Raw genomic sequence first — 55311 nt, forward strand, 5'->3', positions numbered from 1 at the left:
GGCGTTTCAAAAGGTTTGCTGTCCATCATGGCCGCCAACGCAAAGCAGCCAATTTGGTTGCAATCGTGTCTGCCAGCGTGCGCCCAAACGTCTCAGCAGCCACAATCCGGTGTGATCAACCCGCCGCCTTCATCCAATGCCGCATCGTTGTCACCGAGCGGGCAAGCTGCGGCGCCGGGTGGATTTCCTCGCCGAAGGTGGCCGCCGCGCGCCAGCCCCAGCGCGGGTCGGCAAGGAAGGCGCGCGCCAGCGCCACCATATCGGCGCGGCCGTCGGCGATGATCATCTCGGCCTGCTGCGGATCGTCGATCAGGCCGACGGCGCGCGTCGGGATGTCGGCTCCCTTGCGCACGGCTTCCGCCAGATGCACCTGATAGCCGGGGCCTGACGGCAGCTGCTGCAATGGCGAATTGCCGCCGCTCGAACAGCAGAGATAGGCGATGCCCTCAGCCTTCAGCGCCTTGGCCACTTCGATCGCGTCCTCGACATCGAAGCCGCCATCGACCCATTCCTTCACCGACAGGCGCGCGCCGAGCATCAGCTCGGGCACGGCCTTCCGCACCGCCTTGGCGATCTCGACGACAAAGCGCATGCGGTTTTCCAGCGAGCCGCCCCAACGGTCGGTGCGGACAGCGGCGACAGGAACTGGAAGATCAGATAGCCGTGCGCGGCGTGCAGTTCGATGAAATCGAAGCCGGCCCGTTCGGCCCGCCTTGCCGCTTCGGCGAAACGCTCGATGAGCTGCAGGATCTCTCCGTCCTCCAGGGCATGCGGCACTTGCCAGCCTGTGTCGTAGGCGATGGCCGAGGCGGAGACGACCGGCCAGGGGTCCTGGTCGGCCGCGAGCGGTCCGCCGCCTTCCCATGGCCTCCTGTTGGAGGCCTTGCGGCCGGCGTGGGCAAGCTGGGTGCCGAATTTCGTGCCGGGTGGGGCGACGCGCCTGGCCGCATCGAGCGTGCGCCTGGCCGCGGCCTCGTTGTCGTCGGAATAAAGCCCGAGGCAGCCATGCGAGATGCGGCCGCGCCGTTCGATGTCAGTCATCTCGACGGTGACCATGCCGGCGCCGGACATTGCAAGGTTCATCCAGTGGTGGAGGTGCCAGTCGCTGGCCGAGCCGTCCTCGGCGGAATACTGGCACATCGGCGCCACCGCGATGCGGTTCGGAAAGTTGAGGCCGCCAAGCGTGATCGGCTGGAAAAGCGATGTGGTCATCGAAAGCTCCTGGAGGGCGCAATCCGCTATTTAGTCAGGCGATGCGGCCGGCGCCAGACACGGGGCAGTGATTGACCGTCCTGGACCAATGGCTGGCCCGATTGCATGAATGGCGGTTCACGGCTACGCCTCATGCGCGAGCACGCAGGTTATCGGAGTTCATCATGGAAGATCGCATTCGCATCCGTTCGGAGGAAGTGCTTTCCGATGACTGGGCGGTCCTGAAGAAGACCGTGCTCGACTATCGCCGCCGTGACGGGCAGTGGGAGACCCAGATCCGCCAGACCTACGATCGCGGCGACGGCGCGGTGATCCTGCCGTTCGATCCCGAGCGCTCGACGGTGCTGCTTGTGCGGCAGTTCCGCTATCCGGCCTATGTCACCGGCCATCGCGAGCCGCTGATCGAGGCCTGCGCAGGCCTGCTCGACGAAAACGACCCGGAAACCTGTATCCGCAAGGAAGCCGAGGAGGAACTCGGCTATCGTCTGAAGAACGTCGAGCGGCTGTTTGCCCCCTATATGAGCCCCGGCAGCGTGACCGAACGGCTCTGGTTCTTCATCGCCCGCTACTCGCCCGCCGACCGCATTTCGGCCGGCGGCGGCGCACCGGAGGAAGGCGAGGACATCGAAGTCCTGGAAATGACCCTTGATGACGCGCTGGCCGGTATTGCCGACGGCCGCATCATCGACGCCAAGACGATCATCCTCATCCAGCACCTGAAATTACACCCAATTCCGGCCTGAAACGACTGCCTGTTTCAGCGCCCGCGTGCGCGAGACATCGAGCGCTTGAGGCAGCTCGGTTCTCGGATGCCGAGGCTCGCGCACAGCCTGTTGCAACCTCCGGAGCCCATGTTGAGGGGGTGACGCATTCTTGTGCCTGCACAGAGGCGGTTGACGTTTTGGCGCGAAGCCCCGAAAAGCAACGGGCGCGGACGTGGCGGAATTGGTAGACGCAAGGGACTTAAAATCCCTCGATCTCTGATCGTACGGGTTCGATTCCCGTCGTCCGCACCACGTTGAAATCAAACGATAATCTGCATTCTATTGACTTACTGGATACCCTGGCAAAACTGAGTCTGGGTGGCCGTAGGGGTAGCCGGGACAATGAAAAAAGGCCCGCCACCCAGGGAGAAGCAGCGGGCGCTAGTTCGGGAGGAGTGTTGTCGGGCGTCCCCCTTTGCCCGTGAAACTACGGTACGCCTCGCTTAGTTGGATAATAAGCTCGCGCCGGTTGAAGCTCTGCATATTCAAGCTGCGTGACTTTTCTGCCACAAGATAGAGAAAGCCCGCCACCATCGGCAGCCGGGCAGTTTTGCCCGTAGGGATCTGTGAGGTTTGTCACAGACGCATCGACGTATCGGCCTAGGCTACGTGCAGTTTCCTGCAGCGGTGAAGGGAGTGCTCCGATGCTTGTGAACCTTCCTATGCTTGTGAATCTTCCTCTTGTCGCAGTTGGTCCCCTTGTCGATTGGCTCGATCGCCGAGCCGATCAGAAGGCGCAGTTGAAGGCAATGGACGAACTGAGTGACGCACCAGACGACATGCTCAGCGACATCGGGATTTCCCGTGACGACATCACGACGTATTCGTTCCGCAGATCGGCGTCGAGACGCAGGGGCTGAGCAATGAAAAGGCCCGCAACCGTGAGGCTGCGGGCCAAAGCGGAAAAGTTTTCCTCTTTCAGCGACCGAACCCGAAACCGGGGAACGGCCCAACGATCGTGATCACCTTCAGCGATGGCTCGGGACGACGGAGCCCTGCTCGTTGTCGGTGTCGGTCCAGCCTTCGACGCCAACGCCGGTCTGTCCTGTGGCGTTGCCCCATTCCTAGGAACGGCTCGCGGTCGGTGTCGTCGTCGTGCGGCTCGTCCTGTATGTCGCCGCCGTGTTCGTGGCGCCTAATTTTAGCTCCTAGGCATTTTAGCAAAATTGAATATTCCAATGAACGGCCTATAATTTGCCAGCCGGCAACCTACCCCGTTTGCCGGTTAGGCCCGGCGGTCAAACCCCGAGCCCCCCGCCCTTGGCCGCCGGGCCGCTGGAATCGGCCTTGGCTACGCTACCGCGCGGCGATCACGAGCAGCACAGCAGCGATGGAAGCCAGGACGATCGCGGCAACCCGGATGCGCTTGATCCCACCTTGTTGCAATCGTTGTCGAACCTTCGCCGCTTCGTAGGCGCTATAGAGGCGCAGGCCATCATCGCCGAAGCGATCGGCGTTCGGATAGTTGTTCTGCGGCTTTCGGCGGAGCTTCAGCATCGTTGGACCGTTGAAAGAAAACTCGCCGGGCATGAAACCCCAAGCCCATGGCCCGGCGAGATTGACAACCCGACCCCCGATCGGGACCGGTGGAGGAGTACCGGCAATTTCTTCAGTGCAAAACCGATGCCAGCAGTTTGGTCCCGAACCGGGACAGAGGTAGCCGCGCGCGTGACCAGAGAGCCCTGCCAGCGCGCGTTTCTCCCGGCCGCTGTCCTACACCGCCGATGCGTCTGGCGCGCTCTGGCGCTGCTTGTGGCTTTTGCCGGACATAGTTTGCAAGCCACTCCTTCTTGACTGCCCAAACGGCTCAGATACTTTTGCAGCGTGCCTTGAGAAAAGCGGCGCCCGGCAACCTCTGAATAACGCCGCATGATAACCGACGATGGGGGAGCCCTTACGTCGTAGACAACGAGCAGCACGGCTGCCCAACACAACTCCTTGAACATCAACTGGCTCGCGGAACGCTTATGCACGTCTGCGGTGAGCGTGCGGTCCCAAACGATATGGAGAAGTCATGCAGGTTCAGCGGGAAATGCAAAGGCAGAACGGATACTGGTGGGCGATCAGCCTTCACCCAGAAGACGACGGCCTGCCCGAAATCATCGATGTACATGGCCAAGAGGCCACACGTATGGGCGACGACTGGCCCTACCATATCGGCGAATTCGACATGCTCCAGCGTGTAGATACCAGCGGCTGGCCGCAGAAGGGGAAGCTAACGGAAGAGGAATTGCTCGATCCGGATTATGCGGTCGATCCGGCTGCGGTCCATGAGGGCTATTGGTGGGCGATCCACTCCGAAGATTTCCAGCCTCTGATTGTCCGGGTTGGAAAGGATGCTGTCGTCTATCGGCTCGACTGTGAGGACGATCTCAACAACTTCGAGTTCCTAATGCCGATCGACACGAGCGGCTGGCCGAAAGAATAAGGAAATGCTGAAAGCGCTCTCCGGCCTGTGCGTGCTGATCGTTCTTTCGCTTGGTGCACTGCTCGCGACGTCGACAGGCGTTCTCTACCACGAGGAAAGGAGCCCAACGGGCGCATCCACCTGCCACTATTTCACGGGAATAGGGACGTACACGACGCCAAGCTATGCCGTGACCGGCTGCCCGCGATTCATCAGCGTTGATCGGTAGTGGTTCGGGCACACAGGCAGTTGAGCCGCCCGAAGCTAATCGCGCGGTGAAGCTAAGCAACTCGTACTCAAATCCTAACCGGGATCGAAAGAATCTACTTGCTAGGCGGCAGCGATCAAGTTCTATTGTCTCTCGCAACCAACTATGGAGGGTAACTGATGGCTGCAGTGGGGGGTATCAATGGAATTTTTATTGTTGTGACCGACGACGGCAAGGTCACGCGTGTCGATGGTCAGAACAAAACCATCTCCGAAACAAAGCTACCTGGAGGTGTCACTGGACGTGTAACTGTCGCGGTATCGAACGGCGACAAAACCTGGCAATTTGAAAGTTGCGTAGTGGCCGACGATGCGGGCAAGATATGGGTTGGGAACGTCCGCGGCGGCGAGTTCTCTGCCGTCAACTGACGCCGGATGAACTAGCGTAACTTCAGAAAGCAGAATGCCCGCTGGCTCCGGCCGGCGGGCTGTTTTGTTGCCAAAGAGCTGCTAGTACTCCCAAATGCTTCCGGTAATCGCCGGTCAGAGCGGCGCGAACGACGCGACGACCAGATACAAGCTTACGATACCGCCGCCTCCGGTCTTCGGCGCGGAGGAGGGCGCCCTGTGGTCGAGTTTCCCAAGGTCCGGTTCCACGGCCTCAGACACACCCACGCATCCGCGTTGCTGGTGGCCTCGATGTGGTTGGCGCGGCGGCGGCGATCGAAGCTGCGATGAGAACGGGCGCAGAACAGTAATCCGGCCTTTGGGTGTCAATTGGGCTCTCCTGGCTGGACCTGTGTTCGCTTAAGTGCTTGATATCGCGGCCTGCGGACGTGGCGGAATTGGTAGACGCAAGGGACTTAAAATCCCTCGATCTCTGATCGTACGGGTTCGATTCCCGTCGTCCGCACCAATTCCTGGCGGCTAGTCGCGCATAACAAGGGGAAAACGCCACGTCGGGGTTTTGTTGCACAGTTGCTAATATTAGGCTTGGCCCAGCCGGCTTGCCCCCAAGCCGGTCAGGCCCGGCAGCCAGTCAATCTCACCCCAACGGGCTGTCGGGCCGCTACTGTCGTACTTCGCAGCTCAGGCAGCACTCAATCAGATTGGTCCTTACTCGCGCCCAGCGACGAGGAAGAGCTGGCACAAGGTCAGATCTTTCGCGATGGTGGATGCTCAGAACTTGTAGCTCAAGTTGATGCCGACCGTGTTCAGCTTCACATTCTGGTCGCGATCGACAAAGGCGTCCGGCGCGTCAAAGTGCTCGGAGCGGAAATCGTAATAGCGATACTGGGCGCCGACGACGAATTGGTCGGTCAGCGCGTAGTCGACGCCGGCGCCAACGGTCCAGCCGACACTCGTGCGCGTCGTGGCGAATGACGTGCCTGCGTTCTGCGACGTTTCGATGCCGGCGAAGGCGATGCCGCCAATGCCGTAGAGCAGGAAGCGGTCCATGGCGAAGCCGGCCTTGGCGTTCACCGATCCGAGCCACTTGATGTCGGTGCCGAATGTGTTTCCAGGGCCGAGTTCAGTCGAGCCGTCAATGGAGGCGTAGTTGAGTTCGGCCACGGCGCCGACCACGGCCTGGTCGAACTGCCAGAGGCCGGCGACATGACCGCCAATGAAGCCGCCGCCGAGGTCGGGCGAGGCGCTAAATGGCTCGCCTTCCGTTCCAGATATGTCGGAGCTGCCCCAGCCATAGCCGGCCTGCAGACCGGCATAGTAGCCCGTCCAGTCGAAGCCTGGCGCGGTCATCGGCAGTTCGGTGCCCAGGTCCGCGGCGAAAGCCGACCCGCACAGGAGGGCAAGAAAGCCGGCACTGGCAAGCGTCAGACGACGCATCGAGTTCTCCGAAATGGCGGTTCAGAAAATCCCTAGGTTGCAGGGTAGCCCTATTCGCCGCAAAACGGAATCCCCTTGCTCAACAATCGAATCCGCCTGTCGCGGCGCAAGAGTGCCCTATTTGGCGTCGATGAAATCCAGCGCCGCCTGGCTGTATTCCGGCGCCTGCAGCATGGCGAAATGACTGGCGTTGGGCAGGATGATGAGCTTGGCGCCCGGAATGGCGGAGGCCATGTATTCGGTGTGTTCGCGCTTTATAGCCTCGTCATGATCGCCGGCGACGATCGCCGTCGGCGTGGTTATCTTGCCGAGCTGTTCCTTGGTCCACGCCGGTTCCGTCTCCCACATGTGGCTGATCTGCGCCACGAAGGCGTCATACTGGTCCGGGGTCTTGGACATCTTCTTGTAGTCGCGGCCGGAGCGGTCGATGTAGGCGGCAAAGGTCTTGTTGGTCATGACGCCCGGATCGACGCCATCGGTGGTGACGTTGGCGGCTTGCGCAAATAGCCTCGTCAGCCGTTCCGGATGATGCAGCGCGATGTCGATACCGATAATGCCGCCATCGCTCCAGCCGACAAGCTTGTCGATCTTCAGATAGTCGAGCAGCGCCAGATAGTCCGACGCCATCAAATCGTAGCCATAAGGCTGTTCGGTACGGGTCGAGCGGCCGTGGCCACGGCTGTCGGCGATGATCACCTTGTGGGTTTTGGAAAGTGTCGCCACCTGGCTGGCCCAGATGTCGGCGTGGCCGAGGCCGCCATGGATCAGCAGCACCGGGTCGGCCCGCACCGAAAACGGCGTAGTACATCTGGATGCCATTGACCGGCGCATACCCGCTCTGATCAGGCTTGGGCATGGCCGCCGGTTCCGGCAAGGTTTGCCAGCGTTCCTCGGCGGCTGCAAAAGCGGTTGACGCAGTAAACAGGATGACGATGGTGAACGCTTTCCAGACACGGGTCATGGTTCCCTCTTACGGTTCGGTCCGGGTCAGCATCGCGTTTTAGCCAGATTAGTCAACAAGCTCGGGCCTGCGCGGCGAGTGCCGCCAACGGCCTTGGCAACGGCTCATATCGGCGGGTTGCGCGTCCGATCCTCCAGGTCGCGCTGTTTCTCCAGAGGCGATGCCAGCCGGTTGAAGGCGTATTCGGCCAGCATGGAGCCGGCGACGAAGATCAGGATCGGCGCCAGCCACCTCCAGAACGGATGCAGGGTGAAGAAGGCGAGGCCGGCCAAGCATGCCGACAGCACGAAAACTGCAAATCGGATCGTCTGTGCCATCTTCCTCGCCAATCCGCCCAGTCGCCAGATGTGAGCCTAATTTAGAGCATTTCGCCTTGCCGGAAGAGCGGATCATGAAACGGTCCTGCATCAAGCACAATCTGGCTTTGCCAACTGGTCAAAACCGCGCCGGATTGGCACAGTGGGTAAACAGGAGTCCCCAATGGCGAGCAGCGCGAACACCACGAAACCAAAGCCCTGGACCGAGATGGCGACGCATCTGGTCGATGTCGCCATGGGGCGCAAGCCGGCCGATCTCGTCATCCGCAACGGGCGCTGGGTGAATGTCCATTCCGGCGAGATCATCGCCGGCACAGATATCGCCATTGCCGGCGGCCGCTTCGCCTATTGCGGGCCGAACGCCGGCCACGCCATCGGGCAGGGCACCAAGGTGGTGGACGCCAGCGGGCGCTATCTGGTGCCCGGCCTTTGCGACGCGCATATGCATGTCGAGAGCGGCATGGTGACGGTGACGGAATTCTGCCGCGCCGTGATCCCGCACGGCACCACCTCGATGTTCATCGATCCGCATGAGATCGCCAATGTGCTCGGCCTTCCCGGTGTCCGTCTGATGCATGACGAGGCCGTCGCCATGCCGATCAACGTGCATGTGCAGATGCCGTCCTGCGTCCCCTCGGCGCCGGGGCTGGAGCATGCCGGCGCCGAACTGACGGTCGCCGATGTCGCTGAAGCCATGACATGGGAAAACATCATCGGACTCGGCGAGGTGATGAATTTTCCCGGCGTCGCCGCCAATAATCCGGTGATGTCGGGCGAGATCGCGGCGACGGTGAAGGCGGGCAAGACGGTTGGCGGGCACTATGCCTCGCGCGACCTCGGTCTGCCGTTCCATGGCTATGTCGCCGGCGGCCCGGAGGACGACCATGAGGGTACGCGCGCCGAGGACGCCATCGCTCGCGTGCGCCAGGGCATGAAGGCGATGCTGCGGCTGGGCTCTGCCTGGTATGACGTCGCCTCGCAGATCAAGGCGGTGACGGAGAGCGGGATCGATCCGCGCAATTTCATCCTATGCACCGACGACAGCCATTCCGGCACGCTGGTCCAGGAAGGCCATATGGACCGCGTGGTGCGGCACGCCATCCAGCAAGGGTTGAAGCCGGTGACAGCGATCCAGATGGCGACGCTCAACACCGCCCAGCATTTCAAATTGGAGCGCGAGATCGGCTCGATCGCACCGGGACGGCTCGCCGATTTGCTGATCGTCTCGGATCTTGCCGCGATGACCATCGACGAGGTCTATGGCCGCGGCGTTCGGTTGGCCAAGGGCGGCAAGCTCGATATCGATATCCCGGCCTATGACTATCCGAAGACGGCGAAGAACACGGTGAAGCTCGGCAAGAAGCTCAAGGCGAGGGATTTCGACATCGCAGCTCCCAAGGGCGCCAACGAGGTGCGGGTGCGGGTCATCGGCGTCATCGAGAACCAGGCGCCGACGCGGGCGCTGGAGGCCGATCTGCCGGTCGAGGACGGGCTGGTCGCGATGGACCGGCGCAACGATGTCTGCCAGATCGCGCTGGTCGAGCGCCACAGGGGCACCGGCGGCATCACCAACGCCTTCGTCTCCGGCTTCGGCTATATGGGCGACTGTGCCATGGCCTCCAGCGTCGCGCATGACAGCCATCACATCATCGTCGTCGGCACCAACAAGCAAGACATGGCGCTCGCCGTCAACCGGCTGGGCGAGGTCGGCGGCGGCGTCGTGCTGTTCTCCAAGGGCAAGGAACTGGCGCTGGTCGAAATGCCGATCGCCGGCCTGATGTCGGATGAGCGGGCGGAGATCGTCGCGGCCAAGGCGGAGAAACTCACCGAGGCGATGCGCAAGATGGGCTGTTCGCTGAACAACGCCTATATGCAGCACTCGCTGCTGGCGCTGGTGGTGATCCCCGAACTCAGAATCTCCGATGTCGGCTTGGTCGATGTCACGACCTTCCAGAAGGTCGACCTTTTTATCTGAGAACCAGGCGGCGTGCTTTATCCGCCGGTGGCGATGGTCAGCACCTTGAACGGTGTGGTGATGACGATTTCGGCGACCGATCCGACGGCCTTGCCGAGGCCCTGGCCGAGATTGTTGAGCTGCGTTGGGTCGGGTTCGTCCGAGGCCAGGCCGGCCGGCGTGCGCAGCCGGTCGCCCAGCAGTTGCACCAGCATCGGATTGTCGGCGAATTTGGCGTGGTTCAGACGGTCGCCGCCCTTGGTCTGGCTGAGGTCGACGACGGACACGCCGTAGCTGGCGAGGTCGGCCGCATTGCCATAGTCGCCGACGCGCGGCTTGTCGCCGGAAATGATGGAAGACAGTTTTAACGCGCGGTCGTCGGCGGAAAGCAGGATGGCGAAAGGCTTGTCAGGTTTGCCGTAGCGGATCATCTGCTTCTTGAACACGTCGACGTCGATATCGGGCGAGGCCAGGATGACGTAGCCCAGCTTGCCGTCGAGGTCGCGGTCGTCGGTGATGGCTAGCTGGCGCAGCGCCTCCATCGTCACCCAGGTTCCCATCGAGTGGGCGATGATGTCGATGCTCTTGACGCGTGTTTTCGCCAGCATACGCAGCGTCGCTTCGAGGTCGTCGCGCGCGGCGTTGGCGCTTTCCTTGTCGTAGATATAGCCGGTGGTCTTGCCGCTCGACGCCCATGAGAACAGCACCGGCGTGCCCGGATATTTGGTGTCGTGCGCGATCTGCGTCAGCCGGTAGATGCCGTCGTCGAAGCCGTTGTTGAAGCCGTGCACGAAAACCAGGGCGCGGTCGCCGCGCATGGCGATGTCGGCGCCGACCGCCTTGCCGAATTGCGACGCGTCCTCGTAGTGGACGACGCCGGTCGCCGTGAATTGTTTGGCCGGGTTGCTGTTGGCGGAGCCCTTGGCCCGTTCGATGGCGCCGACCTGATGGACCTTGGGGACGGTGACGTCGACGCGGGCATAGCTGGTGGTCAGCGAGCGATCGCCGTCGAACACCTGCTGCGGGTCCTTGGTGGCTTGCTGGCGGGTGGTGGCGACGAAGATCTCATGCGTGGCCGCAATGTCGGACGCAGGCGCGGCGACCGTCGTCTTGTTGAGCAGGTCGTGCGTGTTCGGGCCGGCGCAGCCTGCGAGAGCGAGCGCGAACGCCACGACAAGGAAGCTCTTCGAACGCACGGTCACACGCCGGCTCCCGCTGGTGACGCCATGCTCACGACGTCTGTGCCCATTCGATAAAGGCAGAGTGCAGCCCGGTCCAGTTCAAAGTGAGCTAAAGGGGCGGCAGCCGAAGAACCACCTCATTGCCCGAGCAGGTTGATGCGGTCGGTCACTTCCTGGTCGCTGGCGAAGCCGTCATCGGCGCGCAGCCGCTGCCCGATCATCTTCACCAGTTCGGGATTGTCGGCGAATTTGGTGTGGTTGAACCTGTCCGATCCCTTGACGCTGGAGAGATCGACGACCGTCACGCCGTAGGTGGCGAGTTCGGCCGCGTCCTTGTAATCGCCGACGCGTGGCCGCGCACCGGCGATCAGGCCGGACAGCCTTAGCGCCCGGTCGTCGTCGGATAGCAGCAGGATGAACGGCTTGTCCGGCTTGCCGTAGCGGCGCATCTGGCTCTTGAACACGTCGACGTCGATATCGGGCGAGGCCAGCACGACATCGCCCAGCTTACCGCCGAGATCACGGTCGCCGGTGATGGCGAGCTGCCGCAATGTCTCCATGGTGACCCAGGTTCCGAGCGAATGCGCGACGATATCGATGCGCCGGGCGCCGGTCTGCGCCAGCATCCGCAGCGTCACTTCCAGCTGGTCGCGGGCCGCACTGGCGCTTTCCTTGTCGTAGACATAGTCGGTGGTCTTGGCACCCGACGCCCAGGAAAACAGCACCGGCGTGCCCGGATAGCCGGAATCGTGGACGATCTGGGTCAGCCGGTAGACGGCGTCGTCGAAGCCGGTGTTGTAGCCATGGACGAAGACCATGACGCGGCCGCCGCGTGCGGCGATGTCGGCGCTCAGCGCGCTGGAGAATTTTGGCTGGGTGTCGTAGCCCACAACCTCGGAGGCCATGAAATATTTGGCCGGGTCGTTAGACTTGCCGCGTGAGCGCCGCTCGATCTGGCCGGTCTCGTGGATTCCCGGAACGGTGACGTTGACGCGGGCATAGTTCAGCGTCGCCGAACGCTCGCCGTCGAACACCTTGTTGGGGTCGTCGGACTTCTTGCGGGTGGTGGCGATGAAGATCGAGTGGTTGCCGGCGATTTCCGTCACCGGCGTGGACACGACGGCGCTGCCGAGAATTTCCTCGGTCTTGCGGCCGCCACAGCCAGCAATCAGCAAGGCAAGGGCAAAGATGCAAATCGTCTTCAAACGCACTTTTTGAAATTCCACTCCGGCCCAACCTCCGCGACACCTCCCGGACAGGCGAAGTGCGGCAGAAGTAAGTCGTGTCCAGCCGAAATGTTGTCAGCGCCGGGCGACGGCCATCGCAGTGTTGCGCGAAAGCCAATAAGGCGGCAGGAAGGCCGGAATGTTGGAGAAGGGCAGTATCTCGGGCTTCAGCCGGATGCCGAGCACATCCACCATGAAGGCGCGGCGCGCCTCGATGCGGCGCCAGGCTTCCGGGTAGCGCGCCGCGATCTCCTCGCGCAGCGCCTCGTCGGCGAGCGCGATGCCGTCCTCGATGTTGGTGGTGAAATAGTCCGTCCCGGTCGCCGGGATGATGTCGATCTGCAGCGCCATGCCCGATTGCAGCTTGACCTGCGAACCGGAAAACACCGGCGAATGCATCCATTCGTCGATATGGACGAGATGGCCCGGATTGAGCGAGACACCGAAGAACGGATCGCCGATGCGGTCATGCACCGCCTTCCACAAGGCGCCGCCGGGAACGCCGATGCCGACCGTGTCGTACCAGTCGACGACGGCGGAAAAATACGGCGCGACCACTTTTTCGACATAGTCGCGGATGGCTGGCGGCAGATCGGCCGCGCTTTCGGCCAGAAAGCCGGCACGGGCATTGAGCGAGCCCTGGATGCCATAGGCCATGGTGATCGGGTCACCGCGCTTGATGACGTCGAGGCGGGGGCTCGGCAGGCCATAGGGCGCCCGCTTGCCGGCTGACAGCATCGGATGGCAGCACAGGGGCAGGCCGTTGATGCCCATCAGCCGCGTCGCCTGCAATTCGCTCATGCCGGGTTCGATGCCCCTGAGGACGTTGCGCAGGCCTTGCGAGGAAAAGGTTGCGGCGAATTCGAAGGCGGCCAGCTGGTCGGCCTCGTTGATCGCCCGCAGGCCGTCCGCCGGGTTCATCAGCAGATCCGCCGCGTTCAACACCGCGCCCTTGTCGCCGAAAAGCGCGCGCAGCGTGTCGGCGATGAAGGAGGGCAGGTCGAGTGTCGTCTCGCCGAAGCCGGCATCGCCGGCGCCGAATGGTTTCCAGCCGATGGCGCCGATGCGCTGGCCGGCTTTCAGGCCGCAACCGGCAAGGATGTCGGGCAGCGCGTCGGAGCGGTCGCGCGGCTGCGCCGGCAGCGAGAAGGTCTGGTAGAGGACACGTTCATAGGGCCCGTCGCAGATCTCGGCGTAGCCCCAGCCCTCATTGCCGACCAGCAGCTTCGGCGCTCTGCCGGGAAGGATGACCAGCAGCGTCTCCTCGAAACGGGGATCGTAGCCTGAGAGATAGGCGACATTGGCGGCATGCTCGCGGTCGCCATAGACGACGAAGGCATCGAAGCCTGCCCTTGAGCCGCGCGCCGCCAGTGCTTCGATGCGTGCCTCGTAGGTGGTTCGTGGGACGAGCGGCATCACCGTCGGCTCGCCGAATTCCGGCAATGACATGGTCTTTAAAGCGACGGCCGAAACGGACATGGATGGCTCCAATGGATTTCTGCTGGCGTGTTAAGACGGCCGCACGGCATCGGTGGCCGCAAACAGCGATTTGTGCAATAGGCTTCGCGTTCGAACCATTCGATCCAGAGGTGACGGCGCCATGAACAGTTTCTCCTCCCGCGTCGCCGCCGCCGCCACTGCGATCCGCCAGATCTTTCCGGAAACGCCGCTGCAGGAAAACGACTATCTGTCGAAGAAGACCGGGGCGCGGGTGCTCTTGAAGCGCGAGGACCTGACCCCGGTGCGCTCCTACAAGATCCGCGGCGCCTTCACCTTTTTCCGCAAGGCCCTCGCCGCCGGCAACGATGCCGAGCTTTTCGTCTGCGCCTCGGCCGGCAATCATGCGCAGGGCTTTGCCTTCGTCTGCCGCCATTTCGGCAAGAAGGGTGTCGTGTTCATGCCGGTGACGACACCGCAGCAGAAGATCGACAAGACGCGTCTGTTCGGCGGTGACTTCGTCGAGATCAGGCTGGTCGGCGACTTCTTTGACGATTGCTACCGCGCCGCCTTCGAATTCACCGAAAGTGCGGGCGCGCATATGGTGCCGCCTTTCGATCACAAGGACATCATAGAGGGGCAAGCGACCGTCGCCTATGAGATCGCCGACCAGATGCCTGGCGCGCGCATGCCCGACGTCATCATGCTGCCGGTCGGCGGCGGCGGCCTGGCCGCTGGCGTGACGCATTACTTCGCCGACCAGAACCGCGACACGCGCTTCGTGTTCTGCGAGCCGGCCGGAGCGCCGAGCCTGAGCGAAAGCCTGTCCACCGGAAAGCGGATCAAGCTCGCCAAGGTCGACAATTTCGTCGACGGTGCCGCGGTCGCCGAGATCGGCCGCGAACCACTGCGCCACCTCAAGGAGTTTGCCGCCGATGCCGTGCGGCTGATCCCGGAAAACCGGCTCTGCGCGACCATGATCGAGATGCTCAACGTCGAAGGCGTGGTGCTAGAGCCGGCCGGCGCGCTGGCGATCGACGCGCTGAAGGATTTTTCGAAGAAGGAGATAAGGGGCAAGACCATCGTCGCGGTGGTGTCGGGCGGCAACTTCGACTTCGAGCGGCTGCCCGATGTGAAAGAGCGGGCGCTGCGCTTCGAAGGACTGAAGAAGTACTTCATCATCCGCTTTCCGCAGCGGCCCGGCGCGTTGCGCGACTTCCTCGAAATGCTCGGGCCTGACGACGACATCGCCCGCTTCGAATATCTGAAGAAATCGGCGCGCAATTTCGGTTCGGTGCTGATCGGCATCGAAACCAAGGACCGCCGCAATTTCGATTTGCTGAAGGCCAATTTCGACGCCGAGGGCGTCCAGTACCAGGACATCACCGACAACGAGACGCTTGCCGGGTTCATCATATGAGCGGGCCAGAATGAGCGAAAAAGAGACGGTGTTCGTCGCGCTGTTTTCCGGCATCAATGTCGGCGGCAACCGCATCGTCAAGATGGCGGAGTTGCGAGCCTTCTTCGAGGAACTCGGCTTTTCCGGTGTTGCCACCTATGTGCAGAGCGGCAACGCCGTCTTCCGGGCGAAGAAGAGCGACGCGGCCAGCCTGACCAAACAGCTGGAAGCAGCCTTCGAGAAGAAATGGGGCTTTTACTCGCGCATCATGGTGCGCGACCTCGGCCGGTTCGAGCGGCTGGTGAAGGAAAACCCCTATCCGCAGGTCGCCGGCGACCCGACCAAGCTCCATGCCTATGTGCTGGAGCGCGAGCCGACCGCCGAGGAGATCGCGCGGCTTGCTGAAAAATGCACCGGCCCGGAAAGCTTCGAGGTCAAGGGCGACGTGCTTTACCTGCATGCACCGGACGGGCTCGGCAAATCGGTGTTTGCCGGACTGATCCCACGCACCCTCAAAGTGCCCGGTACCGCACGCAACTGGCGTTCGGTGCTGGCACTGCTGGAACTGGCCGGCGGGGCGGGCAGCTCCGGCTGACGCGCAGCCTAGGTCGCCGGAGCCTGTTTCCAGTCGAAGGTCAGTTCCTCGCGGAAGGCGAAGCGCTTGATGTGGTCGGCGACGACTGCTTCCAGGCGCTCGAGCGAACCGGCCTCATCCGATGTCACCGCGATGTGGAGGGCGGTTGCATCGGCGTCCATGACGGTGCGGCCCATAGAGAGGTCGATGGTGCCGTGGGTCGGGTCGAACTCGACTGGGAATTTGTGCGCCCAATGCTTGCAAAGCTGCTGCAGGTAACGGCTGGCATGTTCGGTGGCGACGTCGGCGCGGCTGGTCGGCATGTATGAGTTCTCCGGGGGAGGGCAGGCGCCCATGGCTTGACAGGGTGCCAGCCTTGCTAAGCTGGCGCGACAGCCGGGTACATAGGTGCCGTCGTGCGAAACGGCAAAGGACGCCGGGCGTCTCCGTCCGGCGGTACCCGCTCAAGATAAATTGATCGGCTACCAGCTTCCGGTGTTCGGCATCGAAGCCCAGGGCTCGGCCTTGGCCTTGGCCGGGCCTTTCTGCAGGAGCTCGATCGAGATGCCGTCCGGCGAGCGGATGAAGGCCATGTTGCCGTCGCGCGGCGGCCGGTTGATGGTGACGCCATTGTCCATCAGATGCTGGCAGGTGGCATAGATGTCGTCGACCTCATAGGCGAGATGGCCGAAATTGCGGCCGCCCTTGTAGTCTTCCGGATCCCAATTGTAGGTCAGTTCGACCAGCGGCGCCTTGTCTGCGATGCCGCTCTGCTCGTCCTCGGACGCGGCAAGGAAGATCAGCGTGAAACGCCCCTGCTCATTTTCGTGGCGGCGCACTTCCTTCATGCCGAGCTTGTTGCAGTAGAAATCGAGCGATGCATCGACGTCGGCGACGCGAACCATGGTGTGCAGATAGCGCATGTGATTTCCTCGATATGTTGGGGTGCGGCGCAACATAGGGGCCGCCCGGCCAAAGGGCAATTGCCGCATCCGGACGCGCCGGCAAACGACAAATCCGGTTTTCCTGTATTGAACCGTGAAAAAAGGCACGTCAGGCCTTGCACAGACCGGAATCCCCGGTGTTAATCTGATGTCAAGAATCAGTTGTGGTGTTCTTGAAAAAAGGGGGCGTTCTTATGGGGGAAAAGGCCTCTTTCACGGGGCGGGACGGAAGCCTTGACGACGCCTTGACGCGAGACAGCGGCGGCGACACCGCCGATCTTGTCGAAATCGCCGGTGCCATCAAGTGGTTTGACGTGGCCAAGGGCTACGGGTTCATTCTTCCGGACGATGGTGTATCCGGCGACATCCTCCTCCATGTGACATGCCTTCGAAAGGACGGGTTCCAGACCGCTCTGGAAGGCGCGCGCGTCGTCTGCCTCGTCAAGCAGGGCGAGCGCGGCCTGCAGGCTTTCCGGGTGCTGTCCATGGATGCCAGCACGGCCGTCCATCCTGCGGAGATGCAGGAGCAGCGCACCCACATCACGGTGACGCCCGAAAGCGGCCTCGAACGGGCGCTGGTGAAGTGGTTCAACCGCACCAAGGGATTCGGCTTCCTGACCCGCGGCGAGGGTACTGAGGACATTTTCGTCCATATGGAGACGTTGCGCCGCTACGGCATTACCGAGCTCAGGCCCGGTCAGGTCGTTCTGGTCCGCTTCGGCCGCGGCGACAAGGGCCTTATGGCCGCCGAAATCCACCCCGATGTGGGCACGTTGCCGGTCTCGCACTGAGGCGTGTTGATATTCAGCCGGCCTGCAAATGGCTGCTCGGCCTGACCTGAATCTCAACACACCTTGGAGCCTGATCCATCTCGGTTGAATCGGGATGGGGGTCTATCTTTTACTTGACCATCACCTTTTCCGAACCGAAGTTCTGGATTATGGCCCGGGACGAATTCCGGCCGAGGAAAATGTATGGCTCCCAGGAACTGGCTGACAGCGTGCGCGATGTGCGCCGCCTTGGCTTTCGCCGCGGCAGCGAGTGCTTATTTCTATTCGCAGCAGCCGACTGCGGCGGACGGCCAGGCAATGATCCTGCCCGTCGATCCGACGCCGCTGGTCGCGGTGACGAAGTCGGGCGAGCGTTCCTTTTCCATTGAAATCGCCGATGCGTCCGACGAGCGCGAGGCCGGCCTGATGTTCCGCAAGGACATGGCCGACGACCACGGCATGCTGTTCGTGTTCGAGAGTTCGGGGCCGCTGACCTTCTGGATGAAGGACACACCGATGCCGCTTGACCTGATCTTTGTCGGCCAGGACGGCAAGGTCCGCTCGATCAAGCGAGGCGAACCGGAATCCGAGGCGGTCATCTCGTCCGGTCTGCCGGTGCGCTTCGTGCTCGAACTCAAGGCGGGCACCGCCGCCAAGGACGGCATCGCGTATGGCGACCTGCTGCGCCACCCGGCAATCGGCACCGAACCCGGGTCCGCGATGCCGCCGGCGGACAAGGGCGACACGCCGAACATCGATTCCAACTGAGCATTTCGGATTGCCGATGCAGTTTCTTTCCCATGACGGCCTCGATCTTGCGTTCCTCGATCGCCAGCCGGCGTCGGGCCATGGCGATCCGGTGCTGATGGTCCACGGCTTTGCCTCCAGCCATTATGTCAACTGGGTGTCGCCCGGCTGGTTCAAGACGCTGAACGATGCCGGCTACCGCGCCATCGCTTTCGACAATCGCGGTCACGGTTCGTCGTCGAAGAGCTACAACGAGGCCGATTATACGCCCGCAAAAATGGCCTCGGACGGGGCAGCGCTGCTCGACCATCTCGGCATCGAGCGCGCGCATGTGATGGGCTATTCGATGGGCGCGCGCATTTCGGCTTTCCTCGCCTTGTCCGAGCCGGACAAGGTGGCGACGCTGGTGTTCGGGGGGCTCGGCATCGGCATGGTCGACGGCGTCGGCGACTGGGATCCGATCGCCGCAGCATTGCTTGCGGACGATCCCGATGCCACGACCCATCCGCGTGGCCGCTCGTTCCGCGCCTTCGCCGACCAGACGCGCAGCGACCGCCGCGCACTGGCCGCCTGCATCGCCACGTCACGCGAATTGCTCAGCGAGGACGACATGGCGCGCATTGCCCAGCCGACCCTGGTCGCCGTCGGAACGAAGGACGACATTGGCGGTTCACCGGACGAACTGGCGGCGCTGATGCCGAACGCCAGGGCTTTTCACATCGAGGCCCGCGACCATATGCTGGCGGTCGGCGACAAGAGCTTCAAACAGCGCGTGCTGGAGTTTTACGCCGAAAACCCCCTTTGAAGCAGCGGCGGCCCCGATGTCATCCGGTGCCGTACCCTTCAGCCTCGAACCCGAATTGCCATGGTCGACCTTCTCGTCACCTATATGGAGATGATCGTGCCGCCGTCCGGCGACGCCTTTGCGGCTCCCGCGCCGGGTGCGATGGTCGCGCACGAAACGCTCGATATCGACGGCTATGTCAGCCTCTACCGCGCCGTCGGTGAGCCCGTGCAGTGGGACCAGCGGCTGCGCATGGGTTCAGGCGAGCTCGAGCGACTGCTCGCGCTTGCATCGACGCATATCCTGCGTGTGGATGGCGAGGCCGCCGGTCTGTGCGAATTCAACGGCGTCGGCCAGGCGGACGTCGAGCTGACCTATTTCGGGCTCATCCCCAGATTTCAAGGCCGCAAACTCGGTCCGTTCCTGCTCGACCGATCGCTTCGCGCCGCCTGGTCGCATCGGCCCGAAAGGCTGTGGCTGCACACCGACACTTACGACCATCCCGGAGCGCAAGAGGTGTACAGGCGCGCCGGCTTCAAACCCTATGCGCAACGCATGGAGACGTTTCCGGATTAGGGTTCGAGCGCCGCGATCGATCGCGCAATGTTGCGCCGGGCTTGCGGTTCGAACCGCTGCCGGAATTCCTCGCTGTGATAGACATGCGGGCGGGCGAGGAACGTCTTCAGCATCGCGCTGCGACCGGCTCGCCACATCGGTTCCTCGACCCAGCCATATTCGCGGCGGACCGCCTGTTCATAGGCGTCGAACGCCTCCGGTGCGGCACCGAGGATCGAAAGGTCCATGTCGAGGAACAACGCCGCGTCGCGGATGGAGTGCTCGTCGCCAAGCCTTTGAAGGCTGGGCAGTTCGTGCGTGGCGGTCGCGACGATCATCGTGGCGACACGGCCAAGACGTTCCGGATCGGTGCGGCCGGCGAGTTTTTCCTCGGCAAGCGCTGCACTCCTGGCCTCGTTGTCCTTGGTCCGGCTGTCATAGATTGCGTCGTGGAACCAGATCGCTGCTTCGACGGCCCCAGGGTCGTGCAGCGAAGCGCGATAGTGCCTGGCCAGCGCCAGCATCGCCTCGATATGGGCGAGGTTGTGGTAGTGCCGATCCAGCGCCTGATAGAGCGCGGAAAGCGCGCGTTTCAACGGCTCGTCGATCAAGGGTTCGTTTTCCATGGCTGCTTGATTTTCCATGAACCAAATCCATTTGACAGAGCACTAAGGAAAATTGAGTTCAATCCTGCTACGATCTGGCTTATATGTGCGGCCGGAGAATAGCCGGCAGGCCGGAGACCGTCGATGAACAGCATTACAATTGCCCGTCCCAGTGTGGTGCAGCCGGTCGATCCGATCTGGCGCTCGATCCGCGATGAGGCGATGGAAGCGGTCAACCGCGATCCGCTGCTGGCGGCGTTCCTCTATTCCACCATCCTCAATCAGGAAAGCCTGGAGGAAGCGGTCATCCACCGGTTGGCCGAGCGCCTCGACCATCAGGACGTCGGCTCAGACCTCATTCGCCAGACCTTCAAATCGATGCTGGCCGACGACAAGGACTGGCCGACGACGGTGCGCGTCGACATCCAGGCCTATTACGATCGCGATCCGGCCTGCGACCGCTTCATCATGCCGGTGCTCTATTTCAAGGGTTTTCATGCCATCCAGACCCATAGGCTGGCGCATTGGCTGTGGAACCAGGGCCGCAGGGATTTCGCGCTCTATCTGCAGAGCCGCTCGTCCTCGGTGTTCCAGACCGACATCAATCCGGCCGCCCGCATCGGCAAGGGCATCTTCATCGATCATGCCACAGGCCTCGTCGTCGGCGAGACCGCGGTGATCGAGGACGACGTGTCGATCCTGCACGGCGTGACGCTCGGCGGTACCGGCAAGGCCGGCGGCGACCGTCATCCGAAGATCCGCCGTGGCGTGCTCATCGGCGCCGGCGCCAAGATTCTCGGCAACATCGAAGTCGGCCATTGCTCGAAGATCGCGGCCGGTTCGGTGGTGCTGTCGCCAGTGCCGCACAACAAGACGGTTGCCGGCGTGCCGGCGCGCGTCGTCGGCGAGACCGGTTGCGACCAGCCTTCGCGGCAGATGGACCAGCTTCTGCCGTCGCAGACGATGGACCACGTCGTCAGCTTCGACATCTGATTTTCGCGTCCGAGTGGGCAGCCGGATTCCGGGTGCCTGCTTCGGCCGCTCAGTTCCCGCGTCATATCCCTACGGCTTGCCTTTACATCGCCATCGTCTGCGTGTCAGAAGCGCGTTCCAACGAACAAGCCCGACATTTCGGAGAAGACTTTTGAAGCCGGACGAAATCAGAAAACTGGACGCCTATTTCAAGCGTGTCTTCCAAAATCCCAAGCTCCAGGTGAAGGCACGTCCGCGCAAGGAGGATTCGGCCGAGGTCTATGTCGGCGACGAATTCCTCGGCATCGTCTTCAAGGACGAGGATGACGGCGACTACAATTTCTCGATGGCGATCCTCGACATCGATCTGGCCTGAGCCTGAATTCGCGGCTGGCCGGTGCTGCAGCGATGCGGCCCGGACAGCCGTTTGCATTTGTGAATAGGCAACGAAGGGCTTTAGCGCACTGTCTTCAGCGCATGCGCGGTCTGGGCGGCAATCGCGGCATCAAGCGCCTGCCAGTCGCCGAGAAACTCCCGCGGAAAGCGATAGGTGAGGCTGAGGCCGTCGCCGACATGGATGTCGCGCTCGCAGGGCGCCAGCGATTCCTCGGCAGTCGGTCCGCTCAGGCAACGCGCGACGAACGGGTCCTTGCCTGGGCGGTTGGCGACCGCAAGCAGCTCGTTGAGGTAGCCTGATTTTTCGGTGAAGCGATAAAGCGTCGTGCCGCCTGGTCCTGCTATGCCCGGCTGGGCGATCAAGGCGCTGTAGATCGGGGTGAAGCGGCCGCTCATGTCGCGCGACATCATCTGTTGCTCGAACGACAGGAAGACGATGTCCCTGCTCGATCCGGTGTGATTGAAGTCGTCGCGGGCGGCGGCGCTGTAGCCGTCCATCTCGGGATAACGCAGATAGAGGTCGAGCCGCGAAGCGATGCCGTCGCGCCGCGCCTGCTCGAACCGGATCATGTTTGCCGGCACGGCGATGACATTGTTGCCGATCACCACCTCATGGATCGTCGTGTCGTCGGTGTAGCCGGCCATGGCGATCGAGCGGCCAAGCCATTTGCCGCCCAGGCTGATCACCACCGACACCAGCGCCAGCGCCGCGAAGATATAGAACACCCGCTTCATCAGCGTGGAATCGACGATGTCGAATTCCGGACCGTTAGCGGCCGCTGCCTGCTTCATCGCAATCCCCGATGTCGTCGCCCGTAACTCCCGCAGGTGTCCTGGGGCGGCACACATGGCGCGGCATGGCTCTTGCAGCGCCCGTTTCGAAACCGACTGTGCGGTTTCATGGTAAACGGGAGGTAAAGATGGGCCCCGTGGAGCTCGTTCTGTTTGCTTTTGCGGTCGGCCTGACCGCATGCGGCCTGGCCGGATCGGCGATGGAGCTGATGTCGGGTCGCCGGCTTGCCTTTGCCGAACCCTATGTCTCACCGACGCATGTCCTGCGCTCGCTGGCCGCGACGGCTTGCGCCGGGCCGTTCATGCTCGTCAACGATGCTTTGAACGCCCGCAGGCAAGGCCGCATCTCGACCTTGGCGCTGATCTCCTGCGGCTGCACGGCCGTCGCCTGGGCGTTGGCGCTGGGCGTCGTGCTGATCGCCATTGCGTCGTGGGCTGGCCCGCTAGGCACTTTTCCTGGAATTGCTCTAGTCTCGATCGACTACGTGGCTTGAGACGAATCGGAGACGAGATGCCGGCCTATGCGATCGATGGCAAAGCCCCCAGCTTCGAGGACGCCGACAGCAACTGGATCGCGCCGGACGCGACGCTGATCGGCGACATCAAGGTCGGCCGCAACGCCGGCTTCTGGTTCGGCGTCGTCATCCGGGGCGACAATGAGCCGATCGTCATAGGCGCCGAGACCAATGTGCAGGAACATACGGTAATGCACACCGATCCGGGCTTTCCGCTGACCATCGGCGAGGGCTGCACGATCGGCCACCGCGCGCTGCTGCATGGCTGCACGATCGGCGACAACAGCCTGATCGGCATGGGCGCAATCGTGCTCAATGGCGCGAGGGTCGGCAGGAATTCGCTGGTCGGCGCCGGCGCCCTGGTGACAGAAGGCAAGGAGTTCCCCGACAATTCGCTGATCGTCGGCTCGCCCGCGAAGGTGGTGAGGGAACTGGACGAAGCAGCGATCGCCAGGTTGCGCGGCTCGGCCGCACACTATGTCGCCAACGGCAAGCGGTTCAAGGCAGGGCTGAAGAAGGCCTGAGGTAAAATCCGGATAGGTCTTCGGCTCTTCCACTATGGTTGCGCACCACGATCGAGCATCAATCGGAACCGCGCCTGCGCATCGGATCACGCAGCAATGAAGCGCCGGCTTCGAAGCCGGCCGCATCGGCTTCCGCTAGGGCTGTCGTATAGTCATCGATGCGGGTTTTGAGCGACGGATCGGCGCCCGCCGCCAGAAGCAGGCGGATCGCTTCGGCGTCGCGAATGGCCACCGCATAGTGGAGCGGTGTCCAGTCGTTGACGCCCCGCATATCAGGATCCGCGCCGTGGTCGATCAGGATGCGGATGATTTCGAGCTTGTCCGTCCGCTCGGTGGACAGTGCCGCGATGATCGAAGGAAATCCGGCGTGGTCCCCGTAGTTCGGATTCGAACCCGCATCGAGCAAGGTCGAGATGAAGGGAGATGAGCTCCAGTAGATCGCATATTCCAGCGGATGGCCGAGGCCGAGCTCGAATGGCATCGCCTCGTCGTACCAGCGCGACGAGCCGCCGAGGGCCTTGCCAAGGCCCTCGAAGTCACCGGCCTTGAAGGCATCGTCGATGGCCTTGAACAGCCTGTGGCGCTCGCATCGGTCTTCCGGGATTTCCAGCATGACGGCGTCACTCGGATTTGCTTTTCCCTTTTTTCGCTGCAGCTTTGATCCGTATTCGCATGGCCCCACCTTTGGGATTTTCAATATCGAATGCGGCTGTATTCCTCACCAGGTCGCTAAGTTTGCTGAAGCCGTAGGTGCGAGGGTCGAAGTCGGAGAAGAGGTTTAAAAGCTGCTTGCCGAAGGTGCCTAGAAGCACCCAGCCATCTTCGCTTTCCATCTGGCCGATGACCTTCCGCAGTATGGGCGTCGCGGCGCTCGGCACCTCAAGTGGCTTTCTAGCCGGCGCAGCATCCTGACTATCCTCAGCGCTGCGGAGAAGGTTTTCGGTATAGACGAAACGGCGACATGCCTGCCGGAAACTCTCCGGGGTTTTCTGCTCCCCAAACCCGAACACATCAACGCCTTGTTCACGTATGCGGGCGGCAAGCCGGGTGAAGTCACTGTCGGAAGAGACCAGACAGAAGCCGTCGAAGCGACCACTGTGAAGCAGGTCCATCGCGTCGATCACGAGTGTGATATCGGAAGCGTTCTTCCCAGTGGTGTAAGCAAACTGCTGCTGCGGAATGATCGCGTGCTTCGACAAAACGTCAGCCCATCCCTTCGACCGGGCATTTGCGAAGTCACCATAGATGCGGCGGACGCTGGCCTCGCCGATCTTGGCGATCTCCTCGAACAGGCCGTCGACAATCTTGGCGGAAGCGTTATCAGCGTCGATAAGCACCGCCAAGCGCGGTGATCGGGGTTCGGTCGGCATGCAGGACTTCTCGCGGCTGGCGCACTCTCGGATTTCGAACTCTGGCCGGAGAAACCACGGCCGGACCCGGTTCGCGCTACTTGCTGTTGTAGCAGAGGCGGGCCGCAAACAGAAATCTGAGCTATTGAAACCGTATCTTCGGTCAGAATTTCAACAGCTTACTCCAGAAATGGCGGAGCCGGCCCGGGGACGGGGCCGGCTCCTAAAACCCGGTCGTTGGGGACGGGGAGGGTGGGGACTCGACCGGGTTTTCTCCCTAGGCGCGTCGCATTCATGCGATGCGCTTAACCTCTTGCTCTATGCTTGTCGTTATCCCAAAACCGCTGCGCACTTTTGGGCGACATGCATTGGCGTCCTCAGCGGACGCTGGCGACCGCGTCCTCGCGGCCATCGTTGATCGTCACCCAAACGCCCGAATTCTCCGTCGATTGGCGCTTCAGGTAGGTGTAGTCGGTGTCGGTCCAGGCCAGCACCTTGAGCTGCAGATTGTCGAGGATGAACTCGCCGAGGCTGGTGCGCACGGTGAGCACCGCGTGGCCGTCGCCGTTCGGCTGGCGCGCCACCGTCATCAGGAGGTCGCCGGCCGGGACGCCGATGTTCATCAGCTCGCGGCGCTTTTCCAGCGCATAGTCCTCGCAATCGCCAAAGCCGCTGTCGGGATAGGACCAGACCTCTTCCTTGCCCCACATTTCCATGTCGGTGCGCGGCGTGATCCTGGTGTTGACCGAATTGTTGATGCTGACGATCTTCGCCCAGAGCTTGCGGGTCAGTTCGATCGGTGCCTGCTTCGGCGTCCTTTCGGTGCATTCTCCTTGAAGCTTCTGGCAGAATTCGTAGTGGCCGACCGGCTGGGTGGTGCGGCCGCCCGTGTGCATGAAAACCGGCCCTGCATAGGCTGTAGCCAAAGCGGAAAGCTGCATCGCCATTGCCATGAGCAACAGCTCGCCCCTCGTCTTCTTCATTGTTTTAGTCTCCCCGTTTGAGGAGACCTTGTCACAGGCGGATTTATTTGACGCAAAAACGCGAAGTAGACATTGAGTAAAACGCCAATAGAATAAACATAAAATTTGAATTAGTTTGATCTAAAATTGCTTGGACCTTCTTCGGAGCCGGTTTTTGGCGGTATGCAACCCGTGTCTCAGCGTGGGTCATTTTGGTCGCGGGCGTCAGTGAGAACAACAAAAAAACCGGCCGCAATGGGCCGGTTCAATCGTCTGGCGGACTACCGCTCGTCAGGAGCGCGGCGCGTTGAATTCGGAGTCCAGGGTTTCCGGGCGCTGGATGACGGCGAATTCGACGGCGACGCCATCCTCGAAGTGACGCACCACCTGGCCGCGCATCGTGCCCAGCATGACCTGGATGCCGATGGCCGGCTTGACGTCGATCTCGATCGCCGCGCCCGACAGCGACAGGTCGATGATGCGGCACTGGTACTGGCGTCCGTCGGTAAGCTGGAGCACGCTCATCGGATTGCGCGGCGCGACGCGCTCGTGGCGGCGGTCTTCCGGAAGGTCGAGCTCATGCTTGTTAGCGAGCCAGGTCAGCTGCGCGGCGAGCTTGTCCTTCTTGCGCTCCGAGGCAATGACGGTCATGGCGAAGCCGTCCTGCGAGGTGCGGGTGACGACGCCTTCGATGCGGCCGATGTGGTCGATATAGGCGATGACTTTTTCGCCGGGCATGCCGATGCGCTCGGCACGCAACGCGACATTACCAGGCGACATGTCGATCACCTGGCACGGGTGCTCGGTGCGGTCTTCCAGCATGAAGCGCCCATAGATCTTGACCCGGACGCGCTGAAAGTTACGCCTTTCGGCGCGGGACGGCGCGGGACGGCGCGGGACGGCGCGTAGTCGACCGCCGCTGACCTCATGACTGCCTACACCCCGTTGGCATTCCCGCGCGTCGATGCGAGGAATTTCACCCGGAAAAGTACAGCCATGCAGGTTAACAAAGAAGAAAAGTCCGCCGTCAGCCTTAAGATAAGACTTCAGATTTGAACTATTCCCCACGCCCGCCGTCGAACACCACGAGATGGCGGATGCGACGCGCGCGGCCGAGCGCCGAAATCGTTTCGGGCGGGTCGTATTCGGAGGGGACAAGCGAGGGAACGCTGATCGCCGGCCGGTTCTTCAGGAACATCGGCTCCTTGTCCGGATCGACGACGCGGATCGAATCGATCAGCGCATCGGTGATCGGATCGGCACCTAGCCAGAACGGCCTTTCGGCGGCGCTGATGACGCCCAGGCAGCGCGGATTCTCGACGCCGCCGTCGAGCGGCAGGGCAAGCAGTTCGAATTTGTTGGAACGGCCGTTGCGGCTAAAACCCTCATAGGTGATGAGCACCACCGACTTCTGGTCGAAGACGCCGTGAACCAGCCGCGCGACGAGCCGCTGGTCCTTCTCGCGCCACAGGGAGGGAAAGGAGAACCCCTTGAGTTCACGGCCATATCCGGCGCAAAGCCTGGTGCCGGCAAGCCGGAACACCGCTTCGCCGCGCGTATCCCTTTCGAGGATGAACGTGTCGGCAAGCAGCGATTTGATATCGGCGGGCTCCACTTCCGAACGCTTCGGGGCGGAGCGCCCATCACGCAGCCGGTTCCAATAATGGAACAGCGTGATCGATCCGTTCTGGTTCATTTTGTGCTCTTCCGCGCAATCTGTCTTTTCATGTCCCATCGGCGAACAGACAGGGCGCCCTCCGATGACTACATGCGTTGCGTTGCAGGATGCGTGCCAGCATCGTTAACACTTGTTCACGGGTCGGGGACGTTAAGGTTAACAAGTGGTTTACATTGCTGTCCGGCGGCGGCTGTGGCACACCAAAACCACTCCAAAAACGGTCGTTTCGCAACGATCGGCAGCACTTCAGTCAAGAGTTCAGGGGAGCAGGGGACTCGACCAGCCGTTCAAGGGGGGACCTTGAACGGCTTCTTTTTTGATTCGCGCCGGATGATTCGTTCCGGCGATTCGCCGCCGTGCGATCTGCTAGAGCGATTCACCGTTTCACGGAAACGCAGAACCGCTCTATCCTTTTGTTTTGATGCAATTCCGGACGGAAAACCGCTACGCACTTTCCTGGAATTGCTCTAGCTGCGCGGCGGTCGCATCCCCATTTGCGCAACCGCAATGCGGATGGCCTTGCCCGGGCCGCGCCAGCTCCAGCGCGCTGTCATCGGCCGGTCGAGACGCTCGGCGAAAAGCCACAGCGCGACCGCGGCCATGGCGGCGATATGCCCATACGGAACCAGCAAGGGCGCCGTGCGTCGCGCCGAAATGGATCGCGTCGAGATCGGCCGCCGGCCCGAACGCGGCCAGCTCCGGCCGGACGTGGCATCGATTGAGACAAATCTGCTTGGCGGGTGAAATCTGCCAAACAAGGGCGAGCATTGCCGCTGCCGTGAGCGGCAGCCAAGATGCCGGAGCGGTCAGCCGCACCGCGAAGGCCAAGGACAGCAGCACGGCGCCCGCAACCATCCAGCTTGCGGCATAGCCGCGATGCCATGGCAGGAAATACCAGCTGCCGTGCTGGCACTGCTGCCAGAAACGCTTGATGTTGGCGCTGCTGGGCAGCGGGTCGGACGAACTCAGATAACCGAGCTGTTTCCAGAGCGACCGGTCGATCCCGTGGATGGCACCATAGAAACGCCAGCTCGTCGCTTGGCGAGCGCTCGCGACTTCATCGCTGCAACGCCTCGTGCGTACCACAGGATCGGCGCGGCCCAGTCATTGCCGAGTTCCCAGACGTTCTTACGCATGTACTGCATGATCGCCTCCCTCAAACATGGCCGATGAATTATTTGCCCGACGTTATGTCCCCAAAGCATTGATGTACAAGTGGGGTCACCGTTGCTTCGATAAATATTTTCCTAAGTGAGTAATTTCACATAGCATGAGGGATCGACAAACTAAGATGGCCGATGGCGCAGGACAAGCATCGAAGCAAGACAAGCATCGAATATGTTTGCAATGCCGCCGAATTTTCAAAATCGAAATAAGTGGGCGCCTCCACAAAACAATCGTCGACCACGGTCCCCGGCATCTGCTTCGGCAGGGCGGCCGGTTTCGACCCGGTCCGCCATGGATGGCGTCGGCGCATGGGCAGCAGTGCAACGCAGCTTGAAACCATAGACGGGAGGACATCATGGCCAATCAGGACATCGCAGAAACCATCGCGTCGGTCGGCTACGCGAAGGTCATCGTAACGCTGACCCCGGTTGGGCTCGGGGCCGGTCTTGCTGCGGCGGCGCGAGGCGGCGTCGACAGTTCAGCGTCTCGCGACGCTGAAGCGCAATTGCAGGATCACTTTATCGTCCCCAGCGAAGCACAGCAGGAAAGCCTGGCGCTCGACGCCCGAGCTTCCGCCAGCCGCAGTTTCCGGCGGGCCGTGGATCCGGCGACGCGCCGCATGCGCGTCTATCCTCATCTGGGCTTCGCCACGGGCTTTGTCGATGCAGCCGGCATGGCTGCCCTCGAGACGAGTCCGACTGCGGGAAGCATCGTCAAGGCGCCGGAATTGAGCCTCATCCGGCCGACGAGCATCAGGCCGGCACGGCCCAGGAAAACGGTGAGCTGGGGGCTGCGCCGGCTGGGCGTGGAGGATATGTGGAATGCCGGGTTCGACGGCAAGGGTGTCGTCGTTGGCCATCTCGATACGGGCATCGACGGCGACCATCCATCGCTCAAGGGCGCCATCTTCGATTTCGCCGAGTTCGACCTGGCAGGCGACAAGGTCCCCGACGCCAAGCCGCATGACAGCGACGAGCACGGCACCCACACGGCCGGCACCATAGTCGGACGGGCGGGAGAGAAGGGTGCCTTCGGCGTTGCGCCGGGAGCGCAGATCGCCAGCGCCATGGTGATCGAAGGCGGCCAGGTGATCGACCGGATTTTGTCCGGGATGGATTGGATTATCGAAAAGAAGTGTCCCATTCTCAGCATGTCGCTGGGCTTGCGGGGCTTTACGCCCGCATTCCAGCAGATCATCAATGCGCTGCGTGCTGGCGGCGTGCTGCCGGTTTTCGCGGTCGGCAATGAAGGGCCGCTGACCAGCCGTTCCCCGGGCAATTATGAAAATGTCCTTTCCGTCGGGGCGATGGATCAGGCGGACGCGGTGGCGTCGTTCTCGAGCGGTCAGAAATTCGACCGGCCGGCGGATCCGCTGGTGCCCGATCTGGTGGCGCCTGGGGTCGGGATCCTCTCCTGCATCCCAGGCGGAAAGTTTGCCGAAATGGACGGCACGTCCATGGCGACGCCGCATGTCGCGGGGCTGGCGGTGCTGCTCAAGCAGGCAAAGCCGGCAGCGAGCATCGACCAGATCGAGCAGGCGATCATCGGCTCCTGCACATTGCCGGCGGGCATGCTGAAGGCACGCGGCAACCGCGGGCTGCCCGACGTGCGGCGCGCCTTCCAGTTGCTGACGGGTTCGCCTTTGCCAGTGAAAGGCCCGGCAGTCGCAGTGGCTTCGCGGCGGAAGGTCTCGAAAGCAAAGCCGGTCACCAGACGCGCGACCAAATCGACGGGCAAGAAAGTTGCTGCTGCCAGAATCTAGTCCTTTGCGCGTCCCAAATGGATGCGCGGTGCTGCAGTGTGGCATCCGAAATTCGCATCATCCCGAAAGGGCTGCGAATTTCGGACCCAGGCCGTCGAAGCCGAAACCTGCCGCCTGTCATTTGCAAGATCGGGCCTATATATTGCCGCAGGGAAACCGGAGGCTTGCGACATGGCCGATGAAAAGACATCTCAGGAATGGAGCCCGGCGGCCATCAAAGACGAGCTTGAGCGCCAGGCGCGCTCCGGCAAGCCGGTGAGTGCGCAGGTTTTCTTCAACGACGACGTCGCCGGCGCAGCATTGCCCGAGACCGTTTCGCGCGTGATCGAGCAGGCCGAAAAAAGCGTCGGAAAGCCTGGCGCGGTGACATTGGGAAAGGTCCGTCCTTCGGCCAACTCCGCATCCGTGAGCGGAGATCCCGACGCCATAGGCGCCATGCTCGAGAGCGCCGAGGTCAAGACAGTATTGCCGAATGTCGTCGACGACATCTTGCCGAAACCGGTCAAGCGAGAGTTGCGCTAGGGCTCCAGGTAGCCTCTTTTGAACACGCGGCGAAATCGCGCCAATTGTAGTCGCCAATCGAGCAACCTGGCGGTGCTCAAGCCTGCCGTGAAAACAAGCTGCCCGCGGCCATATGGCGAAGTGGGGGTTCCCGTGGCGCTCGCCAGAGGGAGCGCTCGTCCGGCGGAGGCGGAGAGAAAAATTCCCGCTCAGACCCGCTTTGCTCTAAATGCTCAACATCCGAATCCCTGGAACAAATGTGAATGAGTGAACCGGCAAGTCCTTCCGAAACCGAACAGCAGGATGAGGCCCCGGAGCCGCGCCGCGAGCCGGTGTTCAACCTGCCGCCGGTAGTGCTGGCGGTGATCGGCATCTGCGTCGCCGTCCACCTGATCCGCGTCTACGGGCTCACCGACGACCAGGATTTTGCCCTGCTGGTGCGAACCGCCTTCGTGCCGATCCGCTACTCCGGCCAGTTCGATCTCGATGTCTACGCGTTCACCAGCCCCTTCACCTATGCCTTCCTGCATGGCGGCTTCGCGCATCTGGCCATCAACATGGTGTGGCTCGCGGCTTTCGGCTCGCCGCTGGCGAACCGGTTCGGCACGTTCTGGTTCTCGCTGTTCTTCGCCGCGACCGGACTGGCGGCGGTGGTGCTGTTCTGGGCCGTGCATCCGCTCGGCCAGGCGCCGCTGGTCGGCGCTTCGGGCGCCATTTCAGGCATGATGGGGGCGGCGGCGCGCTTTGGGTTCCGCATCGACCGCTCTTCGGGCAAGGCCGCCTTTGCCGGTGCGCCGCTGCCGATCGCGGAGGTGCTGCGCTCGCGCGGCGTCATGACCTTTCTCGGCGTCTGGATGGTGATCAATCTCGTCACCGGCCTTATCGGCTTTGCACCCGGTGTTGACAGCCAGATCGCCTGGGAAGCCCATACTGGCGGCTTTGTCGCCGGCTTCTTCGGCGTGCACCTTTTCGATCGGCGCCAGCAGGACGTCCACGCAGACGAGCAATGACCGCCGCACTTGAAATGCAACCAATCACGGCGCACGATGTTCACCGGAACGTGAATGCCGGTCAGGGCAGGAACCGGCAAGCAAAAGCTGAGGAGGACGCCATGACTGTTAAGGCAATTCTCGAGAAGAAAGGCCATGACGTGTTGACGCTCGGGCCGAACGAAAAGCTGAGCGAAGCTATTCGTATCCTGACCGAACACAGGATTGGCGCGCTGGTCATCACCAATGGCGATCACAAGATCGTCGGCATTCTTTCTGAACGCGACATCGTACGGGTGATCGCCAGGGAAGGAGCGGCAGCACTTGAAATCCCGGTGCGCTCGGCGATGACGCCCAAGGTGAAGATCTGCAACGAGAACCACACCGTCAACGAGGTCATGGAAATCATGACCAAGGGCCGCTTCCGTCATCTGCCGGTGGAAAGAGACGGCCTGCTCTACGGCATCGTGTCGATCGGCGACGTGGTCAAGCGGCGCATCGAGGATGTCGAGCGCGAGGCCGAGGAAATCAGGGCCTATATCGCCACCGCCTGAGCTGTGAAGGGAAACCGCCGGCCGGAAGCCGACCGGCGGAGCCCTATGCTACCTGTTGTCGAGTTCGGCGCGGACGAGTTCGAGCCCGCGCCGAGTGATGCGGTAGGGGCCGCCGCCCGACGAGGAAACCGCCTTCTTCCGTTTCAGTTTTCGAAACAGGTCGAGACCGACGCCCGGATAATGCCAACCGTCGCGGGTCAGGCATTTGACGGAGGCGATCCGCTTCTTTTCGTTCTTTTCGATTTCGATGCGCCCGCCCTGCGCGAGCAGGTGCAGGATGCGCTGTCCCACAGCGCCGCGCGTCCTCTTGGACGCGCAAAGGACGCTGTGGCACTTTTGATTTGGCGCATGATCCTTTCCGAAAATCGATTTCCGATTTTCGGGGTCATGCGCTGCGCGAAATGTCCATGCGGAGAGTTCCCGGGAAAACAAAAAAGCCGCCGCCGCGAGCATGTCGCGGCACGGGGTTTCAGTTTTTCTGCCCTGCCTCGCTACGAGGTCAGGGCCTTACCGGGACTGAGCGTAAGTGGACATCCACTCTCCATTGGGATGAGTGGCCTATAGGCGAAAGCGGCTGAAAAGGCCAGCCTGCGGGCTTTGCGCTTGTCTCTTTTGGCGGTTTGCACTAGCGAAGTTGCACATCAAAATATGCGTTTGCGCATATTCCATAGTTCCAATTGCAGGCTCCCATGACCATCATCGATACCCGCACGCCCGACGCCAAACGCCTGATCCCCGGCGCCACCGGCGACTGGGAAATCATCATCGGCCTCGAGGTGCATGCGCAGGTGACCTCGGAAGCAAAACTGTTTTCCGGCGCCTCGACGGCGTTCGGCGCGGCGCCCAACGCCAATGTCAGCCTGGTCGACGCGGCGATGCCGGGCATGCTGCCGGTCATCAACGAGGAATGCGTCAAGCAGGCGATCCGTACCGGGCTTGGGCTGAAGGCCGAGATCAATCACAAATCGGTCTTCGACCGGAAGAATTACTTCTATCCGGACCTGCCGCAGGGCTACCAGATCTCGCAGTTCAAGCAGCCGATCGTCGGTGAGGGCAAGGTGATCGTCTCGGTCGGTCCGGATCGGCAGGGCGAGTTCGAGGACATCGAGGTCGGCATCGAGCGGCTGCATCTGGAGCAGGATGCCGGCAAGTCGATGCATGACCAGCATCCAACCATGTCCTATGTCGACCTCAACCGCTCGGGCGTGGCGCTTATGGAGATCGTCTCCAAACCTGACATGCGCTCCGCCGACGAGGCCAAAGCCTATGTCACCAAGCTGCGCACCATCGTGCGCTATCTCGGCACCTGCGACGGCAACATGGACGAGGGTTCGATGCGCGCCGACGTCAACGTCTCGGTGCGCAAGCCGGGCGGCGAATTCGGCACGCGCTGCGAGATCAAGAACGTCAACTCGATCCGGTTCATCGGCCAGGCCATCGACTACGAGGCGCGCCGGCAGATCGCCATCCTCGAGGATGGCGGCAAGATCGACCAGGAGACGCGGCTGTTCGACCCCAACAAGGGCGAGACGCGCTCGATGCGCTCCAAGGAAGAAGCGCATGACTACCGCTATTTTCCGGATCCCGACCTTTTGCCGCTGGAATTCGACCAGGCCTATGTCGACGCCTTGGCGAAAGACCTGCCGGAACTGCCCGACGACAAAAAGGCGCGGCTGATCGCATCGCTGGGGCTATCGACCTACGACGCCTCGATCCTGGTGTCGGAAAAGCCGATTGCCGACTATTTCGAGAAGGTGGCCTCGGGGCGCGACGGCAAGCTCGCCGCCAACTGGGTCATCAACGACCTGCTCGGCGCTCTCAACAAGGCCGGAAAAGATATTGAAAATGCTCCGGTTTCGCCCGATCAGCTGGGTGCGGTCATCGATCTCATCAAGGAAGGCACCATTTCCGGCAAGATCGCCAAGGACCTGTTCGAGATCGTCTGGAACGAGGGCGGCGATCCGCGCCAACTGGTCGAAAGCCGCGGCATGAAACAGGTGACCGACGCCGGCGCAATCGAGAAGGCCGTGGACGACGTCATCGCCGCCAACCCGGACAAGGTCGAGCAGGCACGGGCCAAGCCGACCATGGCCGGCTGGTTCGTCGGCCAGGTGATGAAGGCGACCGGTGGCAAGGCCAATCCGCAGGCCGTCAACGACCTCGTCAAGGCCAAGCTCGGAATCGAATAGGGCGATGTTCGTCCGTACCGCCAGCGAGCGCGATCTTGCCTCGGTGCGGGCCTTGCTGGTCGAAACCTGGCATGCCACCTACGACGCCATCTATGGCGTCGAGCGGGTCACCGAAATCACCGACGATTGGCACTCGATCGCTTCGCTCCGGACGCGGCTGACGCGGCCGAACTCCGAATTCCTGGTCGCCGATGACGGCAAGCGTCTCGGCGGCATGGCCTTCGCCGCTGCCACCACGGAGCCGAAGATCATCCTGCTGAACCAGCTCTACGTGCATCCATCCTGCCAGCGGCAGGGGATCGGCCGGGCATTGCTGGAAGAGGTCGAGGTCAGCTTCCCCGAAGCGCATACGCTGCGCCTCGAGGTGGAGGAAGCTAACACTGTGGCTATCGCCTTCTACCGCTCGAATGGTTTCTTGCCGACCGGCAAGACTGCCGATTGCGGCGGCCGGTCGGGGTTGCCGGCATTGATCTTCGAGAAGACGATCGGATAGTCCGCCTGCGGCCTGCACGTGCCGAGCGAGGAACAAGGCGCTTCGCGACGGTGCACGGACGGCCGCAAGCGCTGATTGCGAAGGCTCCAGGACTACGCGGAGGGAATCTCCACATTGTCGATCAGCCTGGTCTTGCCGAGCCAGGCGGCGGCGAGCAGGCGGCCATCGCGGCCGCGCCGCCAGGGAGCGAGCGTCAGGCTTTCGCGCGCGGCGACATAGTCGACCCGCTGGAAGCCCGCTTCGACAAGGGCGCGGGCGGCCGCATCGGTCGCGCCGGCTTCATCGGCGCTGCCCGTCAGCGCACTCGCTGTCCGGCGCAGGATCGCGTTGAGTTTTCGCGCTACCTCGAGTTCGGCTTCGCCGAGATAGGCGTTGCGCGACGACATGGCGAGACCGTGCGCGTCGCGCACCGTCGGCGCACCGATGATTTCGACCGGCAGGTCAAGGTCGCGGCAAAGCTGCCTGACGACGCAAAGCTGCTGGTAGTCCTTTTCGCCGAAGATCGCATAGTCGGGCAGGGTTTGCAGGAAGAGCTTGGCCACGACCGTGGCGACGCCGTCGAAGAAGGTCGGCCTGAAGTCCGATTCGAGACCGGCGGAGGGGCCGCCGACCGAGATTTTTGTAGCGAAGCCGGCTGGGTACATCTCCATAACATGAGGCGTAAATGCCAGATGCGCACCGGCTTCCGCCAGCCGCTCGAGATCGTGGGCCAACTGGCGCGGATACTTTTCGAGGTCTTCGGTAGGGGCGAACTGCGTCGGATTGACGAAGATCGAGACGAGGCAACGATCGGCCTTTTTGAGCGCGATCCTGACCAGCGAGATATGGCCGTCATGCAGCGCGCCCATGGTCGGCACCATGGCGATGCGCAGGCCGTCCTGCCGCCAGGCGCGGATTTGCGCGCGCAAGGTGGCAACGCTGTCGACGACGATTGGTCGGCTCATGCCTTGTCCTTGCTTGGCGTAGCTGGAAAAACGTGGTCGGGGCCGGGAAATGTGCGGCTGCGCACCTCGGCGGCATAGCGTGCCGCCGCATCGGAGATCACGCCGCGCAGTGCGGCATATTCCTTGACGAATTTCGGCACCCGATCGACGGTCATCCCGACCATGTCGTCGATGACCAGGATCTGGCCGTCGCAGTCGGCGCTGGCGCCGATGCCGATGGTTGGAATGGAGAGGCGCCGTGTGAGTTCGGCGGCGACGGTCTCGACCGTGCCCTCGATGACGACAGAGAACGCGCCGGCTCTTTCCACCGCCTCGGCGTCGCGAAACAACGCGGCCACATTCTCCTCGGTCCGACCCTTGATCTTGTAGCCGCCATCCTTTTCCACCGATTGCGGCTGCAGGCCGATGTGGCCCATGACAGGAATGCCGGCCGCGACAATTGCCGCGATCTGTTCGGCGACATCGATGCCGCCTTCCAGCTTGACCGCCTGGCAGCCGGTCTCGTCGACGACCTGTCGTGCCGAGGCCAAGGCCTGGGCGGTGGAGGTCTCATAGCTGCCGGCCGGCATGTCGACGACGACGCAGGCTTTGGCCGAGCCGCGCATCACGGCTTGCCCATGAGCGATCATCATTCCCAATGAGGCGCCGAGCGTCGTCTTGTGGCCATGCAGCACCATGGCGACGCTGTCGCCGACCAGGAGCAGGTCGACATGGTCGTCGAGCAGGCGGGCTACCGGGTAGGTATAGGCCGTCAGGCAGACGATCGGCACGCCGCCCTTGCGGCGGCGAATGTCGTCAGGGCCGATCCGGACATCGGCGGACATTTCTGGGGCCAATCCTCACCTCCCTCAGCCGGCACCGGGCCGGACGCCCGCTGCCGGGCGAGCCGAGCTTTAGAAAGACAAGCAGTGCTTGGCAAGCCGGCTTCCGCCAACCGCGCTGCTGCATCGATTTAGCGCACGGACCATTTGCGTCGCCCGCGCGGCAAAATCCTTGCCTTCGCGAAGGCCTGACGCCATAAGCAGGAAACAGGCGCCGCCGCTGCCGCCGCGAGGATCTGGATGAAAACTTTCCTTCTGCAGTTTTTCACCTGGTGGAACAGCCAGACACTGGGAACCCGCTTCCACACCTGGCGTCACGGCAAGCAGGTCGGCCAGGACGAGGCCGGCAACGTCTATTACGAGGGCGGTGTCGATTCGGAAGGCCGCACCCGCCGCTGGGTCATCTATCGCGACTATTCGGAAGCTTCGGCCATCCCGCCAGGCTGGCACGGCTGGATCCACCACCGCGTCGATACCGCGCCGCCGAGCGAGGAGTACCGGCCGCGCGAGTGGCAGAAGCCGCATCAGCCGAACCTCACCGGAAGTGCCGCGGCCTACAGGCCGAAGGGTTCGGTGCTGACCAACCAGCATCGCCCGCAAGTGACCGGCGACTACGACGCCTGGACGCCCGGTTCGTAATCGGCCATCACCGCGCCGATCGGTCCTTTGTCGCCACAATTGACGTTTAGCTGCTTGCTGATCTGAAAAAGGCGACTAGCCTTGGCGATTGAAAGAATCACCCGGGCGCAACCTCCGGTATCCCTGCATGAGCATCTTCAGCCGAATTTCGATGGCCGGACTGACGGCAGCCGCTCTTGTCGCCTGCACGACGACGTTTGCCTCGGCGCAGACGCCGGCAGCGCCTGCAGCGCCGGCCGTGGCCGAGCGCATCACCAATCCGGTCGCCGAATTCGCCGGCATCGACAAGATCACCGGCCGCATCATCACCTTCGACGTCTATATCGACGAGACGGTGCAGTTCGGCGCTCTGCAGGTGACGCCGCGCATCTGCTATTCGCGGCCGGAGACCGAAGAGCCGAAGACCGATTCCTTCGTCGAGGTCGACGAGATCACGCTCGACCGCAAGATCCGCCGCATCTTCACCGGCTGGATGTTCGCCGAAAGCCCCGGCCTGAACGCCGTGGAGCACGCCGTCTATGACGTCTGGCTGAAGGCCTGCAAGCAGAAGTCGGACGTACCGCCACCCGACGCGGCCAAGAGCGGTGCACCACAGGTCGATACGGCCAAGCCCAAGGCCGCCGCCGCTCCGGCGCCGACCGAGCCGGACGCCGACAGCACCAACTGATCCCCCCAATACCAATTGATCCGGGAGGAACCGCTTCGCCTGCCACACGTTGGCAACGAGCGACCGCGCAACATTGCGCATGGAGGATCTTGCGATGTCAGCAATCAAGCAGATGACGGCCAGCAAGAAGGAATTGCTCGACCTTGAAAAGGGGTTTTGGACCGGCGACGCGGACTACTATGCCGCCAATGCCGATACCGAATGCCTCGTGGCCTTTCCTGAGATGGCGCAGGCGATCAGCAACGCCGATCTCGCCAAAACCGCCAGCAAGCCAAACCGCTGGCGCGATCTCGACATCGACGTGAAGGGCATGGTCGAGCCGGGCAGCGATATCGTCATGCTGACCTATGAGGCCCACGCCACAAGGGAGAACGGTGAAGCCTATGCGGCACTGGTCAGCACCGGCTACGTGCATCAGCGATGGCTGGAAGATGATGTTCCATTCGCAGACTCCGATGGAACCTGCGAAAGGCTGACGAAACAGCCCGTTACGGAAAAAAGATCGCCTCGCCCTTCAGTGCGTCGGCCAGCATCTTTTCATACTTGCCGCGCGGCACGTCGACGGCGCCGAAGCGCTTGAGGTGCTCGGTGGTGAATTGCGTGTCGAGCAGCGCGAAACCGCGCGCCTTCAACCGCTCGACGAGATAGAAAAGGCAGGTCTTGGACGCGTCCGTCTCCCGGGCGAACATGCTCTCGCCGAAGAACACGCGGCCCAGCGAGACGCCGTAGAGGCCGCCGACCAGCCGCTCCTCGCGCCATGCCTCGACCGAATGGCAATGGCCCAGCCGATGCAACGCGACATAGGCTTCACGGATCGGTGCGTTGATCCAGGTCGAGCGGCGTTCCTCCCGCTTTTCGGCGCAGCCGTCGATCGTCGCCTCGAAATCGAAGTCGAAGCGGATGTCGAACGGGTGCTTGCGGATCGTCTTCTTCAGGCTCTTCGGCGTGTGGAAGCCGTCGAGCGGAATGATGCCGCGCGTCTCCGGCCGCACCCAGAACACTTCGGGGTCGCTGGCGCTTTCGGCCATCGGAAACACGCCGGACGCATAGGCCTTCAGCAGAAGGTCGGTCGGGATGCGATAGCCGGGCGCGTAGGGGCGGGTCATCGCAGCATTATAGCTTTACGAGTTCGCGACCTCATCACCCTTGGCCAGGTATTTCTCCAGCCAATGGATGTCGTAGTCGCCATTGGCGATATCGGCATTGCCGACCAGATCGCGGAACAGCGGCAGCGTCGTCTTGATGCCGTCGACGACGAATTCGTCGAGCGCGCGGCGCAACCGCATCATGCATTCGACGCGGTTGCGGCCGTGCACGATCAGCTTGCCGATCAGGCTGTCGTAATAGGGCGGGATCTTGTAGCCGGAGTAGACGCCGGAATCGACACGGATGCCGAGGCCACCCGGCGTGTGGAAATGGGTGATCGTGCCGGGCGAGGGCGTGAAGGTGCGCGGGTCCTCGGCATTGATGCGGCATTCGATGGCGTGGCCGTTGAACTTGATGTCCTCCTGGCGCACCGAAAGCCCGCCGCCGGAGGCGACGCGGATCTGCTCATGCACAAGGTCGATGCCGGTGATCGCCTCGGTCACCGGATGTTCGACCTGCAGGCGGGTGTTCATCTCGATGAAGTAGAATTCGCCGTTCTCGTAGAGGAATTCGATGGTGCCGGCGCCGGAATAGCCGAGATCGGCGACGGCGCTGGCGCAGATGCCGCCGATGCGTGCGCGCTCCTCGGCATTGAGCGCCGGCGAGTTGGCTTCTTCCCAGACCTTCTGGTGGCGGCGCTGCAAGGAACAGTCGCGCTCGCCGAAATGCACGCCGCGGCCGGCGCCGTCGCCGAACACCTGCAATTCGATATGGCGCGGCTTTTCCAGGTATTTCTCGATGTAGACGGCGTCGTCGCCAAAGGCGGCGCCAGCTTCCGAGCGCGCCGTCTGCAGCGCGACTTCCAGATCGGCCTCCGTGCGCGCCACCTTCATGCCGCGCCCGCCGCCGCCGGCCGAGGCCTTGATGATCACGGGATAGCCGATCCCGGCGGCAATGCGCTTGGCTTCCTTCTCTTCCGTGACCGCGCCGTCCGAGCCGGGCACGACCGGAATGCCCAGGCGCTTGGCGGTGCGCTTGGCTTCGATCTTGTCGCCCATGATGCGGATATGATCGCCCGACGGGCCGATGAAGGTGATGTTGTGGGCAGCGAGGATGTCCGCGAATTTGGCGTTTTCCGACAGGAAGCCATAGCCCGGATGCACCGCGTCGGCGCCGGTGATCTCGCAGGCGGCGACGATCTGGTGGATGTTGAGATAGCTGTCGCGCGACGGCGGCGGGCCGATGCAGACGCTCTCGTCGGCGAGCCTGACATGCATGGCGTCGGCGTCGGCGGTCGAATGCACCACCACCGTCTGGATACCGAGCTCCTTGCAGGCGCGCAGCACCCGGAGGGCGATTTCGCCGCGATTGGCGATGAGGATCTTCTGGAACATTTTTGGCTGTTCCCGGCTCTACTCGATCACGACGAGCGGCATGCCGTATTCGACCGGCTGGGAATCTTCGAACAGGATGGCCGTCACCGTGCCGGCGCGGGGCGAAGGGATCTGGTTCATCGTCTTCATCGCTTCGATGATCAAAAGCGTCTGGCCTTCCTTGACCTTCTGGCCGATCTCGATGAACGGCTTGGCGTCTGGCGAGGGCGCCAAATAGGCGGTGCCGACCATGGGCGATGGGACCGCGTTCTTGGAGATGTCGGCCGCAGCCGGTGCTGCGGCGGCCGCCGGCTGTGCTGCCGCGGAGACATAGCTAGGCTGGGGTGCGGCAATCGCATGCACGGCGGGCGCCTGCCGCGACACGCGCACCTTCAGATCGCCCAGCTCGACCTCGATCTCGGTGAGGTTGGTGTCGTTCAGTATGCCCGCCAGGTCGCGGATCAGCTGCTGGTCAACACCGGTCTTCTTTATCGACATTTTCGAGCCTTCTGTTTGTTGGCCGGTCACAGGCGTGCCGCCAGCGCCTGCAGCGCGAGCGTGTAGCCGAGCGGCCCGAATCCGCAGATCATGCCGACGGCGACCGGCGAGACCATGGAGACGTGGCGGAACGGTTCCCGCGCGTGGATGTTGGAAAGATGCACTTCGGCGACCGGCAGCGGCGCTATTGAGCGGATGGCATCGTGGATGGCAATCGAGGTGTGGCTGTAGGCGCCCGGATTGATGACGATACCTGCTGCCTTGTCGCCGGCTTCCTGGATCCAGTCGACGAGGTCGCCCTCATGGTTCGACTGACGGAAATCGATTTCGAGACCAAGTGCTGCACCCGCCTGCTTGCAGTCGTCGGCGATGGCGGCAAGCGTCTTTCCGCCATAGATCCCCGGCTCGCGCTTGCCGAGCGCGTTGAGATTGGGACCGTTCAGAACGAAAACCGTTTTCAAGAATGCCGACCTTTCCCGGCGCCGGCCTCAGCCGGCGCGCTGGGCCCTCTATAATGGGCATAGACGCCTGCGAAAAGAGCGCAAGTGCGTTCTTTTGCTGTCCACAGCAGGCGGGAAACCGCCTGCCGCCTTAGATCAGAGCGCGGCTTTCGCTGCCTCGATCTTTTCGGCCAGAACATCCTGCCCGAGTGCCCCGAACACAACCTCGTTGCCGACCACATACGAAGGCGTGCCGGTGATCGCCAGCTTGGTGGCGAGATCGTAGGTCTTGGAAATCGCCTCGTGGATGCTTGGGTCCTTCATCTTCTCGCGCAGCGCCGCTTCGTCGGCGCCGAGCGACAGGGCAACCTTGATCGCCGTGGCCTCGGTGGCGCGACCCGGGCCGCCGAGCAGGGCGTTGTGGAATTCGCCGTACTTCTCCGGCTTCATGAGGTGGAAGGCCATGGAGACGACGCTCGCCTTCTGCGAATCCGGACCCAGGATCGGGAATTCCTTGAGCACGAAGCGCAGGTCGGGTTCGGCTTTCGTCAGCGCCTGCATGTCGTCGATGGCGCGTTTGCAGAAGCCGCAATTGTAATCGTAGAACTCGACGATCGTAACCTTGCCGTTCGGATTGCCGACGACGCCGTCGAAGGTGGAGTTGAAGATCTCTTCCTTGGCGTTCTTGATGACGCCAAGCGCGGCGATCCGCTGTTCTTCCTTCTGCTTGGCTTCGAGCGCGTCCTGCACTTCGAGCAGAACCTCAGGGTTCTTCAGCAGATAGTCGCGGATGATGCCCTCGACCTCGGCCCGGTCGATCTTGGTGTCCGAGGACGCTACCTGCAAGACCTGCGCTGTATCGGCCTTAGCCGCCTGCGGGCTGCCGGCGACGAAGCCGAAAGCCAGCATGGCAAGAGCGGCCGCCACTCCCGTCGTGCCGAGCAGAATTGCCTTGTTCATCATCCCTTATCCTCTTGCCTGTTCCGTCCGCTTTTGTCGCAGTATGCCGCCGGAAGGTTCACTTCTTGATTTTGCCTGATGGCGCGTAGTTTATGATATCCTGGGCACGAAGCCAGCCCGGCTCGCCGCGCTTCAATTTCTGCTGCGCGCGCATGGCGAAGATTTTCGCATTCTTGTAGTCGCCGGAATAGAAACGGCCTTCGGCGGTCGCGAGTTCGGCCGCCGGAATGTTGCCGAGTTCGCCATAGGCCTGGGCCAGATAACGATACCCTTCGGCATTTTCCTTGTCACGCCCGAGGCCATTGTTGATCTGCACCGCCGCTTTCTTCAGCGATTCGGGTGTGCCGATCGCCATCAGCGCCTGGCCATAGGAGACCGGCAGCAGTCCGGACCGCGCCGGATCGAGGCTGACCGCCTTGGCGTAGGCGTCCGCTGCATCCTTCGGCTTGTTCGCCTTCATCAGGATGTCGCCGCGCAGTTCCTGGAAATAGGGGTTTTTCGGCTGTTCCTTGATCAGCACGTTGGTCTTGGCGAGGCTCGCGCCCAGATTGCCGTAGAGATAGGCCAGCTGCGCTTGGCCATAGCGCGAGGCAAGACTACCTGGATTCTTGCGCATCAGGCGCGTCGCGGCAGCCTGACCGCCCATATAGGCGGCGATCTTGACGCGCATCATGTCGTGGCGCTGCTGCAGCGCCGGCGGATCGACCTTGTCGACATAGGGGCTCTGCTTGACCAGCACTTCGAGATTGGCAATGCGCTCCTGCGGCATCGGATGGCTGATCCGGTAGGGGTCGACCTGCGCGCCGGACAGGGACAGCGCACTCTGGAAGCGGCCGAAGGTCTTCAGCATGCCCATGCCGGACTGGCCGGTGGCGTTGAGATAGGTGATCGCCGAGCGGTCGGCGGTCGTCTCTTCGGTGCGCTGATAGGCAAGGATGCTGCGCTGCGCCATCTCGCCGCCGCCGGCCGCGACTCCCATGCCGGCGCCGGCGAGGCCACGGCTGTTTGTGGTGGCGCCGGCAACGATGGCGCCGGCGCCAAGCAGGGTGGCGATGATCGCCATCGTCTTGGCGCGCTCGAGCTGCTCGCGCAATTTCTGCTGGTGGCCGCCGGCGATATGGCCGGCCTCATGGGCGATGACGCCGATGATCTCGTTGGGCGTTTCGGCCATCATCAGCGCGCCGGTATTTATGAACAGCCGGCGCCCGGTGACGAAGGCGTTGAAACTCTGATCGTTGACCAGAACGATGTTGACGCCGTCATTGGCGAGACCCGCCGCCTTGAAGATCGGCCGCGCATAGTCGCGCACCAGCGCCTCGATCTCGGCATCGCGCACCACCGGCACGTTTTGCGCCAAGGCGCTGACAGAGCCGGAGACCGCGACGGTGGCGGCAAGCAAAAGCGTCGCAAAGCCGCGCGCGGTCCTCCCGATGGAAGGTCTGGAAAACATCGATCTGGGTCGGCTCAACATGACAGGTCCACTGGTAGACGAGCGGGCGAAGGATGAAAAGTCGGCACCGAAAACTTCCTGCGCTTGTGATCCCCACATCAATCGGGCATTTGTGCGGCCAAAAGGGCCTGCAGCTTTGGCCGGGATCGATCCCGGTGTGATGGATTTGAAGATGGTCGTTTCCCTTTCGCGCCGTGGCGAGGTCGAGCCGTTCCATGCCATGGACATTCTGGCCGAGGCCAACCGGCTGAAGGCAACGGGCGTGCCGGTGGTGTCGATGGCGGTCGGGCAGCCGTCCGACCCGGCGCCTGTGGGCGTAAGAGAAGCTGCAGCGAACGCGCTGAAGCTCGGCCGCATCGGCTACACCGATGCGCTGGGCCTTGCCGACCTGCGCAAGGCGATCGCCGGGCATTATGGCGACCATTACGGGATCGACGTCCCGCCCAGCCGCATCGCCGTCACCACGGGCTCATCGGCCGCCTTCAACCTGGCCTTCCTGGCGATGTTCGACCCGGGCGACCGCGTCGCCATCGCTGCGCCCGGCTATCCGGCTTACCGCAACATCATGGCCGCGCTTGGCATCGAAATCGTCGAGATCGAGCTTGGCACTGACGCCTATCTGCATGCCGAGCACCTGAAGACGGCGCATGCCGAAAAGCCGCTGAAGGGTGTGCTCTTCGCCAGCCCGGCCAATCCGACCGGTGCGGTCATTCCCGCCGACGAGCTGGCGGCGCTGGTGAGAACGGCCGAAGAGCTTGGCATTGCTGTGATTTCTGACGAGATCTATCACCGGCTGGCCTATGCGGCACCCGACACGACGGCGCTGGCCTACGGCTCGGGCGTGACGGTCATAAATTCGTTTTCGAAATACTATTGCATGACCGGCTGGCGCATCGGCTGGATGGTGCTGCCGGAAGAGCTGGTGCGGCCGGTCGAGCGCATCGCCCAGAGTCTCTACATCTCGCCGCCGGAGCTGTCGCAGATCGCGGCCATCGAGGCGTTCAAGGCGACGCAGGAGCTGGAGGCGGTGAAGGCGCGCTATGCCTGGAACCGCGACCTTCTTATGAAGCGCCTGCCGGAACTCGGTTTTCCGCTGGCGGCGCCGATGGACGGCGCCTTCTACGCGTTCTGCGATGTCACCAGGCATACCAATGACAGCATGGCCTTTGCGCGCAAAATGCTGGCCGAGGCGCATGTGGCGGCAACGCCCGGCCGCGACTTCGATCCGCTCGCCGGACACCGCACCATGCGCTTTTCCTATGCCGGCAGCCATGACGAGATGGTCGAGGCGATGGCGCGCATCGAGCGCTGGCTGAAATAGCGGGGACATCATGCCGGAACTCGAACAGGCGCTTGCGGAAGTCGCCGCCGAAATGGCGGAGCGCACGGATCGCGGCGAGGTCGCCAGTTATATTCCGCAGCTCGGCAAGGTCGATCCGAAGAAGTTCGGCATCGCCGCCGTCACCAATGACGGCCGCGTGCTGGTGGCGGGCGATGCCGACCAGGCCTTTTCCATCCAGAGCATTTCCAAGGTGTTCACGCTGACGCTGGCGCTCGGCAATGTCGGCGACGCGCTGTGGCAGCGTGTCGGGCGCGAGCCATCGGGCAATCCGTTCAACTCGATCGTCCAGCTCGAGCATGAGAACGGGATTCCGCGCAATCCGTTCATCAATGCCGGCGCCATCGTCGTTTCCGACATCCTGCTCGCCGGCCACCAGCCGCGCGAGGCGATCGGCGAGATCCTGCGCTTCATCCAGTTCCTCGCCGACGATGAGACCATCATCATCGACCGCGAGGTCGCGGCCTCCGAACGCGCCACCGGCTTTCGCAACTTCGCTTTGGCCAACTACATGAAATCCTTCGGCAATCTTTACCATGCGCCGGAGCTGGCGCTGGGCGTCTATTTCCACCATTGCGCCATCGCCATGAGTTGCCGGCAGCTGGCGATGGCCGGGCGCTACCTTGCCAATGGCGGCAAGAACCCGGCGACCGGACATTCGGTGGTATCGGCCGAGCGCGCGCGCCGCATCGGCGCGATGATGCTGACCTGCGGCCACTATGACGGCTCCGGCGACTTTGCCTTCCGTGTCGGCATTCCGGGCAAGAGCGGCGTGGGCGGCGGCATATTGGGGATCGTGCCGGGCGTGGCGTCGCTCGCCGTCTGGTCGCCGGGCCTCAACGCCAATGGCAATTCCAAGCTCGGGTCGATCGCGCTGGAGAAGCTGGCGAAGATGATGAACTGGTCGATCTTCGCGCCTTAATAGACCATCCAGATAGGAGAAACCCCGCGCCGTCCTTGCGACGGCGCGGGGTTTTCTTTGGCTCAGAAAATCAACCCAAACGGCTGAAAAGCTTAGAAAAAGCCTTTCCGCTGCCACCAGCCGGCACGCTTCGGCTTTTCCTCGGCCTTGGCCTCCTCGGGCACGCTCGACGAGACCACCGGTACGACCGGAGCATCGATTGCGACGGGCTTGCGGCGGGTCGGGCGTGCACTGGCAGGCGCTTCCTCCTCGGTAGCCGGGTTGGCGGCCGGTACAGGCGCAGGCGTCGCCGCCTCGGCCGGTGCAACATCCTCGGCGGGTTCCTCGGCTACCGTCTCTGCGGCAACTTCTGCTGCGGCCTTCTTGGACCTCGAGGCGCGCTTCTTCTTCGGCTTCTCGGCGCTCGGCACATCGTCATTGGCGGCAGAAGGAAGCTCTTCCGCCGATACCGCCGCTACAGTCTCGGCCACGGACTCATTGGCCGCGGCTTCGCTTGCCGGCGCATCGGCTTCGACGCCATCGGCGGTCTCGCCCGCCTCGGCTCCGTCCTCGCCGTCCTCGCGGCGATTGCGCTTGCCGCCACGCTTGCCGCGCCGGCGCTTCTTGCCCTGAGCGTCGTCCGAAGCGTCCACCGCGACAGCGCTGACCGGCGCTTCGCCGCCCTCGGAGGTGGTTTCATCCGTTGCGACAGCGGCGTCGGTATCCGCCGACGCCGCGACGATTGCACCTTCCGCGGGAGCGCCGTGCTCGCGGTCACCATGTTCGCGATCGCGATCCTTGCCACCGCGCCGCCTGCGGCGCTTGCGGCGCTTGCGATCGCGGCCTTCGCCGTCCTCGCCGGACCTCGGCTGTTGCTGCTGGGGATGGCGCGGCTGCTCCGCCTGGACTGGTGCCTCGTCCTCCTCCTCGACGACGATCTCGTCTTCGGGCTCTTCCGGCTCGACATAGGTCGGCAGGCTGCGCACTTCGACGAAGCCCTCCGGCTTTTCCGCCAGTGCGCCGCGGAAGATCGCATAGTGCTGCGCGCCGACCGCGTCGTCGGCCTCGATCGTGATGGTCAGGCCGAAGCGGCTTTCGAGTTCGACCAGCGTGCCACGCTTGTGGTTGAGCACGTAGAGCGCCGTCGCCGCCGGGGTCCGCACCGTGATGTGGCTGCGCGAATCCTTGAGCAGGAACTCCTCGATCGCCCGAACCACCATCAGCGCCACCGAGGAATCGGAGCGCACATGGCCGGTACCGCCGCAATGCGGGCAGGGCTTCATGGTCGATTCCAGCACGCTGGCGCGGATGCGCTGGCGCGACATTTCCATCAGGCCGAAATGCGAGATGCGGCCGACCTGGATGCGGGCGCGGTCGTTCTTGAGGTGATCCTTCAGCCGCTTCTCGACGGAGCGGTTGTTGCGGTTCTCCTCCATGTCGATGAAGTCGATGACGATCAGGCCGGCAAGGTCGCGCAGCCTGAGTTGGCGGGCGACTTCCTCGGCCGCTTCGAGGTTGGTGTGGAGAGCGGTGTCCTCGATCGAGTGCTCCTTGGTGGAGCGGCCCGAATTGACGTCGATGGCAACCAGCGCCTCGGTCTGGTTGATGATGATGTAGCCGCCGCTCTTCAGCGTCACCTGCGGCTGCAGCATGCGGTCGAGCTGCGCCTCGATGCCGTTGCGCACGAAGATCGGCGTCGTGTCGCGGAACGGCTGAACCACCTTGGCATGGCTCGGCATCAGCATGCGCATGAAGTCCTTGGCCTCGCGATAGCCTTCCTCGCCGGAGACCAGGATCTCGTCGATGTCCTTGTTGTAGAGGTCGCGCACCGAGCGCTTGATCAGGCTGCCTTCCTCATAGACCAGGGCGGGGGCCGTGGATTCCAGGGTGAGGTTGCGGACGTTTTCCCAAAGCCGCATGAGATATTCGTAGTCGCGCTTGATCTCGGCCTTGGTGCGGCTCTCGCCGGCCGTGCGAAGGATGACGCCCATGCCCTGCGGCACTTCGAGGTCGGCGACGACTTCCTTCAGGCGCTTGCGGTCCTGCGCGTTGGTGATCTTGCGCGAAATGCCGCCGCCGCGCGCCGTATTGGGCATCAGCACCGAATAGCGGCCGGCAAGCGACAGATAGGTGGTGAGAGCGGCGCCCTTGTTGCCGCGCTCCTCCTTGACGACCTGCACCAGCAGGATCTGGCGGCGCTTGATGACTTCCTGGATCTTGTACTGGCGGCGCACCGGCTTGCGGCGGTTGCGCACTTCTTCCAGCGCATCCTCGGCGCCGACCGATTCGACTTCGTGATCGTCCGGATGCGAGGACTGGACCTCTTCCAGCATGCCGCGATCATTGTCGCTGGGCGAGGCTTCGCCGCTTGCGTCGACGGAGGTCGATTCCGGGTGCGGTGCGGCCTCGGAAATCACATCGGCTTCGACGCTGGCGGCGATCGATGTGGGCCCGCTTCCGGAAGCTTCTTCGGACGGTTCCGCTTCGCCGTGATCGGCGGCTACGTCTTCGTGCCCGGCCGTTTCCGGCGAGGCGTCGGCATTTTCAGCTGTGAAATCGGCATCGGCGGTGGGCTCTTCGGCAATTGCATCGCCGCCTGTATCGCCATGTTCGCCGCTGTCGTCGGAATCGGCGGCACCGGCGTCGCGCTTGTGTTCGCCGCGCTCGCGGCCTTTGCCGCCGCGCCGGCGTCCGCGCCTGCCGCGATCGCGGCTCTGGCGGTCCTCGCCTTCATTGTCCTCGTCCTCTTCGTCCTGGGCTTCCTGCGCTTCGGCGCGAAGCAGGGCCTGACGATCGGCGACCGGGATCTGGTAGTAGTCGGGGTGTATTTCACTGAAGGCAAGGAAACCGTGACGGTTGCCGCCATATTCGACAAAGGCTGCCTGAAGGGAAGGTTCGACGCGCGTTACGCGGGCGAGATAGATGTTTCCTTTGAGCTGCTTCTTGTCCTGTGATTCAAAGTCGAATTCTTCAATACGGTTACCGCGAACGACGACAACGCGTGTTTCCTCCGGGTGGGAGGCGTCTATCAGCATCTTGTTGGGCATTATTTCGTTTCCCCCCGGCAGCCGTCAGCCGCAGCTTGCGAGGCAAGGCCTGCTGCTGCGTGTCTGGAGTGTGGGTGCCGGATAATTGAACGTCCGCCGGCCGCCGCTTGAGCGCCATGGCGGTGCCGCCCGCAGCCACAATGGCGCGGTTTGATGCGGACCTTTCCATGATTGCGCTTGAAGCCATCGTCACCAGCAGAACCTTTTGAACCAAAGCCCGGAAAGACCGGACCAGCTTGTTTGCTCATACAGAGCCGGCGCGGGACAAACCCGGCCGTTTTCCTCACGCAGGCGTTTCCCCGCCACGGGCGCGCACCTGCGAAATTCATCGCGATCACCTGAAGCCTTTTCGCTGGAAGCGAAAGGAGCCGCTTTTCATCTGACCTGTAGCAGGAAGCTGCGGAGGAAGCGGTTCCAGGATTGCAGTGATCCACCATCGCTTTTATGATTTGGCGGCATGGAAGGCAACCCCGATTTAGGATGCCGGCAAAAAGCGGTTCCGTTGGGGAAGCACAGGCTCCAATTCCTTGTCCGAAAAGGCTTGGTTAACCTTCTCTGGATACCAATCGTTAATCGAGTCCGCGGCCTAACCGGCACTTCGACGAAACGACCCGGCGCCTGGCGCCAAAACCGGGAGCGACTGGAAAGAAATGGGACTGGCAGGCAGGGCAAACAAGGGTCACGGCGCTGCGGGGCCTTTGCTGCATGCCGTCTGCGCCCTTTTGCTGATGGCGGCTTTCCTCGCTTTCTCCGCCGTTTCCCACGCCACTGAGGCGCCGCTCGGCGTCACCGGCTACAAGATGGCGGGCGATGCCACCAAGATGCGCATCGTCATGAATTTCGATCGCGAGCCCGACATCAAATGGTTCCTGCTGCGCGGCCCCAATCGCCTGGTCGTCGATTTGCCGCGCACCAGGTTCGCCATCAATGCCAGGGACGTGAAGGCCCGCGGCCTGGTCAAGGCCGTGCGTTACGGCGATCTCGGCCAGGGATCGCGGCTGATCCTCACCGGCAAGGGGCCGTTTTCGGTCGACAAGCTCGACGTGCTCAAGAACGATGACGGCAAGGGCTACCGAATCGCCATCGACATGTCGGCGGCCTCGGCGCGGGAGTTCGACGCCGCTTTAGCCAACCAGGCGCTGACCACCGGTTCGACGGTTTCGACCGACAAGGGTTCCAGGGTCGGCACTGGGCCGATCTCCAATCCGGGCCACCGCTTCACGGTCGTCATCGATCCCGGCCATGGCGGCATCGACGGCGGCGCCGAGGGGCTCCACGGCACCATCGAGAAGAACGTCACGCTCGCCTTCGCCACCGAATTGCGCGAAAGGCTCGCCGCGGTCGGCAGCTACGACGTGTTCATGACGCGCGACAAGGACGAATTTCTGCGGCTGGACGACCGGGTGCGCATCGCCCGCCAGCGCGAGGCCGACCTGCTGATCTCGATCCATGCCGATACGATCAGCGTCAAGGGCATTCGGGGTGCCACCGTCTATACAGTCTCCGACAAGGCGTCCGATCCCGAGGCGCAGGCGCTGGCCGATCGAGAAAACCTCTCCGACCAGTTCGCCGGCATGGAGATCAAGGACGACAACAAGGAAGTCACCGACATCCTGATCGACCTGATCCGTCGCGAGACGCACAACTTCTCGATGAGCTTTGCCCACACGCTGGTCGGTCAGCTCTCGACCAGCGTCGGCCTCATCAACAATCCGCAGCGTTCAGCTGGCTTCAAGGTGCTGAAGGCGCCCGACGTGCCTTCGGTGCTTGTCGAGCTCGGCTATCTGTCGAACGCCAAGGACGAGGCGCAATTGCTGGATGCCGATTGGCGCAGCAAGGCGGCGCAGAGCATTACCAACGCCGTCGCGCTGTTCGCTTCGGCCAAGATGGGGACGGGAGCTGGAGGCTGATATGACCGCTGCCGCCTGCAACCAGAGGCAGCGTTGCGCGACGACAACACCCGGCGCTATTATTTCCCGCACGGGAAGCCGAAGTCCCAGCGTTGCCGTATTTTGTCCACATGATGGCGACATGGGTTTTCCATTGCGGATTGGGACCGTCCCGGAAGCTTGCGCGGAAGGCGGCTTCGTTTAGGAAATTCCCGGACCACGGACTGGAGCGGGCATGATTCGTCTCATCGGCTATTTCTTTGGCATCGGCACGACGCTGGCCCTTCTGGTGGCCGCGGGCGTGGCGATCTATATCGGCCATCTGTCGAAGGACCTGCCCGACTACGAAGTGCTGGCCAAATACGAGCCGCCGGTGACGACGCGCATCCATGCGTCCGACGGATCGCTGATGGCCGAATATGCACGCGAACGGCGCCTCTATCTGCCGATCCAGGCGGTTCCGGATCGCGTCAAGGCGGCTTTCCTGTCGGCCGAGGACAAGAATTTCTACAACCATCCGGGTATCGACGTGACCGGACTTGGCCGCGCGATCATCGTCAATTTGCAGAATGCCGGCTCGGGCAGGCGCCAGGTCGGTGCCTCGACGATCACCCAGCAGGTGGCGAAGAACTTCCTGCTCACCTCGGACCAGACCTACGAGCGCAAGATCAAGGAGATGATCTTGGCCTTTCGCATCGAGCAGGCCTATTCGAAGGATCGCATTCTCGAGCTCTATCTCAACGAGATATTTTTCGGCTTCGGCGCCTATGGCGTTGCCGGTGCCGCGCTCACCTATTTCGACAAATCGGTGAATGAGTTGACCGTGGCGGAAGCGGCCTATCTGGCCTCGCTGCCGAAGGGCCCCAACAACTACCATCCCTTCAAGCACGCCGACCGTGCGCTAGAGCGCCGCAACTGGGTCATCGACCAGATGGTCGAGAACGGCTATGTGACGCGCGAAGAGGGCGACAAGGCCAAGGCCGAGCCGCTCGGTGTCACGCCGCGCCGCAACGGCACCTATCTGTTCGCCGGCGAATACTTTACCGAGGAAGTGCGCCGCCAGATCATTTCCCGCTACGGCGAGAATGCGCTCTACGAAGGCGGTCTGTCCGTCCGCACGACGCTCGATCCGAAGATCCAGCTAATCGCCCGCAAGGCGATGCAGAACGGGTTGCTGAAATACGACACGCTGCGCGGCTATCGCGGGCCGGTGAAGAATATCGACGTCTCCGGCGACTGGGGCGTGCCGCTCGGCAGCGTCAAGGGGCTGGAAGACGTGCCGGAATGGTCCTTGGCCGTCGTGCTCGACAGTTCCGAGACCGGCCTCACCATCGGCCTGCAACCGGCCCGCCAGGTTTCCGGCGACATCGTCAAGGAGCGCGTCGAAGGCACGGTCAGCAAGGAAGACATGGGCTTTGCCATGCGCCATGTGGTCGACGGCAAGACGGTCAAGGCCAAGTCGCCGGCCGATGTGCTCAAGCCCGGCGACGTCATCTACGTGCAGAAGAACGAAGGTTCCGACAGCGCCTACAGCCTGCGCCAGGTTCCGGAAGTGGAAGGTGGCCTGGTCGCCATGGATCCGCACACCGGCCGCGTGCTGGCCATGGTCGGTGGCTTCTCCTATGCGCAGTCGGAATTCAACCGCGCGACGCAGGCGATGCGCCAGCCGGGCTCCTCGTTCAAGCCGATCGTCTATTCGGCGGCGCTCGACAATGGCTACACGCCGGCCTCGGTGATCATGGACGGTCCGATCACCATCCAGAGTGGCAACACGACATGGACGCCGAAGAACTATGACGGCACCGCGGCCGGTCCGGCGACCTTGCGTTCCGGCATCGAAAAATCACGCAACCTGATGACGGTGCGGCTTGCCAACGACATGGGCATGAAGCTGGTCGTGGAATATGCCGAGCGCTTCGGTGTTTATGACCATCTGGCGGCGTATCTGCCGATGGCGCTGGGCTCCGGCGAGACGACGGTGATGCGCATGGTGTCGGCCTATTCGATCATGGCCAATGGCGGCAAGTCGATCAAACCCTCGCTCATTGACCGCATCCAGGACCGCTACGGCAAGACCGTGTTCAAGCAGGACGAGCGCGGCTGCGAAGGCTGCAACGCCAACGAATGGAAGAACCAGCCCGAGCCGGAACTGGTCGACAATGCCGAGCAGGTGCTCGATCCTATGACCGCCTATCAGATCACCTCGATGATGGAAGGCGTCGTGCAGCGCGGCACCGGCGCCACCATCGCAGAACTCGGCCGTCATATCGCCGGCAAGACCGGCACGACGAATGACGAGAAGGACGCCTGGTTCATCGGCTATACGCCGAACCTCGTTGTCGGCCTCTATATGGGCTACGACACGCCACGCGGGCTTGGCAAAGGCGCGACCGGTGGCGGTCTGGCGGCGCCGATCTTCAAGGACTTCATGCGCGTGGCGCTTGACGGCACGCCCAATGTCGACTTCCAGGTTCCGGAAGGCATGAAGCTGATCGCCATTAACCGCAAGACCGGCATGAAGGCAGGCGAAGGCGAGGCGGGCACCATCATCGAAGCCTTCAAGCCCGGCACCGGTCCGGCCGACAGTTATTGGGTGATCGGCATGGGTGCCGACGGTTCCAACGGCGCCGGCGGCGCGCTGTCGCCGCAAGCCACGCAGGCCATCCAGTCGGGCGGCGGCGGCCTTTACTGACGAATAGCAAGCAGAGCTTGGGGCCGGCCTCCTTTGGCTTGACCATGATCTTATCCGAAAACCGGTTTCCACTTTTCGGGATCATGTTTAGCCGGCCCATTTCGCTTTACAGGCGGCGGTGCCGTCCCTATGTATCGCGCCGACCAAGCGCCCATTTTCAGCGACAGGATCGAACAGCCAGCATGCGCGCGGAAACGCAGAATATTGTCGACGAGATCAGGCAGGCGATAACCCTGCTGAGGAGGCATCTTTGACTGGGACCAGGCCATAAAGCGGCTTGAGTACCTGAATGTGCGGGCAGAGGATTCCAGCCTCTGGAACGAGCCGCTGGAAGCGCAGAAGCTGATGCGGGAACGCCAGGGCCTCGAGGAGGGCATCGCTGCGGTCAAGGGCCTGACCCAGGCGCTGGAAGACAATATCGGGCTGATCGAGCTTGGCGAGGAAGAGGGCGACGAGGGCGTCATCGCCGAGGCCGAAGCGTCATTGCGCTCGATGCAAGGCGAGGCGAAGGCCCGCCAGGTCGAGACGCTGCTGTCGGGCGAGGCGGACGCCAACGACACCTATCTCGAAATCCATGCCGGCGCCGGCGGCACCGAGAGCCAGGACTGGGCCTCGATGCTTTTGCGCATGTACACGCGCTGGGCGGAACGGCGCCGCTTCAAGGTCGAAGTGCTGGAAGTGCACGACGGCGAAGAGGCCGGCATCAAGTCCGCCACGCTGCTGATCAAAGGCCACAACGCCTATGGCTGGATGAAGACGGAATCCGGCGTCCACCGCCTAGTGCGCATTTCGCCTTATGACAGCAATGCGCGCCGCCACACCTCCTTCGCCAGCGTCTGGGTCTATCCGGTCATCGACGACACGATCGAGATCGACGTTTCGGAATCCGATGTCCGCATCGACACCTATCGCTCGTCCGGCTCCGGTGGCCAGCACGTCAACACCACCGATTCCGCGGTCCGCATCACCCATATCGCTACCGGCATCGCGGTTGCCTGCCAGGCCGAGCGCTCGCAGCACAAGAACAAGGCCAAGGCCTGGGAGATGCTGCGCTCGCGCCTCTACGAGGAAGAGCTGAAGAAGCGCGAAGCGGTGGCGAACGCCACCGAGGCGTCGAAGAGCGACATCGGCTGGGGCCACCAGATTCGCTCCTATGTGCTGCAGCCCTACCAGCTGGTGAAGGATTTGCGCACCGGCGTCGAGAGCACCAGCCCGTCGAGCGTGCTCGACGGCGATCTCGACGATTTCATGGAGGCCTCGCTGTCGCAGCGCATCGAGGGCGGGGCCGGCGAAGCGGTGGCGGACCTCGACTAGGGTATGTTCATATTCAGGTGAGGCCGGCCTGCAAATGGCGGTTTCCTGCGCTTCCGGTGCTCACGGACCTGAATGTCCGCTCCGCTCCGGTTCTCGGAATCCCACCATTTTCGACTCGACCTGACCTGAATCTAAACACACCCTGAGCGCCTTAGAGAGGGAGGAGCCGGTGACTCGCACACTTGCCGGAAAATGCTTTTGCGGCGCCGTTCACTACGAGGTGGCGGATGAATTCGTCTATGCGGCGAACTGCCATTGCTCGAACTGCCGGCGCACCACAGGCTCGGCCTTCAAGCCTTTCGCCGGCATCGAGCGCGAGAAGTTCCGCCTGACTGCAGGCGGTGACAGGCTGCTGATCTTCGGCGAGGAGAGCGGCCACGATGCACATTGCGGGCAGTGCGGCTCGCTGCTCTATTCGGTGGTGCGCGAAGGCGCGTACGTCCATGTCGCCATGGGAACTCTGGTGGACGATCCGAGCATCCGCCCGACGGCCCACATCTTCGTCGATTCCAAGGCGAA

Annotated in this window: 57 protein-coding genes, 2 tRNA genes and 3 pseudogenes (2 of these 62 cut by a window edge); 33 read left to right on the plus strand and 29 right to left on the minus strand. The window is 62.7% G+C overall.

The window, feature by feature from the left end:
* Both AC04SI_RS17000 and AC04SI_RS17005 read right to left on the minus strand, forming a co-directional pair.
* Window positions 1-29, minus strand: the 5' end (the start) of a protein-coding gene (locus AC04SI_RS17000; protein WP_404279196.1) for a DUF982 domain-containing protein. 250 nt of this gene lie to the left of the window's left edge; the window shows 29 of its 279 coding nt (coding positions 1-29); it begins with the start codon at window positions 27-29; its stop codon lies off the left edge, out of view.
* Between the two features lie 86 nt (window positions 30-115).
* Window positions 116-1212: pseudogene (locus AC04SI_RS17005) on the minus strand (NADH:flavin oxidoreductase/NADH oxidase).
* A 164-nt stretch (window positions 1213-1376) separates the two neighbouring features.
* On the opposite strand from AC04SI_RS17005, the gene AC04SI_RS17010 reads away from it, so the two are divergent.
* From AC04SI_RS17010 to AC04SI_RS17020, 3 genes are all read left to right on the plus strand, one after another.
* Window positions 1377-1955, plus strand: coding sequence for an NUDIX domain-containing protein (locus tag AC04SI_RS17010; RefSeq protein ID WP_404279198.1), 579 nt, complete (start codon window positions 1377-1379; stop codon window positions 1953-1955).
* Window positions 1956-2142: 187 nt separating this feature from the next.
* Window positions 2143-2228: transfer RNA gene (locus tag AC04SI_RS17015), tRNA-Leu, on the plus strand.
* Window positions 2229-2620: 392 nt separating this feature from the next.
* Entirely contained in the window at window positions 2621-2836 is a 216-nt protein-coding gene (locus AC04SI_RS17020) for a DUF1127 domain-containing protein (protein ID WP_488474525.1), read from the plus strand.
* 436 nt (window positions 2837-3272) lie between these two features.
* Here the strand turns inward: AC04SI_RS17020 and AC04SI_RS17025 are convergent, their stop codons facing one another.
* Window positions 3273-3506: a hypothetical protein gene (locus AC04SI_RS17025; RefSeq protein WP_404279202.1), complete on the minus strand. Its 234-nt coding sequence runs from the start codon at window positions 3504-3506 to the stop codon at window positions 3273-3275.
* 484 nt (window positions 3507-3990) lie between these two features.
* On the opposite strand from AC04SI_RS17025, the gene AC04SI_RS17030 reads away from it, so the two are divergent.
* The 4 genes from AC04SI_RS17030 to AC04SI_RS17045 all read left to right on the plus strand — a co-directional run bounded on the left by AC04SI_RS17030 (window position 3991) and on the right by AC04SI_RS17045 (window position 5506).
* The gene (locus AC04SI_RS17030) at window positions 3991-4404 is read left to right on the plus strand and encodes a hypothetical protein (protein WP_488474526.1); all 414 of its coding nucleotides are present in this window, start codon (window positions 3991-3993) and stop codon (window positions 4402-4404) included.
* Window positions 4405-4408: 4 nt separating this feature from the next.
* A complete protein-coding gene (locus tag AC04SI_RS17035) occupies window positions 4409-4612 on the plus strand; it encodes a hypothetical protein (RefSeq protein WP_488474527.1) in 204 nt (67 codons plus the stop codon).
* A 158-nt stretch (window positions 4613-4770) separates the two neighbouring features.
* Window positions 4771-5019: a hypothetical protein gene (locus AC04SI_RS17040; protein WP_488474528.1), complete on the plus strand. Its 249-nt coding sequence runs from the start codon at window positions 4771-4773 to the stop codon at window positions 5017-5019.
* 401 nt (window positions 5020-5420) lie between these two features.
* Window positions 5421-5506: transfer RNA gene (locus tag AC04SI_RS17045), tRNA-Leu, on the plus strand.
* Between the two features lie 263 nt (window positions 5507-5769).
* On the opposite strand, the gene AC04SI_RS17050 is transcribed toward AC04SI_RS17045, so the two are convergent.
* The 3 genes and pseudogenes from AC04SI_RS17050 to AC04SI_RS17060 form a co-directional block, all read right to left on the minus strand.
* Entirely contained in the window at window positions 5770-6435 is a 666-nt protein-coding gene (locus AC04SI_RS17050) for an outer membrane protein (RefSeq protein ID WP_488474529.1), read from the minus strand.
* A gap of 117 nt (window positions 6436-6552) precedes the next feature.
* A pseudogene (locus AC04SI_RS17055) lies at window positions 6553-7396 on the minus strand (alpha/beta fold hydrolase).
* Between the two features lie 104 nt (window positions 7397-7500).
* Complete coding sequence (locus AC04SI_RS17060) at window positions 7501-7713, minus strand: hypothetical protein (RefSeq protein ID WP_404279210.1); 213 nt, start codon at window positions 7711-7713, stop codon at window positions 7501-7503.
* Between the two features lie 163 nt (window positions 7714-7876).
* Between AC04SI_RS17060 and ade the strand changes: the two genes are divergently transcribed.
* Window positions 7877-9688, plus strand: a complete 1812-nt coding sequence (gene ade / locus AC04SI_RS17065; RefSeq protein ID WP_488474530.1) for an adenine deaminase — start codon at window positions 7877-7879, stop codon at window positions 9686-9688.
* A 17-nt stretch (window positions 9689-9705) separates the two neighbouring features.
* Here the strand turns inward: ade and AC04SI_RS17070 are convergent, their stop codons facing one another.
* From AC04SI_RS17070 to AC04SI_RS17080, 3 genes are all read right to left on the minus strand, one after another.
* Complete coding sequence (locus AC04SI_RS17070; RefSeq protein ID WP_404279213.1) at window positions 9706-10869, minus strand: alpha/beta hydrolase; 1164 nt, start codon at window positions 10867-10869, stop codon at window positions 9706-9708.
* A gap of 116 nt (window positions 10870-10985) precedes the next feature.
* Window positions 10986-12059, minus strand: coding sequence for an alpha/beta hydrolase (locus tag AC04SI_RS17075; RefSeq protein ID WP_404279215.1), 1074 nt, complete (start codon window positions 12057-12059; stop codon window positions 10986-10988).
* Between the two features lie 90 nt (window positions 12060-12149).
* Window positions 12150-13553, minus strand: coding sequence for an aminopeptidase P family N-terminal domain-containing protein (locus AC04SI_RS17080; RefSeq protein WP_404279217.1), 1404 nt, complete (start codon window positions 13551-13553; stop codon window positions 12150-12152).
* A gap of 121 nt (window positions 13554-13674) precedes the next feature.
* On the opposite strand from AC04SI_RS17080, the gene ilvA reads away from it, so the two are divergent.
* Entirely contained in the window at window positions 13675-14931 is a 1257-nt protein-coding gene (gene ilvA / locus AC04SI_RS17085) for a threonine ammonia-lyase IlvA (RefSeq protein WP_404279219.1), read from the plus strand.
* A 10-nt stretch (window positions 14932-14941) separates the two neighbouring features.
* Window positions 14942-15505 (plus strand): DUF1697 domain-containing protein, encoded by a 564-nt coding sequence (locus tag AC04SI_RS17090; RefSeq protein ID WP_404279221.1) that lies wholly within the window; start codon window positions 14942-14944, stop codon window positions 15503-15505.
* A gap of 8 nt (window positions 15506-15513) precedes the next feature.
* Here AC04SI_RS17090 and AC04SI_RS17095 read toward each other — a convergent pair whose 3' ends face one another.
* Both AC04SI_RS17095 and gloA read right to left on the minus strand, forming a co-directional pair.
* Window positions 15514-15807 carry a DUF2218 domain-containing protein gene (locus AC04SI_RS17095; RefSeq protein WP_404279223.1) on the minus strand — a complete coding sequence of 98 codons (294 nt, stop codon included), beginning with the start codon at window positions 15805-15807 and terminating at the stop codon, window positions 15514-15516.
* A 159-nt stretch (window positions 15808-15966) separates the two neighbouring features.
* A complete protein-coding gene (gene gloA / locus AC04SI_RS17100; protein ID WP_404279225.1) occupies window positions 15967-16407 on the minus strand; it encodes a lactoylglutathione lyase in 441 nt (146 codons plus the stop codon).
* 215 nt (window positions 16408-16622) lie between these two features.
* On the opposite strand from gloA, the gene AC04SI_RS17105 reads away from it, so the two are divergent.
* The 4 genes from AC04SI_RS17105 to AC04SI_RS17120 all read left to right on the plus strand — a co-directional run bounded on the left by AC04SI_RS17105 (window position 16623) and on the right by AC04SI_RS17120 (window position 19305).
* The gene (locus tag AC04SI_RS17105) at window positions 16623-17219 is read left to right on the plus strand and encodes a cold-shock protein (RefSeq protein ID WP_006200859.1); all 597 of its coding nucleotides are present in this window, start codon (window positions 16623-16625) and stop codon (window positions 17217-17219) included.
* A gap of 183 nt (window positions 17220-17402) precedes the next feature.
* Entirely contained in the window at window positions 17403-17966 is a 564-nt protein-coding gene (locus AC04SI_RS17110) for a DUF192 domain-containing protein (RefSeq protein ID WP_488474531.1), read from the plus strand.
* Between the two features lie 16 nt (window positions 17967-17982).
* Window positions 17983-18750 (plus strand): alpha/beta fold hydrolase, encoded by a 768-nt coding sequence (locus AC04SI_RS17115; protein ID WP_404279229.1) that lies wholly within the window; start codon window positions 17983-17985, stop codon window positions 18748-18750.
* A 60-nt stretch (window positions 18751-18810) separates the two neighbouring features.
* Window positions 18811-19305, plus strand: a complete 495-nt coding sequence (locus AC04SI_RS17120; protein ID WP_404279231.1) for a GNAT family N-acetyltransferase — start codon at window positions 18811-18813, stop codon at window positions 19303-19305.
* Here the strand turns inward: AC04SI_RS17120 and AC04SI_RS17125 are convergent.
* Window positions 19302-19910, minus strand: a complete 609-nt coding sequence (locus AC04SI_RS17125; RefSeq protein ID WP_404279394.1) for an HD domain-containing protein — start codon at window positions 19908-19910, stop codon at window positions 19302-19304. The two genes, AC04SI_RS17120 and AC04SI_RS17125, sit on opposite strands and share 4 nt — an antisense overlap.
* Window positions 19911-20033: 123 nt before the next feature.
* Between AC04SI_RS17125 and cysE the strand changes: the two genes are divergently transcribed.
* Entirely contained in the window at window positions 20034-20882 is an 849-nt protein-coding gene (cysE, locus tag AC04SI_RS17130) for a serine O-acetyltransferase (RefSeq protein WP_006200853.1), read from the plus strand.
* Window positions 20883-21033: 151 nt separating this feature from the next.
* The gene (locus AC04SI_RS17135; protein ID WP_027166457.1) at window positions 21034-21237 is read left to right on the plus strand and encodes a DUF3126 family protein; all 204 of its coding nucleotides are present in this window, start codon (window positions 21034-21036) and stop codon (window positions 21235-21237) included.
* Between the two features lie 80 nt (window positions 21238-21317).
* Here AC04SI_RS17135 and AC04SI_RS17140 read toward each other — a convergent pair whose 3' ends face one another.
* Window positions 21318-22049: a hypothetical protein gene (locus tag AC04SI_RS17140; RefSeq protein ID WP_404279235.1), complete on the minus strand. Its 732-nt coding sequence runs from the start codon at window positions 22047-22049 to the stop codon at window positions 21318-21320.
* 128 nt (window positions 22050-22177) lie between these two features.
* Between AC04SI_RS17140 and AC04SI_RS17145 the strand changes: the two genes are divergently transcribed.
* Window positions 22178-22543 carry a DUF6949 family protein gene (locus AC04SI_RS17145; RefSeq protein WP_404279237.1) on the plus strand — a complete coding sequence of 122 codons (366 nt, stop codon included), beginning with the start codon at window positions 22178-22180 and terminating at the stop codon, window positions 22541-22543.
* A 17-nt stretch (window positions 22544-22560) separates the two neighbouring features.
* Window positions 22561-23088 carry a gamma carbonic anhydrase family protein gene (locus AC04SI_RS17150; RefSeq protein ID WP_404279239.1) on the plus strand — a complete coding sequence of 176 codons (528 nt, stop codon included), beginning with the start codon at window positions 22561-22563 and terminating at the stop codon, window positions 23086-23088.
* A gap of 58 nt (window positions 23089-23146) precedes the next feature.
* On the opposite strand, the gene AC04SI_RS17155 is transcribed toward AC04SI_RS17150, so the two are convergent.
* The 6 genes from AC04SI_RS17155 to AC04SI_RS17180 all read right to left on the minus strand — a co-directional run bounded on the left by AC04SI_RS17155 (window position 23147) and on the right by AC04SI_RS17180 (window position 28163).
* On the minus strand, window positions 23147-23701 hold the full coding sequence (locus AC04SI_RS17155) for an ankyrin repeat domain-containing protein (protein ID WP_404279241.1): 555 nt from the start codon (window positions 23699-23701) through the stop codon (window positions 23147-23149).
* Window positions 23702-23708: 7 nt separating this feature from the next.
* Window positions 23709-24458, minus strand: a complete 750-nt coding sequence (locus AC04SI_RS17160) for an NYN domain-containing protein (RefSeq protein ID WP_404279243.1) — start codon at window positions 24456-24458, stop codon at window positions 23709-23711.
* Window positions 24459-24814: 356 nt separating this feature from the next.
* Window positions 24815-25420 carry a transglutaminase-like cysteine peptidase gene (locus AC04SI_RS17165; protein WP_404279245.1) on the minus strand — a complete coding sequence of 202 codons (606 nt, stop codon included), beginning with the start codon at window positions 25418-25420 and terminating at the stop codon, window positions 24815-24817.
* A 270-nt stretch (window positions 25421-25690) separates the two neighbouring features.
* Window positions 25691-26221, minus strand: coding sequence for a PilZ domain-containing protein (locus AC04SI_RS17170; RefSeq protein ID WP_488474532.1), 531 nt, complete (start codon window positions 26219-26221; stop codon window positions 25691-25693).
* 235 nt (window positions 26222-26456) lie between these two features.
* A complete protein-coding gene (locus AC04SI_RS17175; RefSeq protein WP_404279247.1) occupies window positions 26457-27095 on the minus strand; it encodes a PAS domain-containing protein in 639 nt (212 codons plus the stop codon).
* A gap of 426 nt (window positions 27096-27521) precedes the next feature.
* Complete coding sequence (locus tag AC04SI_RS17180) at window positions 27522-28163, minus strand: copper chaperone (protein WP_404279249.1); 642 nt, start codon at window positions 28161-28163, stop codon at window positions 27522-27524.
* A gap of 436 nt (window positions 28164-28599) precedes the next feature.
* Between AC04SI_RS17180 and AC04SI_RS17185 the strand changes: the two genes are divergently transcribed.
* The 4 genes from AC04SI_RS17185 to AC04SI_RS17200 all read left to right on the plus strand — a co-directional run bounded on the left by AC04SI_RS17185 (window position 28600) and on the right by AC04SI_RS17200 (window position 32050).
* Window positions 28600-30006, plus strand: a complete 1407-nt coding sequence (locus tag AC04SI_RS17185) for a S8 family peptidase (RefSeq protein WP_404279251.1) — start codon at window positions 28600-28602, stop codon at window positions 30004-30006.
* 36 nt (window positions 30007-30042) lie between these two features.
* Entirely contained in the window at window positions 30043-30528 is a 486-nt protein-coding gene (locus AC04SI_RS17190; protein ID WP_488474533.1) for a hypothetical protein, read from the plus strand.
* A 242-nt stretch (window positions 30529-30770) separates the two neighbouring features.
* Window positions 30771-31517 carry a rhomboid family intramembrane serine protease gene (locus AC04SI_RS17195; RefSeq protein ID WP_404279255.1) on the plus strand — a complete coding sequence of 249 codons (747 nt, stop codon included), beginning with the start codon at window positions 30771-30773 and terminating at the stop codon, window positions 31515-31517.
* Between the two features lie 101 nt (window positions 31518-31618).
* The gene (locus tag AC04SI_RS17200; RefSeq protein WP_006200834.1) at window positions 31619-32050 is read left to right on the plus strand and encodes a CBS domain-containing protein; all 432 of its coding nucleotides are present in this window, start codon (window positions 31619-31621) and stop codon (window positions 32048-32050) included.
* Window positions 32051-32098: 48 nt separating this feature from the next.
* Here AC04SI_RS17200 and AC04SI_RS17205 read toward each other — a convergent pair whose 3' ends face one another.
* Window positions 32099-32341: a YjhX family toxin gene (locus AC04SI_RS17205; protein ID WP_404279396.1), complete on the minus strand. Its 243-nt coding sequence runs from the start codon at window positions 32339-32341 to the stop codon at window positions 32099-32101.
* Window positions 32342-32739: 398 nt separating this feature from the next.
* Between AC04SI_RS17205 and gatB the strand changes: the two genes are divergently transcribed.
* Complete coding sequence (gene gatB / locus AC04SI_RS17210; protein WP_404279257.1) at window positions 32740-34239, plus strand: Asp-tRNA(Asn)/Glu-tRNA(Gln) amidotransferase subunit GatB; 1500 nt, start codon at window positions 32740-32742, stop codon at window positions 34237-34239.
* 4 nt (window positions 34240-34243) lie between these two features.
* A complete protein-coding gene (locus tag AC04SI_RS17215) occupies window positions 34244-34732 on the plus strand; it encodes a GNAT family N-acetyltransferase (protein ID WP_404279259.1) in 489 nt (162 codons plus the stop codon).
* 92 nt (window positions 34733-34824) lie between these two features.
* On the opposite strand, the gene panC is transcribed toward AC04SI_RS17215, so the two are convergent.
* Both panC and panB read right to left on the minus strand, forming a co-directional pair.
* The gene (gene panC / locus AC04SI_RS17220) at window positions 34825-35676 is read right to left on the minus strand and encodes a pantoate--beta-alanine ligase (protein ID WP_404279261.1); all 852 of its coding nucleotides are present in this window, start codon (window positions 35674-35676) and stop codon (window positions 34825-34827) included.
* Window positions 35673-36500: a 3-methyl-2-oxobutanoate hydroxymethyltransferase gene (panB, locus tag AC04SI_RS17225; protein WP_404279263.1), complete on the minus strand. Its 828-nt coding sequence runs from the start codon at window positions 36498-36500 to the stop codon at window positions 35673-35675. Before panB ends, panC begins: the two co-directional genes overlap by 4 nt.
* A gap of 237 nt (window positions 36501-36737) precedes the next feature.
* Here panB and AC04SI_RS17230 point away from each other — a divergent pair, with 237 nt between their 5' ends.
* From AC04SI_RS17230 to AC04SI_RS17240, 3 genes and pseudogenes are all read left to right on the plus strand, one after another.
* Window positions 36738-37136, plus strand: a complete 399-nt coding sequence (locus tag AC04SI_RS17230; protein WP_006200827.1) for an NADH:ubiquinone oxidoreductase subunit NDUFA12 — start codon at window positions 36738-36740, stop codon at window positions 37134-37136.
* A gap of 127 nt (window positions 37137-37263) precedes the next feature.
* Window positions 37264-37803, plus strand: a complete 540-nt coding sequence (locus tag AC04SI_RS17235) for a DUF2155 domain-containing protein (protein WP_404279265.1) — start codon at window positions 37264-37266, stop codon at window positions 37801-37803.
* Window positions 37804-37897: 94 nt separating this feature from the next.
* Window positions 37898-38279: pseudogene (locus AC04SI_RS17240) on the plus strand (hypothetical protein).
* A gap of 12 nt (window positions 38280-38291) precedes the next feature.
* Here the strand turns inward: AC04SI_RS17240 and aat are convergent.
* From aat to AC04SI_RS17270, 6 genes are all read right to left on the minus strand, one after another.
* A complete protein-coding gene (aat, locus tag AC04SI_RS17245) occupies window positions 38292-38909 on the minus strand; it encodes a leucyl/phenylalanyl-tRNA--protein transferase (protein WP_404279269.1) in 618 nt (205 codons plus the stop codon).
* Window positions 38910-38924: 15 nt separating this feature from the next.
* Window positions 38925-40283 carry an acetyl-CoA carboxylase biotin carboxylase subunit gene (accC, locus tag AC04SI_RS17250; protein WP_120015180.1) on the minus strand — a complete coding sequence of 453 codons (1359 nt, stop codon included), beginning with the start codon at window positions 40281-40283 and terminating at the stop codon, window positions 38925-38927.
* An 18-nt stretch (window positions 40284-40301) separates the two neighbouring features.
* Entirely contained in the window at window positions 40302-40760 is a 459-nt protein-coding gene (gene accB, locus AC04SI_RS17255; RefSeq protein ID WP_192177532.1) for an acetyl-CoA carboxylase biotin carboxyl carrier protein, read from the minus strand.
* A 26-nt stretch (window positions 40761-40786) separates the two neighbouring features.
* Complete coding sequence (aroQ, locus tag AC04SI_RS17260) at window positions 40787-41221, minus strand: type II 3-dehydroquinate dehydratase (protein ID WP_404279272.1); 435 nt, start codon at window positions 41219-41221, stop codon at window positions 40787-40789.
* 135 nt (window positions 41222-41356) lie between these two features.
* Window positions 41357-42160, minus strand: coding sequence for a DsbA family protein (locus tag AC04SI_RS17265; RefSeq protein WP_404279274.1), 804 nt, complete (start codon window positions 42158-42160; stop codon window positions 41357-41359).
* Between the two features lie 58 nt (window positions 42161-42218).
* The gene (locus AC04SI_RS17270) at window positions 42219-43631 is read right to left on the minus strand and encodes a M48 family metalloprotease (protein WP_404279276.1); all 1413 of its coding nucleotides are present in this window, start codon (window positions 43629-43631) and stop codon (window positions 42219-42221) included.
* A gap of 151 nt (window positions 43632-43782) precedes the next feature.
* On the opposite strand from AC04SI_RS17270, the gene AC04SI_RS17275 reads away from it, so the two are divergent.
* Together AC04SI_RS17275 and AC04SI_RS17280 are read left to right on the plus strand one after the other, a co-directional pair.
* The gene (locus AC04SI_RS17275; protein ID WP_404279278.1) at window positions 43783-44931 is read left to right on the plus strand and encodes a pyridoxal phosphate-dependent aminotransferase; all 1149 of its coding nucleotides are present in this window, start codon (window positions 43783-43785) and stop codon (window positions 44929-44931) included.
* 10 nt (window positions 44932-44941) lie between these two features.
* Complete coding sequence (locus tag AC04SI_RS17280; RefSeq protein ID WP_404279280.1) at window positions 44942-45871, plus strand: glutaminase; 930 nt, start codon at window positions 44942-44944, stop codon at window positions 45869-45871.
* Window positions 45872-45963: 92 nt separating this feature from the next.
* Here AC04SI_RS17280 and AC04SI_RS17285 read toward each other — a convergent pair whose 3' ends face one another.
* Window positions 45964-48897 (minus strand): Rne/Rng family ribonuclease, encoded by a 2934-nt coding sequence (locus tag AC04SI_RS17285; RefSeq protein WP_488474534.1) that lies wholly within the window; start codon window positions 48895-48897, stop codon window positions 45964-45966.
* Window positions 48898-49547: 650 nt separating this feature from the next.
* Between AC04SI_RS17285 and AC04SI_RS17290 the strand changes: the two genes are divergently transcribed.
* The 4 genes from AC04SI_RS17290 to AC04SI_RS17305 all read left to right on the plus strand — a co-directional run.
* A complete protein-coding gene (locus AC04SI_RS17290) occupies window positions 49548-50807 on the plus strand; it encodes an N-acetylmuramoyl-L-alanine amidase (RefSeq protein WP_404279284.1) in 1260 nt (419 codons plus the stop codon).
* A 214-nt stretch (window positions 50808-51021) separates the two neighbouring features.
* Window positions 51022-53478: a penicillin-binding protein 1A gene (locus tag AC04SI_RS17295; RefSeq protein WP_192177524.1), complete on the plus strand. Its 2457-nt coding sequence runs from the start codon at window positions 51022-51024 to the stop codon at window positions 53476-53478.
* A gap of 182 nt (window positions 53479-53660) precedes the next feature.
* A protein-coding gene (gene prfB / locus AC04SI_RS17300) for a peptide chain release factor 2 (RefSeq protein ID WP_120015187.1) occupies window positions 53661-54792 on the plus strand; the annotation gives its coding sequence in 2 pieces (ribosomal slippage) (window positions 53661-53726 and window positions 53728-54792; 1131 coding nt in all).
* A 169-nt stretch (window positions 54793-54961) separates the two neighbouring features.
* Window positions 54962-55311, plus strand: the 5' portion of a protein-coding gene (locus AC04SI_RS17305; RefSeq protein ID WP_404279287.1) for a GFA family protein. The gene runs 52 nt beyond the window's last position; the window shows 350 of its 402 coding nt (coding positions 1-350); it begins with the start codon at window positions 54962-54964; its stop codon lies beyond the right edge, outside the window.

The organism is Mesorhizobium sp. CNPSo 4689 (assembly GCF_057784325.1).

Coding starts and splice junctions, on each gene's coding strand:
- AC04SI_RS17170 (WP_488474532.1), bottom strand. CDS start 26,221: ATGCTGGAAGACCGCACCGAGCACCCGTGCCAGGTGATCGACATGTCG.
- AC04SI_RS17140 (WP_404279235.1), bottom strand. CDS start 22,049: ATGAAGCAGGCAGCGGCCGCTAACGGTCCGGAATTCGACATCGTCGAT.
- AC04SI_RS17010 (WP_404279198.1), top strand. CDS start 1,377: ATGGAAGATCGCATTCGCATCCGTTCGGAGGAAGTGCTTTCCGATGAC.
- AC04SI_RS17090 (WP_404279221.1), top strand. CDS start 14,942: ATGAGCGAAAAAGAGACGGTGTTCGTCGCGCTGTTTTCCGGCATCAAT.
- AC04SI_RS17115 (WP_404279229.1), top strand. CDS start 17,983: ATGCAGTTTCTTTCCCATGACGGCCTCGATCTTGCGTTCCTCGATCGC.
- AC04SI_RS17230 (WP_006200827.1), top strand. CDS start 36,738: ATGAAAACTTTCCTTCTGCAGTTTTTCACCTGGTGGAACAGCCAGACA.
- gloA (WP_404279225.1), bottom strand. CDS start 16,407: ATGCGCTATCTGCACACCATGGTTCGCGTCGCCGACGTCGATGCATCG.
- AC04SI_RS17105 (WP_006200859.1), top strand. CDS start 16,623: ATGGGGGAAAAGGCCTCTTTCACGGGGCGGGACGGAAGCCTTGACGAC.
- ilvA (WP_404279219.1), top strand. CDS start 13,675: ATGAACAGTTTCTCCTCCCGCGTCGCCGCCGCCGCCACTGCGATCCGC.
- AC04SI_RS17050 (WP_488474529.1), bottom strand. CDS start 6,435: ATGCGTCGTCTGACGCTTGCCAGTGCCGGCTTTCTTGCCCTCCTGTGC.
- AC04SI_RS17280 (WP_404279280.1), top strand. CDS start 44,942: ATGCCGGAACTCGAACAGGCGCTTGCGGAAGTCGCCGCCGAAATGGCG.
- gatB (WP_404279257.1), top strand. CDS start 32,740: ATGACCATCATCGATACCCGCACGCCCGACGCCAAACGCCTGATCCCC.
- AC04SI_RS17095 (WP_404279223.1), bottom strand. CDS start 15,807: ATGCCGACCAGCCGCGCCGACGTCGCCACCGAACATGCCAGCCGTTAC.
- AC04SI_RS17125 (WP_404279394.1), bottom strand. CDS start 19,910: ATGGAAAACGAACCCTTGATCGACGAGCCGTTGAAACGCGCGCTTTCC.
- AC04SI_RS17145 (WP_404279237.1), top strand. CDS start 22,178: ATGGGCCCCGTGGAGCTCGTTCTGTTTGCTTTTGCGGTCGGCCTGACC.
- AC04SI_RS17030 (WP_488474526.1), top strand. CDS start 3,991: ATGCAGGTTCAGCGGGAAATGCAAAGGCAGAACGGATACTGGTGGGCG.
- aat (WP_404279269.1), bottom strand. CDS start 38,909: ATGACCCGCCCCTACGCGCCCGGCTATCGCATCCCGACCGACCTTCTG.
- AC04SI_RS17060 (WP_404279210.1), bottom strand. CDS start 7,713: ATGGCACAGACGATCCGATTTGCAGTTTTCGTGCTGTCGGCATGCTTG.
- AC04SI_RS17195 (WP_404279255.1), top strand. CDS start 30,771: ATGAGTGAACCGGCAAGTCCTTCCGAAACCGAACAGCAGGATGAGGCC.
- AC04SI_RS17150 (WP_404279239.1), top strand. CDS start 22,561: ATGCCGGCCTATGCGATCGATGGCAAAGCCCCCAGCTTCGAGGACGCC.
- panC (WP_404279261.1), bottom strand. CDS start 35,676: ATGAGCCGACCAATCGTCGTCGACAGCGTTGCCACCTTGCGCGCGCAA.
- AC04SI_RS17035 (WP_488474527.1), top strand. CDS start 4,409: ATGCTGAAAGCGCTCTCCGGCCTGTGCGTGCTGATCGTTCTTTCGCTT.
- accC (WP_120015180.1), bottom strand. CDS start 40,283: ATGTTCCAGAAGATCCTCATCGCCAATCGCGGCGAAATCGCCCTCCGG.
- AC04SI_RS17275 (WP_404279278.1), top strand. CDS start 43,783: ATGGTCGTTTCCCTTTCGCGCCGTGGCGAGGTCGAGCCGTTCCATGCC.
- AC04SI_RS17185 (WP_404279251.1), top strand. CDS start 28,600: ATGGCCAATCAGGACATCGCAGAAACCATCGCGTCGGTCGGCTACGCG.
- AC04SI_RS17265 (WP_404279274.1), bottom strand. CDS start 42,160: ATGAACAAGGCAATTCTGCTCGGCACGACGGGAGTGGCGGCCGCTCTT.
- AC04SI_RS17235 (WP_404279265.1), top strand. CDS start 37,264: ATGAGCATCTTCAGCCGAATTTCGATGGCCGGACTGACGGCAGCCGCT.
- AC04SI_RS17175 (WP_404279247.1), bottom strand. CDS start 27,095: ATGAACCAGAACGGATCGATCACGCTGTTCCATTATTGGAACCGGCTG.
- AC04SI_RS17120 (WP_404279231.1), top strand. CDS start 18,811: ATGGTCGACCTTCTCGTCACCTATATGGAGATGATCGTGCCGCCGTCC.
- AC04SI_RS17290 (WP_404279284.1), top strand. CDS start 49,548: ATGGGACTGGCAGGCAGGGCAAACAAGGGTCACGGCGCTGCGGGGCCT.
- ade (WP_488474530.1), top strand. CDS start 7,877: ATGGCGAGCAGCGCGAACACCACGAAACCAAAGCCCTGGACCGAGATG.
- AC04SI_RS17295 (WP_192177524.1), top strand. CDS start 51,022: ATGATTCGTCTCATCGGCTATTTCTTTGGCATCGGCACGACGCTGGCC.
- AC04SI_RS17025 (WP_404279202.1), bottom strand. CDS start 3,506: ATGCCCGGCGAGTTTTCTTTCAACGGTCCAACGATGCTGAAGCTCCGC.
- AC04SI_RS17080 (WP_404279217.1), bottom strand. CDS start 13,553: ATGTCCGTTTCGGCCGTCGCTTTAAAGACCATGTCATTGCCGGAATTC.
- AC04SI_RS17155 (WP_404279241.1), bottom strand. CDS start 23,701: ATGCTGGAAATCCCGGAAGACCGATGCGAGCGCCACAGGCTGTTCAAG.
- AC04SI_RS17285 (WP_488474534.1), bottom strand. CDS start 48,897: ATGCCCAACAAGATGCTGATAGACGCCTCCCACCCGGAGGAAACACGC.
- AC04SI_RS17040 (WP_488474528.1), top strand. CDS start 4,771: ATGGCTGCAGTGGGGGGTATCAATGGAATTTTTATTGTTGTGACCGAC.
- AC04SI_RS17165 (WP_404279245.1), bottom strand. CDS start 25,420: ATGAAGAAGACGAGGGGCGAGCTGTTGCTCATGGCAATGGCGATGCAG.
- AC04SI_RS17215 (WP_404279259.1), top strand. CDS start 34,244: ATGTTCGTCCGTACCGCCAGCGAGCGCGATCTTGCCTCGGTGCGGGCC.
- panB (WP_404279263.1), bottom strand. CDS start 36,500: ATGTCCGCCGATGTCCGGATCGGCCCTGACGACATTCGCCGCCGCAAG.
- cysE (WP_006200853.1), top strand. CDS start 20,034: ATGAACAGCATTACAATTGCCCGTCCCAGTGTGGTGCAGCCGGTCGAT.
- AC04SI_RS17160 (WP_404279243.1), bottom strand. CDS start 24,458: ATGCCGACCGAACCCCGATCACCGCGCTTGGCGGTGCTTATCGACGCT.
- AC04SI_RS17110 (WP_488474531.1), top strand. CDS start 17,403: ATGGCTCCCAGGAACTGGCTGACAGCGTGCGCGATGTGCGCCGCCTTG.
- AC04SI_RS17200 (WP_006200834.1), top strand. CDS start 31,619: ATGACTGTTAAGGCAATTCTCGAGAAGAAAGGCCATGACGTGTTGACG.
- AC04SI_RS17020 (WP_488474525.1), top strand. CDS start 2,621: ATGCTTGTGAACCTTCCTATGCTTGTGAATCTTCCTCTTGTCGCAGTT.
- accB (WP_192177532.1), bottom strand. CDS start 40,760: ATGTCGATAAAGAAGACCGGTGTTGACCAGCAGCTGATCCGCGACCTG.
- AC04SI_RS17270 (WP_404279276.1), bottom strand. CDS start 43,631: ATGTTGAGCCGACCCAGATCGATGTTTTCCAGACCTTCCATCGGGAGG.